Genomic DNA, 57671 nt, shown 5'->3' with positions numbered 1-57671 from the left:
TGGGACTGCTGTGCCTGGCCCTGCTCTCCGGGCCCCTGCTGGGTGACGCCCTGCATGCAGTTCTCAGTGGCCACGCTCTGGATGGTGCCCGTATCGAAGGTGACGCCGGGGGCCGCCGAATACGGGTTGGCCAGGGATATGCCTTCCTTGCTCCCGGAGGGCCAGAGCATCGCCATGCCGGCCAGCGTCAGCAGGGTCAGCGGGATGAGCACTGCGGCCAGGATCCGGTTTGCCCGGCGGCGGGCGGCAATCGCCTGCGGTGTCGGCTCCGAATGATCTGTAGAAGCGTGAGTGTGGCCGGACCCCATCAGCAGTAGAACCTCATACGTTGAACTCTACGTCCGGCCCCTTAGGGTTGATAAATGGATCGGCAGGACGGGGAGGAACCGGGCATGGCCAACCGCAGTATGGAAGATGGCAACTTGGACGCGGGCGGAGCCGCCGCGGGAACGGTCCACCAGCCCGTGCTCAGCGTGCTGCCGGCGCAGGGTCCCACTTTGGGCGTTGCCCTGGTGTTGCACGGCGGGAAGTCGCACAGCCGCGAGCCGGTGGAAGCCCGGCACCTGAGTCCGGCACGGATGGTGCCTTTTGCCCGCCAGATCCACCGTGCAGGCAGGCGGCACGGACTCGCGGTGTGGTCCCTCCGCAACAGTGTGCGGGGCTGGAACGGGGAGGACATGACGCCGCTGCAGGACGCGCGCTGGGCCCTCGAACAGATCAGCAGCCGGCACCCCGGCGTCCCGATATTCCTGGTGGGCCATTCCATGGGCGGCCTGACCGCCGTGTGCGCCGCGGACCACCCGCAGGTGGAAGCGGTCGTGGCCCTGGCCCCCTGGCTCAGCCCGGGGACGCCGGTATCCGGCGTCAACAACAGGAAGGTGCTGATTGTCCACGGCACCTTCGACCGGTGGACCAGCCCGTCGGCGTCACTCGCGTTTTCGCGGCGTGCCGCCGCCGCAGCCGCCTCCATGCAGTACGTGGCACTCAAGGGCGCCGGGCACTTTATGCTCCGCAAAATCCGGTTGTGGCACACGCTCTCCACGGGCTTTGTACTCAAGGCCTTCAACGAAGTGGCCGGGGCGGATGTGTCCCTGCCGCGGGGGTTTGACCAGCTGCTCCCGGAATCTTCCGTACAGGTGACCCTGTAAGCACCCGGTCCACCCTGCCCGCCTTGCCCGCCCCGCGGCGTCACGAACGAAAGGAACAGCATGGCCTGGCGCCCCCGGCCGAGTGACCGGTTCTACCGGCTCATTGTCCGCCTTGGCCTGTTCCTCCGGTGGGCTTTCCGGATCAGGATTCTTGCCACCGGTATGGAGCACCTGCCGGCGCCCGGACCGCACCAGGGGACCGCCCGTGCGGTCATGCCGGGCAAAGGCGCGGTCTTTGCCATCACGCACTTCGGCTATGTGGACTTCGCCCCGGTGGAACTCATCCTGTGGGAACACGCACGCGCCCAACTGCGCTTTATGATCCATCAGGGCGCTGCCGACCACTGGCTCGCCGGCCCGGCCATCAGTGCCACCAACAGCGTGGTGGTGGGCTACACCGAACGTGCGGGTGCGCTCGATGAGGCGGTCGCCAAGCTGCGGAGCGGCGAATACCTGGCCGTGTTCCCGGAAGCCGGCGTCAGCAGGAGCTTCAAAGTCCGGGAATGCAAAACCGGCGCCGTCAGGATGGCCGCGGAAGCCGGCGTGCCTGTTATTCCGGTCTCGGTGTGGGGCGCTCACCGGCTGCTGACGCGGGGTCACGGCTTATCACCGCGGGTGGCGTGGCGTGCGCCGGTCCGGGTCCATGTGGGTGAGCCGCTGCGGGTTCCGCCGGACATTGACGCCGAAGCGGCCACGACTGATCTCCGCAGGCGGCTGCAGGCGGGCATCGACGCGTGCATGGAGGACTTTCCCGTGCCTGCCGCACCGGGCGCCTGGTGGATGCCCGCCGACCTGGGCGGCGGCGCCCCGTCCGAAGCCGAGCGGCAACTGCTGGACGCCGAAGACGTGCTGACGCGCCGCCGTCGTACTTCCCGCAGAAAGCAGCCCCAGTGAGTAGCGCCAAGTGTCGTTTTGAGGGGTCAAAACGACACTTGGCGCTACTCAGTTGGGGGGCCGGGCTGCTTAGTCCGAGACCACCAGGGTCTCCGGGCCGGCCAGGCGGGCCTTCCCGCTTTCCAGCAGGGGCTCGACGGCGGCGCGCAGGGCCGTCATGGAATCGTCCAGTTCCAGCATCACCGGGTGCTGGTACGCGATGAGGGCGAGCATGTCCCGGACCGCTTCGGCGGCGTCGTCGGGGGCGAGCGCCGGCTCGTGGCCGACGAACACGTCCGTGGGCGCTCCCTGCCCCGTGCTCTCCGCACCCGGGGCCGCGTCCGGGTCCGCGGGTGCGGCGTAGCTGACGGCAAAGGCGCGGATCCGGCCCTTCTTACTGGGCGCAACGCCGGCCCCGAAGGCGGACTCGGGCTGGGCGCGGAGGACGATGGCGCCGTGGGCTCCCGTGAGGTCGTCCAGGAACAGCTTCTGCACCTGTCCCACGGACAGCACGCCGGGCGAATCCCAGCCGTGGATAGCCGTGTAGTACCGGCCCACCACGTCCGTCAGTTCCACGGAACCGGTGGCCAGGTCCATCACCACGTCCGAGCCGGCGTTTTCATCGTTTGAAGGCCCGCTGGTTCCGTCCTTGGCCGGGAACACGGGAAGCCGCAGGGCGCCCGGTTCCACCACCACCAGCCGCGAACGCTGGATCGGAGTCAGGTCGAAATGTTCGGCGAAAGCGGCGCCGGGGCTGCCCGGCTCCACTTTGGCGCGGAGCTTCGAAACGCCCGACGGCGACTGCTCGGCTTCGCGGCGAAGCATGGTCAGGAGCGTGGCACCGATGCCGTTGCGGCGGTGGTCCCGCGCCACTTCGATGTAGGTCCAGAGCCGTTCCGGGTGCAGCGAGGCTTCGTACACCACGCCCGCTGCGACGGGTATGCCGACGCCGTCGATGACGTCCTCGGCCACGATGCAGCGCCGCCACGGCGAGCTGCTCCCGTCGGAGGAAAGTGCCAGGGCACCGCGGAACTGCCGGGCCTGGGAGGTTTCCGGGCCGCCCCAGATTTCCAGGAGGGCGAGGTCGTCCCCCTCGCGCCATTCGCGGTATTCGATGGCCATGCTCAGGCGCCGATCAGGCGTGCGGCCAAGTAGCCTTCCACCTTGTCCAGGGAGACGCGCTCCTGGCTCATGGTGTCCCGCTCGCGGATGGTCACGGCCTGGTCCTCGAGCGTGTCGAAGTCCACGGTGATGCAGAACGGGGTGCCGATTTCGTCCTGGCGGCGGTAGCGGCGGCCGATGGCGCCGGCGTCGTCGAAGTCGATGTTCCAGTTCTTCCGCAGCTGCGCTCCGAGGTCCTTGGCCTTCGGGGACAGGTCCTCGTTGCGGCTCAGGGGAAGCACGGCGGCCTTGACCGGGGCCAGGCGCGGGTCAAGCTTCAGCACCGTGCGGACGTCCACGCCGCCCTTGGCGTTGGGAGCCTCGTCCTCGGTGTAGGCGTCCACCAGGAACGCCATAAAGGAACGGGTCAGGCCGGCGGCAGGCTCGATGACGTACGGGGTGTAGCGCTCGTTGGTGGCCTGGTTGAAGTAGCTCAAATCCGTGCCGGAGGCCTTGGCGTGGGTGGAGAGGTCAAAGTCGGTGCGGTTGGCGATGCCCTCCAGCTCGCCCCACTCGGAGCCCTGGAAACCGAAGCGGTATTCGATGTCCGTGGTGCCCTTGGAGTAGTGGCTCAGCTTCTCTTTGGGGTGCTCGAAGAAGCGCAGGTTTTCCTCGCGGATGCCCAGGCCGGTGTACCAGGACATGCGCTCCTTCATCCAGTACTGGTGCCATTCCTCATCGGTGCCGGGCTCAACGAAGAACTCCATTTCCATCTGCTCGAACTCGCGGGTGCGGAAGATGAAGTTGCCGGGGGTGATCTCGTTGCGGAAGGACTTGCCGATCTGGCCGATGCCGAACGGCGGCTTCTTGCGGGAGGTGGTGAGCACGTTGTTGAAGTTCACGAAGATGCCCTGGGCCGTTTCCGGGCGCAGGTAGTGCATGCCTTCCTCGCTGGCCACCGGGCCCAGGAAGGTCTTCAGCAGGCCGGAGAATTCCTGCGGTTCGGTCCACTGGCCGCGGGTGCCGCAGTTGGCGCAGACGATGTCCTTCAGGCCGTTCTCGGGGGCGCGGCCCTTCTTTTCCTCGTACTCTTCCTCGAGGTGGTCCGCCCGGTAGCGTTTGTGGCAGGACAGGCACTCCACCAGGGGGTCGGAGAAGACCTCGACGTGGCCGGAGGCTTCCCATACCTGGCGGGGCAGGATGACTGAGGAGTCCAGGCCCACCACGTCCTCGCGGCCGCGGACCATGGACTGCCACCACTGGCGCTTGATGTTTTCCTTCAGTTCCGCACCGAGGGGCCCGTAGTCCCAGGCAGAACGCGAACCTCCGTAGATCTCACCGGCCTGGAACACAAAACCCCTCCGCTTGGAGAGGGAAATGACCTGGTCGAGAACGGATTTTGCTGCCATGGGGGTAACTCCAATTTCTACAGGGCCGCTGGGTGCGGTCCGCGGTTTTCAGGCCCCGGTTGCGCCACAGGTGTGCACCGTTGGCTGCCGGGAGGGGCGGATGAAGGAAAGATGCGTAAAAGCTGCGTGTCCTAGCCTACCGGTGCCTACCTCCGGAACGCTCCCCGCGGCCAGGGCAGGGTTGCCAGGACAATGGCGGCAAGGGTGAGGATGGTGCCGAGCACGGTGGCCGGCGCCACCACTGTCCCGGGCGCGGGCAGGATCAGGTCCAGGGCCAGCGAGCCCAGCAGCTGGCCGGCGATCATGCCGAGGCCCGTGACCAGTACGCCCAGGCTACGGACCAGCAGGGCGCCCAAACCAATGAAGACACAGCCCATGGGACCGCCCACGTAGTACCACCACTCCCCCGGCAGCAGGTTGCCCGGCCCGGCCACTGCCAGCTTGATGCCGTAGGCCGTCCACAGCACCAGGGAACCGGCAACGAAGTTGACCAGCGTGGCGGCGATGGGCGTGCCGTAGTGGACGGTGGCTGTTCCGTTCATGGCCTGCTGGAAGCTCATCAGGAACCCTGCCAGCACGGGCAGCAGGAGGGGAAGCAGCAGGGCTGACGGGCCGGCGTCCGGTGCGCCGCCTCCCGTGCCGCCCGCCGCTGCGCTGAACCGTGGAGATACCGCCCAGGCGACGGCGGCGATGGTCAGCACACAGCCGATGATCCGGATACCGGTGACTGATTTCTTCCCGGCCGGCCCAATGCCCAGCCGGTCAACCAGCAGTCCGCTGAGGGTCTGCCCGGTGACGGTGGCAACAGTGAAGAGGGCTACGCCGAGGATCCCCACGGTGAAGGACTGCGCGAAAACGAACAGCGCGCCGATGCCGCCGGCAAGGACGTAGATCCGGGGAAAGGCCCTGCTCCGGACGGCGGGGAGGATGCTGGCCAGCCCGGCGCGGCCGCGCGGCAGGACCAGCGAGATGAGGATCATCAGCAGCAGGCCTGTGCTGAAGCTCACCACTGACGCAGCGATGCCATCGCCCAAGCGGGCTCCCAGCGCACCGTTGATACGGCCCTGGACGGGAATGGCGAGGCCCGAGCCCACCGCCAGCGGCAGGCCTGCGAGCAGTGGCAGGCGGTGGGTGGAGGTCATTGAATCCACATTACGTCAGGCATCATTGCTTCATGAGCAACGTTGAAGAGGTCCCCATCCGCGACAGCATGATCCGCCTTGGCCAGCTCCTGAAGCTCGCCAACCTCGTGGAGGACGGCGTGGAGGCGGCGGACCTGATCAAGAACGGGCTCGTCAAGGTCAACGGGGAGATCGATGACCGCCGCGGCCGCCAACTGCACCACGGGGATACTGTCACGGTGAACAACCAGACGGTGAAGGTCGTGGCGCCGGAAGCCTGACCGGCACCGTATCCCGGCACGCACGGCCCGCCCAACAGCGCGCGCCGCCGCCCGCCGTCGTACTCCTACTTCTTGAGCACCTCGTGCGTGAGGAACTCGGACACGTGCCCAATCTCCTGCTGGTTGATGCCGTGCCACATGCCCGTGTACAGGACCTTGGTGAGCTTGACGTGCTTGCGGACCCAGCCCATGGTGAATTCGATCTTGTCCGGGGTGATCACCGGGTCCTGCTGGTCCCGGCCCCAGAAGAAGGGGACGGTGCCGTCGAGCTCATTGTCCTTGAACGAGGGATCGTCCCCGGCGTCCACCACGAAGCCTGAGAGTCCGACGACGGCTGCGAAGTCAGTGGGCCGCTGCCGCAGGAGCGTGGTGGCCATGGCCATGCCCATCGAGAAGCCGAGCAGGGTCACCGACGGGTGCCCCACCCGGATTTCGTCAATCCACTCAAGCACATAGGACGAAGCGGCCTTGACCCGGTCCAGCGAGTAGTCAATGGAGGCCGTCAGCGGGAACCAGGTGAAGCCGGGGCCCATGGCGATCGGGGCCCGGACGGACGCCACGGCGAAGTCCCCGGGCAGCAGGTCGGCCAGACTGAGCAGGTCCTGTTCGTTGGCGCCGTAGCCGTGCAGGAGCACCAGCAGCGGCTTGCCGTCGCGCTGGTCCTCGGGATGGGACCACAGAACTACAGGGGCAGGAAATACTTCGGCTTCAGTCATGGTTTCCATTCTTACAGTTACCCAAAGGTAACAACCTACGTTCGCGCAGCCCGCGAAGCGGAAGGCAGGATAGGACCGTGACTGACACAACCAGCATCCCAACGTCCACTGCCCCTGCCGGATCCCACCCCTGGACCCGGTATGTGGCTATGGGCGATTCCTTTACCGAAGGCATCGGAGATCCCGAGCCCTCAAGCCCCGGCGGCTACCGCGGCTGGGCTGACAGGGTGGCGGAGGAACTGAGCCGCACCAAGCCCGACTTCGCCTATGCGAACCTGGCTGTGCGCGGCCGGCTGCTGCAGCAGATCGTGGACCAGCAACTCGCCCCGTGCCTGGCACTGAAGCCGGACCTGGTGACCCTCTCCGCCGGCGGAAACGACCTGATCCGCCCGGGCGGCGACCCCGATGCGCTGGCGGAGAAACTTGATTCCGTAGTCCAGCTCCTGGCGATGGGCGGCGCCACCGTGGTTCTCTTCAACGGCCCGGACACAGGGTCCTCGGTGCTCGGCAGGATCCGCAGCAAGGTGGCCATCTACAACGAGAACCTGCGGACGGTGGCGGCACGGCACGACGCAGTCATCGCCGACATGTGGTCCCTGCGCCAGCTCAGCGACCCGCAAATGTGGGATGCTGACCGGCTGCATTTCTCGCCGCTGGGCCACCACACCATCGCAGCAATGGTGCTGGACGCGCTCAACGTTGACCACACCCTGGAACCGCTCCAGCCCAAGCCGCTGCCGCCGAGGACCTGGCGCGAAGCCCGGTCCGGAGACCTCGTCTGGGCCCGCGAGTACTTTGTGCCCTGGGTGCTGCGCCGGCTGCGGCACCAGTCTTCGGGTGACGGCATCCTGCCCAAGCGGCCGACGCCGGGACCTGTGTTCGGGCCGGGGGTTCCGTTGGGTTCGGGCGAGGGTCCGCTCGGGACCACCGAGGCTGCCCGGCGCTAGCGGAGTGAACACCGGGACGCCCGATGCGCCGGCGGGGCAGCCTCCGGCGGGCTTGGAACCCGGCGAGGTAGTGCGGCTGCGGCTGCAGTCCCAGATGCTGCGTGAACCCGGCGCCGCATCCCCTGAAGCTGCGCTGCGGTCCCTGCTGGCAGTGCAGGCGCAGGAGTTTCCCTACGCCAGGTGGAGCCTGGCCCAGCGGGTGGCCGCCAGCGCCGGCCCGGTTACCGCGGCGGACATCGAGCAGGCCGTGGCGGACGGCCGGATCCTGCGGACCCACATCCTCCGGCCCACCTGGCATTTTGTCCACCGGGACGATCTCCGCTGGCTTCGTGCGCTCTCCGCACCGCGGCTCGAACAGGCCAACGCGGCCACCTACCGCCGTACCGGCATCGACGCCGCCGTTGCCGCCCGGAGCGCCGAAGTCCTGGCCGGTGCGGTGGCGGGCGGAAACCACCTTCCCCGTGAGGGCCTGGCGGAAAAACTTCACGACGCCGGGCTCCCGGCTAAGGGCCTGGAACTTGCCTACCTGGTGATGCACGCGGAAATCAGCGGGGTCCTGGTGAGCGGCACCCCTGTGCGCAGTCCGGGCGGGGCGCTGAAGCAAACGTACGCGCTCTTCGACGAGCGGGTTCCTGCAGGACCGGAGCCTGCACTGAAAAGGGCGGAAGCGCTGGCAGAGCTGGCCCGCCGCTATTTCAGCAGCCGCGGCCCGGCGACGGTCAAGGACTGCGCGGACTGGTCCGGCCTGACCATGACGGACGTCCGGAAGGGCATGCAGCTCGCTGTTGAGGCGCATCCTGATGCCCTGGCCGAAACGGTGATTGACGGCGTCGTGCACTATTACGGTGCCGCGCCGAATTACGGAGCCGGAACCCATGACGCCGCCGAAGCGGGCGCGGGTGGTGCCGGGGAAGCCGGCCCGCGAATCGATCTCATCCAGTGCTACGACGAGTACGTGATGGGCTATTCCGCCACGCGGCACTACCTCGGAGGCAACGCCCCGACTTTCCCGTTCCAGGGCGAGCCCATGCATGTGGTGCTGCTGGACGGGCGGATGGCCGGTTCCTGGCGGCACAAGCTGTTTCCCGGCCGCTGCGAAGTCGATGTCCGGCTCTCTGGGGCTGAAACTCCGGGTTCTCCCGTGGCCGCGGCGGTTCAGGCAGCTGTGGAACGGTACGGCGCTTTTATGGGACTCCCCACCGTCCGCGTGCAGCCCGGGCTTAAGCTGGAAGGACACCAATGAGAGGCACGGCACCGTGAGCAACTTGTTTTTCTGGATCATTATCTTGTCGTTCCTGATCCCGATGGCCATGCGGATGTACCGGAAGTCGGTGGCCCGCAGGAACCATGAGCAGAGCTTTACGGGGCGCTACCCGGACCAGTTTCCGGGCGGCGGGATGTTCCCCGGCTCCAACGGCCCGCAAAGCAAGCAGCCCCGGGACGGTTTCACCCAGCAGGACTACTTCGGCGGCGGATTCCGCCAGCTTGACCAGCCCCAGCCCCTCCCCGGCGAGCCCCTGCCGCCCGTTCAACCGCTCCCGCCCGTCCCACCGGCGGGCCAGCAGTTCCCGCCCTACGGGCAGCCGGCTTTCCGCGAGCCGACGTTTGGACAGCCCGGCTACGGACAGTCCGGGCAGCCGCAGCAGGGACAGCGCGAAGAAGCCCCGCAGCAGCCCGCAGTCCCTGCAACTCCCCCGCCGCCGTCGGCCCCGCAAGGCTACCGCGCGCGCAAACTGGCGGAACTGGATACGCAGTACAGCAACGGTGAGCTTTCCATGGAGGAATACATGACCCGCCGCACCGAGATCATGAACGGCTAGGAGCCGTCAGACCAGGAAGCTGGTCCGGAGCTGGTGCCCCAGCTGGCCGATTTCGGTGAGGAATCCGTCGTGCCCGATGGGCGCCTCGATGAAGTTGACGTCCACGTCTCCCGGGAGCGCGCGGGCCAGTTCCAGGGACTGGGACGGGAAGTAGAGCCGGTCCGAATCCACGGCGGCCACAAAGAAGCGGGCGCCGGCACGGGACAGCGTTTGTTCCAGGGACCCGCGGCCGCGGCAGACGTCGTGGCTCATCAGTGCTTCGGTGATGGCGATGTAGCTGTTGGCGTCGAACCGCTGGACCAGCTTGGTGCCCTGATGGTCCAGGTAGCTCTCCACCTGGTAGCGTCCTCGTGCCGCGAGCTGCTCGCCCTGGAACGGTGATTCGGGGGCCTGGGGTGCCCGGCCGAAGCGTCCGTCGAGTTCAAGGGGCGAACGGTAGGTGATGTGGGCAATGCGCCGGGCCAGGGCCAGGCCCTCCTCCGGCAGCGGCCCGCCGTAGTAGTCACCGCCATTGAAGTTGGCGTCCTGGCGGATGGCCAGCGTCTGCGCCTGGGCGAAGGCGATCTGCTCGGCGGTGCTCGCGGCCCCCACGGAAATCACGGCGCAGCGCTGCACGCGTTCCGGATACGTCACCGCCCACTCCAGCGCACGGGCGCCTCCCATGGACCCGCCCAGCACCGCGAACCAGCTGCTGATGCCCAGCTGGTCGGCCAGCCGGGCCTCTGCCGCGGTGCTGTCCCGGAGGGTCACCAGCGGAAAACGGGAGCCCCAGGGCTTGCCGTCAGGGGCGGGCGAGGACGGCCCGGTGGAGCCGTAACAGCCGCCCACAATGTTGATTGATACGACGAAGAACCTGTCCGTGTCCACGGGAGCGCCCGGTCCTGCGAGCTGTTCCCACCAGCCTTCTTCGTCGGTGTCGCCGCGGGTCACGTGCGTGCTGCCGGTGAGGGCGTGCTCGATCAGGACCGCGTTGCTGCCGTCCTCGTTGAGCGTGCCCCAGGTTTCATAGGCGAGGGTGACGTCCGGCAGGTAGCCGCCTGCCTCGAGCTGCAGCCCCCCGATGGAGGCATAGCGGACAATCCCGTGTTCGGGAACGGTGGTACGGGTGACGGTAACCGTCATGGCAAGACCTCTTCTACGCGCTTGCCTGCCGCCGTCTGACCGGCAGGCCAGGTCTTCACCCGGGGCACCCCACCGCGGAAGGAGGGTTGCCGGCCAGCAAGCCGGGGCTGTCACTGGCACTCATGACCTTCATTGAGTGTACGAAACAGCCCCCGCCCGCCGCCAAGAGTGTGACTGGTTGTGACTTCCCGGTTGCCGCCGCTGCTCCTGCCGGTGCTCCTGCCGGCAGTCAGGGCGCCGCTCAGGCGCCGCTGGCTCCCTTGGCCGCCCTGAAGCCGGCTTCGAGGTCCGCGAGGATGTCATCGATGTGTTCGATGCCCACGGAAAGCCGCACCAGTCCGGGCGTCACGCCGGCCACTTCCTGCTGTTCCGGTGAAAGCTGGCTGTGGGTGGTCGACGCCGGATGGATCACCAGGGAGCGGACGTCGCCGATGTTGGCCACGTGCGAGTGCAGTTCAAGGGCGTCCACGAAGCGCTTGCCCGCCTCTGCCCCTCCGGCCAGGTTGAACGAGACGATGGCGCCTGTTCCCTTCGGTCCGTACTTGCGGCCCCGCTCGTACCAGGGGCTGGAGGGCAGGCCAGCATAGGCGACGGATTCGACGTCGTCCCTTCCTTCCAGCCAGCGCGCCACTTCGGTGGCGTTTGCCACGTGCCGCTCCACCCGCAGGCTCAGCGTCTCCAGCCCCTGGGCGATCAGGAAGGCGTTGAAGGGCGACACCGCCGAGCCGAGGTCGCGCAGGAGCTGGACCCGGGCCTTGAGGATGTAGGACAGGTTGGCGCCCAGCGCGCCCTCTGCGCCGAGGTCGCGGGCGTAGACCAGCCCGTTGTAGGTGGGGTCCGGGGTGTTGAACCCAGGGAACTTTTCCGCGTCCTTACCGAAATCGAACTTCCCGGAGTCCACGATGACGCCCGCGATGGCAGAACCGTGGCCGCCCAGGTACTTGGTGGCCGAGTGCACCACGATGTCAGCGCCCCACTCGAGCGGGCGGATGAGGTACGGGGTGGACAGGGTGTTGTCCACGATCAGCGGCACCCCGGCCTCATGCGCCACCTGGGACACGCCTTCAATGTCCAGCACGTCCTGCCGCGGGTTGGAAACCACCTCACCGAAGAAGAGTTTGGTGTTGGGCTGCACGGCGTCCCGCCACTGGTCCAGGTTGTCCGGGTCCGCCACGAAGGTGACCGAGATACCGAACTTCTTCAGGGTGTGCGCGAAGAGGTTGTAGGTGCCCCCGTAGAGGCTTGGGCTGGCCACGATGTGGTCTCCCGCCTCGGCGATGTTAAGGATGGCGAATGTCTCCGCGGCCTGCCCGGAGCTGAGCAGCAGGGCCCCCAGGCCGCCTTCCAGGCTGGCGATCCGCTGTTCCACGGCCTCCTGGGTGGGGTTGCCGATCCTGGTGTAGATGGGAGCCAGCTCCGCCAGCGCGAAGCGGTTTGCCGCACTTTCCGCGCTCGGGAAAACAAAGGACGTGGTCTGGTAGATGGGGAGGGCGCGGGCGCCGGTGGCGCTGTCCGGTTCCTGCCCAACATGGATCTGGCGGGTTTCGAAGGACCATCCGTTGGACAATTCAAGGCTCCTTTGACATGGGCCCGGCATGCTCGAAGCACTGCGGGCCGCGCTTGCCGTCCGGCCTTTTGCCGGACAGCCAGGTCCTCACCCGGGGCACCCCACCGCGGTTGGAGGGTTGCCGGCCAGCGAGCCGGGGCTTGATGCTGGCACTCATGACCTGAGCCCAGTGTAGGAACACGCAGAGTGCGCCGGACAGCATTGTGACGAACATGGTCCTGGACATCTTTACGCGCCCTGCCGTCGGTTTGTGGGGGCTGAGCAGCGAAAATCCCAGTAAGGCTACCCTTAGCTGAGAGCCCGATCACAAAGTGCCAAGATGATGGCATGCGCATGGATCACGTCTCTTACGCCTGTGAACACGATGGCCTGGCGGCCACCACCGAACGTATTTCCTCTGCCCTCGGCGTTGAGGCAGTGAAGGGCGGGGTACACCCGCGGTTCGGTACCCGAAACATGATTATCCCGCTCGCGGGCCACAAGTACCTCGAGGTCGTGGAGGTCCTGGACCACCCCGCTTCGGACAAGGCCCCCTTCGGACAGGCCGTGCGTGCACGGTCCGCTGCCGGCGGCGGCTGGATGGGCTGGTGCGTCGAAGTGGACGACCTCGCCCCGTTTGAAGAGCGGCTCGGACGCTCTGCCGTGAACGGCAACCGCAAGTTTCCGGACGGCCGTGAACTCGTCTGGAAGCAGATCGGCATCCTCGGCCTGATCGCCGACCCCCAGGTTCCCTACATGCTCAAGTGGGAGGGTGACCCGTCCCTGCACCCGTCCAATGCTTACGAGAGCAACGTGAAGATGAGCTGCCTCACCATTGCAGGGTCGGCAGCCCGCGTCACGGAGTGGCTGGGCGAGCCGGTGGAGAAGCCGCTCGAAGACGTGGCCGTTGAGTGGGTGGCACCGCACGGAACACCGGGCATCCTGTCCGTCACTTTCGAAACCACCACCGGAGCAGTCACCATCTGACGTTCCTTCCGATGCCCGGGACACCTCGCTCGGGCATAGGGGTTGTGAGCCGGCTCCGGCCTGGCCATGCCCTCCCAAACTTCGGCCGCCATCAGCCGGTGACAACGGCGTCACCAGTTGATGGCGGCCGAATCCATTTTCCGGACCCGTCCGGGATTGAGTCTGGGCCGGCAGCCATATTCCCCGATCGTCTGAAGGATCCCCATTCCCGGGTTGAAGAGAAACCCACCATCACCTCCCGCAGCTTTCCCCGCAACGCGCCACCACCTCCCGCAGCTTTCCCCGCAACGTGCCATCACCTGTTGTCCTGGGCTTCCATGGAACGCGTCAAAAAAAGTTGAAAAAGATTTCCTGGGACAGCTTCTGAAGGCCCTGTTTTGTCAGACCCCCTCACGATGATTGATGTATGGGGAAAGCGGCGGTAGTGAAGGCATTTGAGGACATCAATGCTGCCCTTGCCGTGCTCAATGCCGAGGCGGAGGGGTGTGGTGCGGAGCCGTTCTCGGATGCGGATCCGCTGGACGGGCTGGGAGATGGGTGCCTGGACATCCTTGCGGGGGCGCGGGTGGCGGAAGCCGGGTTCGCGGCTGTGAAGGCCCGGGCTGCGGTGACGTATGCGGACACTGCCCAGGCCATCGCGGGGCCGGACGCCCCGGTGCAAGCGCTTGAAACGGCTGTCGCCGCGGAAATCGGCACCCTCCTGGCCCTCGGGCCCCGGGCAGCCGGTGCGTTCCTGGCCGCCTCCCACGCCGTGACCAAAGAGCTGCCGCTGGCCTTCTCGGCGTTGCAGGCAGGAACGATCACCTGGCCCCACGCCCTGGTCATGGCGGAGGAAACCGCCGGCCTTGACCCCGCCGGCGCCGCCGCCCTCGAGGCACACTTCCTGGACCCCGACGTGGCCCGGCCGCCCACGGCCGCCCCGGCCGGGGAGCTGCCCGCCTACCGGTTCCGTGCCAAGGCCAGGAACTGGCGGGAACGCCACCACCCGGAATCCATCGAAAAACGCCACGCCAAGGGTGTGGCGGACCGGCGGATGGAATATACCCCGGACCGCGACGGCATGGCCCGGGTTTCCCTCTACGTTCCCGCGGACCAGGGCTCAGCCATCTGGAACCGCACCACCGCCCTCGCCCGCGGCCTCCAAGGCCCCAACGAACCCCGCACCATCACCCAACTCCGCCCCGACATCGCCGCCAGCCTCCTGCTCGGCGCCGGAACCGCACTTCACCCCGACCCCGAAATCAGCACGGGAGAGGCCATCGCGGGACAGGCCGGCGTGGAACAGAGCAGCACAGGACAAAGCAGCGCGGCTGCAGGCAAGCCGGGTGAAACCCACGCAGGTGCCGTCTTAGGCAACGTCCCGGTACCCAAAGTGGATGTCCTGGTCACCGTCCCGGTGTTGGCGCTGCTCGGCGTCACGGACGAACCGGCGAATCTGGACGGCTACGGCCCGATCCCTGCGTCGATGGCCCGCAAACTCGTCGAGGGCGGCGCCACTTCGTTCTACCGCGTGCTCGTTGATCCGCGGGACGGGGCGCCGCTGGAAATCGGCCGCACCAGCTACCGGCTCACCAAAGCGATGAAGAAGGCACTGCAGCTCAGGGACGGCAGGTGCACCTTCCCCGGCTGCAACAACCCCTCCCTGGACAACGAGGCAGACCACCTTCAAGCCTGGCAACACGGCGGCAACACCGGGATCAGTAACCTGGCCCAGCTCTGCCCCAAGCACCACCGCCTCAAACACGCCACCGGATGGACGCCCACCCCGGCCGCCGATCACGACCCACCTGGCTGGATTTCACCCACCGGCCGCCACTACAAAGCCGAACACCACGACTGGGAACCACCACACTGGCCCACGCAAGGGCAGCCAGGACAACTGGGGCACGCTCGCTTCAATCCGTCCTGCCTGCCCCCGGACTTTGTCTACGGCCCCTCCCCAGGAGAAGAAGAACTCGAGCGGTTCCTCCACGGCCACTCCTAGCGAACCCGAAATCTAAGTGCGCCGTCCGATGACCTGCAGATCACGCATTCCGGGCCTACGGGGCTGGGCGGGTAAATCACTCCGACATGGCTCAACTGTGGTCGACCGAACCCTGCTTTGTCAGCTGGGCCGCTTCAGGCCTAACCGTGTGAGCTGGGCCGAATCAACTCGGCCACATCAACCTGGCCTCATTAGCCTGCCTGCCTCAGCCTAGCCCGACCGCCCTGCCGAAGAGGCTGAATCCCACGAACGCCACGATGTCCAGCAGTGCGTGGGCAATCACCAGGGGCATCACCCGCCGGGTCCGGGTATACAGCCACGCAAAGACGACGCCCATCACCACGTTCCCAATGAAGGGCCCGAATCCCTGGTACAGGTGGTAGCTGCCGCGCAACAGGGAACTCACCATGATGGAGACCGGCACACTCCAACCGAGCTTTCCGAACCGGTCCATCAGATAGCCCACCACGATGACTTCCTCCACCACCCCATGGCGGATCGCGGACAGGATCAGCACGGGCACAGTCCACCAGTAGGCGTCCAGCGCGCTCGGGATGATGGCGGTGGTGATTCCCAGTGCCCTGCCCGCGGCGTACAGGCCGAGGGACGGGATGCCGATCAGCGCAGCCAGGCCCAGCCCCTGAAGCAGGTCCCGGCCCGGACGGGCGAAATTGAACCCGAGCTTCCGGAAGGCCGAGCCCGAGTGGCCGCCGTCGGAGCCTACGACCTGCCGCTGATCGGTGAGGAAGTAGATCACCAGCAGCACCGGCACCAGCGCAAAGACGATGTCCAGTAGCTGGTAGGTCAGGTCGAAGTACTCACGGGTGCTCTGCGAACGGTTGAGGGTGGAGGTGCCTTCCGCCAGCGGCGCACGCGTCATTTTGTCCAGGAGCTGCACCACCGAGTACACGGCGGACTGCCCCAGGGACAGGCCTAAAACAATCCAGACTTCAATGCGCAGTCGACGACGGGAGGGAACCAGCATGTACCCATCTTGCCTTCAGTTTCTGGATCCCGGCTGATTGGCCCGCACGTCACCGGGGCGGCGCGGGATCAGCCCGCAGATCTGTTCCAGCTCAAAGCTTCAGCTGCCGGCGACAATGACTTCGGTGCCGTTGGCCTCGAACGCGGCCTTGTCCTGCGCGGAGATCCCCGAATCCGTGATCAGCCGGGTGAAGTTGTACCCGTCCATGGTGGCGAAGGCGCGCACCCCCACCTTGGACGAGTCTGCCAGCACGTACGAGACGCGCGCCCTGCTGGCGAGCAGGGCGTTGACCGAGGCTTCGCCCTCCCCCGTGTTGGTCGGCCCCACCTCGGGATCGATGCCGTTGACCCCGATGAAGGCGATGTCCAGCACCACTTTCTGCATGATGATGTCCGTGTAGGGGCCTACCAGCTCGTAGGACCGCGGGTTCAGGATCCCGCCGGTGACCATAACCTTGATGTTGGGCCGTACGGCCAACTGCCCGGCGATGTTGATGGCGTTGGTGACCACCGTAAGGGTGGGCTGGTTGGATGGCGCATTCAGGTCCTCGCGGGTGGCGAGGATCTGCGCCAGCACAGTGCTGGTGGTGCCGCCGCAAAGGCCAATAACCGCGCCGGGAGCAATAAGGTCGGAAGCGGCCTGGGCGATCTGCTGTTTGGCCTCGGCATGGTCGTCCCTGTTGTACCGGCCGGGCAGGTCGTAGGCAAGGGCACCCGTTGTGGCCCCGCCCCGGGTCCTGGTGAGCAGCCGGCGCTTGGCCAGGCTGTCCAGGTCGCGCCGGGCCGTGGCAGGCGAAACGTGGAGGGTGCTGACGATCTCTTCGACCTCCACCTGGCCGGTTTTGGCGAGGAGGTCAAGGATTGCCGTCAGACGGTCGGTGCGGGTCATGCAGGGGCCTCCAGATACTCGCGCCACCAGCTTTTCGATGACGCTTTCTGATCATAACAGAAGCCAAATGATCATCTAACGTCACTTCTGGCCAACAGGTCTAGCGCGCCCGGGCTCCGGCCCGCCATACAGCGTACGTCAGCGGCATGCCTGGGCGGTAAGCAAGGTGCGTGGCCGACGGCGCATTGAGCAGGTGGAGGTCCGCCCGGTGTCCGACGGCGATGGAACCCACCGCCCGTTCGCCGTCGACGTCGTTCCCCTTGTCCTTATGCAGTGCCAGGGCGCCGCCATACGTCGCTGCCCGGACCGCCTCGTGGACACTCAGGTGCATCTGCAGCACCGCCGTCGTCACGCAAAAGGCCATGGAGCTGGTGTAGGACGTGCCCGGATTGCAGTTGGACGCAAGCGCCACCTGGACTCCGGCGTCGAGGAGCTCCCGGACCGGGGCAAGCGGCTGGCGGGTCGAAAGGTCGCAGGCAGGCAGGCAGGTGGCCACCGTGCCGCGGGCACCGGTTCCGGTGGCGGCATCCCAGCGCGCCCAGGTCCCCGCCAGGGCATCCACATCCTTGTCCGCCAGATAGTTCACATGGTCCACGCTGGCAGCTTCGAACTCCACGGCGAGCTGGACACCGGGGCCCTCGCCCAGCTGGTTGCCGTGGACACGCAGTCCCAGCCCGGCGTCGCGGCAGGCGAGCAGGACCCGACGGGACTGCTCGGCGTCGAAGGCCCCTTCCTCGCAGAAGACGTCGGCCCATTGTGCGTAGGGACGGACGGCGGCAAGCATGGGGCCGCACACGAGGTCCGTGTAATCGTCCGGATCCTGCCCGGCGGGGACCAGGTGCGCGCCGAGGTAGGTCACCTGGTCTGCAACGGTTGAGGCGATGCGGGCGCTTCGGGCCTCATGCTCAACGTCGAGCCCGTAGCCGGTTTTCGTCTCGATGTAGGTGGTCCCCTGCGACACCGCTTCAGCCACCCGGCCCAGCGCCAGCCGGGTCAGATCGAAATCGGACGTTGCGCGGGTGGCGTTCATGGTTACCGCTATGCCGCCGGCGGAGTAGGACTCCCCTGCCATCCGCGCCTCGAATTCGGCCGTCCGGTCGCCCGCAAACAGCAGGTGGGTGTGGGAGTCCACCCAGCCGGGAAGCATGGCGCGGCCGCCGGCGTCGACCGCCTCATCCGCAGCGGGAGCGTCAGCTGCGGCACCGATCCAGGAAATCCGCTCACCCTCGACCACCACCGCGGCATCTTTGAGGACCCGGTGTTCCAGGTCCTGGGTCATCAGCTCGGCGATATTGGTAATCAGGGTACTCATACGGACCATTCTTCAGCGCCGGACGGACCAGCGGGTGGCCGCGAGCGCCTGCGCTGTCCGGGATACCGGACCCGGACCCGCTGACTCATGCGAGGCCTGCTGGCCCGCCAGGATCTGGGCTGCCGCCAGTTCCGCCAACGCCGCTGAGGTCTGGAAGCCATAGCCGCCCTGGCCGGCAAGCCAGTAGAAGCCCGGCGCTTCGGCGTCGAAACCAGCTACTGGAACACCGTCGGCGGCTTCTGTCCGCAGCCCCGTCCACGCCCTGCGGACCCCCGCGATGCCCAGGGTTGTCAGCTGGTTCAGCGTGGCCACGAGCCGCTCCACGTCCCCGGGCCGCGGCTTGGCGTCTTCGGGCCCGCTCGGCACCGACTCGGACGGGGAAATCAGCACGTCGCCGCCTTCGCGGCGGAAGTAGAACGAGTTGTCCGCTGCAGCCACCATCGGGCTGTGTTCCGGCAAGGGGCGTTCGACGGCGGCAATCGCCGCAGTGCGCCGGTACGGCTGCAGCCCGAGCTTCTCCACCCCGCTGATAACAGCCAGTTCATCCGCCCAGGCGCCGGCGGCATTCACCAGCACACCGGATTCGAAAGCTTCCATGCCGGCCCCCACCTGCCAGCCGGAGCCCACCCGCTGCGCGGAGTGGACCCTGGCGCCGGTGATGATGTCCACGCCGGCGGCAAGCGCGCGCCGGCGGTGATCCTCCAGCAGCAGGGGCGCGTTGCAGCCGAAGGAGCCGGTATCCAGGCCGGCAGCGGTGAACGTTTCAGGAAGGAGTGCCGGGCAGAGCTCGAGCGCTTCGGCTGGCGAGATGGACCGCATGTGCCCGCTGGCTTCAGCTGCCACCGCTTCCTCCGAACCGATCAGCATAAAGCTGCGCGGCGTGAGCACAGGCTCGGGCAGTTCGGCGTCGCGGGCGGCAATCAGCTCCAATGTCCGGACGGTCAGTTCCTGGACCACGGGCGGGCCGTAGCTGGGGATGAGCTGCCGGGCGGAGCGGGAGGACGTGTGGTACGCCAGCTCCTGCTCCGCCTCCACCAGTGCCACAGTGCAGGTGCCCGCCAACGCGGAGGCCAGGGACAAGCCGGCGATGCCGCCGCCGACTATCAGGACGTCGTAATGAGCTGCCATGCCTTCATCCTTGCAGAGTTATGCCGGGCTGTGACCGCCCGCAGGCTTAGCCCTCAGCCTGCCACCTCCGCACGGCTGGCGACGAAGGCACTAACGCACGCCTCGACGTCGTCCGCTGAATGAGCGGCCGAAAGCTGCACCCGGATCCTTGCCGCCCCGCGCGGAACCACCGGGAAGCTGAAGGCGGTGACGAAGACGCCGTGTTGCAGCATCCGGTCCGCCACCTTGGCGGCCACGACGGCGTCGCCGAACATCACCGGGACGATGGCGTGTTCGCCGGGCAGCAGGTCGAAGCCTTCCTCCGTCATTCGGCGGCGGAACAATGCGGCGTTCTCGAAGAGCTGGCGCCGGAGATCCGCCGAGTTCTCCACCAGGTCAAGGGCTTTGATGGTGGCTGCCACGATGGCCGGAGCCAACGAGTTTGAGAACAGGTAGGGACGGGCCTTTTGCCGGAGCATGGCCACCACTTCGCTGCGGCCGGAAACGTATCCGCCCGAGGCGCCGCCCAGCGCCTTGCCGAACGTACCGGTGTAGATGTCCACCCGGTGGGACACACCCGCGTGTTCCGGCGTGCCGGCTCCGGTTGCCCCCATAAAGCCCACGGCGTGGGAGTCATCAACCATCACCAGGGCGTCGTGTTTCTCGGCGAGGTCGCAGATGGCCTCCAGTGGCGCCAGGTACCCGTCCATGGAGAAAACGCCGTCGGTAACGATGATCTTGCGGCGGGCATCCTTTGCTTCCACCAGCTTTGACTCCAGGTCCGCCATGTCCTGGTTGGCGTACCTGTACCGCTGTGCCTTGCAGAGGCGGATGCCGTCGATGATGGAGGCATGATTCAGGGCGTCGGAGATGATGGCGTCCTCCGGGCCGAAGAGGGACTCGAAGACGCCGCCGTTCGCGTCAAAGCAGCTGGAGAACAGGATGGTGTCCTCGGTTCCCAGGAAACGGGAGACGCGGGCTTCGAGTTCCAGGTGCAGGTCCTGGGTGCCGCAGATGAAGCGCACACTGGCCATCCCGAAGCCGCGTTCGTCCATGGCCTCCTTGGCTGCCTTGATGATGTCCGGGTGGTCAGCCAGGCCCAGGTAGTTGTTCGCGCAGAAGTTCAGCACATCCGCGCCCGGTTGGCCGAGCACGCCGGCATTGATGTGGCTTGACTGGGGCGAGTTGATGCTGCGTTCGGTCTTGAAGAGTCCGGCGGTACGGATCTCCTCCAGCTCGGTGCCCAGCTGGTCCTTGATCGAGGTGTACATGGTGTTCCTTAGAATCGGGTCCAGTCGAGGACAACTTTTCCGCCGGCGCCGCTGCGGGCAAGCTCGAAGCCCTTTTCCCAGTCGGTGGCAGGGAGCGTATCAGTGACGACGGCGGAGATGCCGGCGTGGAGTACGGGGTTGGAGGACAGCATCGCGCTCATGGCGTACCAGGTTTCGTACATTTCGCGGCCGTAGATGCCCTTGAGCGTCAGCATGTGGGTCACCACCTTGCCCCAGTCAATGGTGATGTCCTGGCTGGGCAGCCCCAGCATCGCGATCCGGCCGCCGTGGTTCATGTTGTCGATCATCTCCGGCAGGGCGGTGGGGTGGCCGGACATCTCCATGCCGATGTCGAATCCCTCCCGCATCCCAAGCTCACGCTGGGCATCGCGGACCCGGGTGGTGGCGACGTTGATGGCGAGGTCTGCGCCCAGCCGGCGGGCCAGGTCCAGCCGGTGCGGGGACACGTCGGTGATGGCGATCTTGCGGGCCCCGGCGTGGCGGGCGACGGCGATAGCCATCAGCCCGATGGGCCCGGCGCCGGTGATCAGCACGTCCTCGCCCACCAGCGGAAAACTCAGGGCGGTGTGCACCGCATTGCCGAAGGGGTCGAAAATGGCGCCCAGTTCCGGAGTCACCGAGGGATCGTGATGCACCCAGACGTTGGTTTCCGGGATCACCACATATTCCGCGAACGCACCGTCGCGCTGGACGCCCACGCTCACGGTGTGGATGCACATCTGCCGCCGGCCCGCCCGGCAGTTCCGGCAGATGCCGCAGACCACATGGCCTTCGCCGGACACCCGGTCTCCGACCTTCACGTCGCGGACATCCTCGCCGACTTCCACCACTTCACCGTAGAACTCGTGGCCCGGGATGAGGGGGGCTTCAATGATCCCCTGCGCCCAGGCATCCCAGGACTGGATGTGGAGGTCGGTGCCGCAGATGCCGGTGGTCATCACCCGGATCTTTACGTCGGCGGGGCCGGCCTCCGGTTCGGGGCGGTCCACGAACTCGAAGCCGGCCTGTGGGCCTGCCTTGTACAAAGCCTTCATCGGCTTCCTTACTCTTTGTCTGCGTCACGTTCTGCATCGTCGGCGGGGTGCTGACCTCCTCATTACAGCGAGGAAGAAGCTTTAGCACAACCGCTAATTTCTCAATCAACGATGTAGCAAAAGCTAACGCATAGACTGAGGGCCATGGAGATACACCAGCTCGAAATCCTTCGTGAACTCGGCGCCCTGGGCAGCGTCAAGGCGGTAGCGGACACGCTGATGGTCACGCCTTCCGCGGTGTCCCAGCAGCTGGCCCTCCTGCAGCGCACCGTGGACGTGCCCCTGACCCGCAAGGAGGGCAGAAACCTGGTCCTCACCGAGGCAGGCCAGGTGCTGGCGGACGCGGGTGCCGCCGTCGTCAACGCCATGGCGGACGCCCGCGGCGCTATCGGGAGTTATCACGGCGACGCGGCCGGCAGGGTCACGCTGTCCGGTTTCCACAGCGTGGGGCAGGCGGTGTTTGCGCCCCTGGCCCGAATCCTCGACGCCCCGGGCCAGCCGCGGATCGAGCTGTCGGATGAGGACGTGGCGCAGCAGGACTTCCCCGCCCTGACGGCGCGCTACGACCTGGTCCTCGCCCACCGGATGGACCACAGCCCCCGCTGGCCTGCCGAACGGGTCACGGTGATACCGCTCGCCCACGAACCGCTGGATGTCGCCTTGCCCGCCGGCCACCCTTTGGCGGGAAAGCCTGCCGTCACGGCGGACGACGTCGGCGGCGAGGCCTGGGTGACCAGCCACACCGGCTACTCCCCCGCCGACGTACTGTCCGCGGTCGCGGCCGTTTCCAGCAGGGAGCTGAACATCGTCCATCGGATCAACGACTACTCCACGGTGGCCGCATTGGTGGCTGCCGGCGGGGTGGTGGGACTGCTGCCGAGGTACACCGCGGGTCCCGTGCTCAATCCCGATATTGTGCTGCGGCCCCTTGAGGGCATCAGCACCCGGCGCCGGATCGACCTGCTGGCCCGGCCGGAAAACCTGAAGCGGCGTTCGGTGATGATTGTCTCCGAAGCGCTGCAGGCCATCATGGCCGGGCTGGTGGAGCAGGGCTGAACCAACGGAGTCGCCCCTGATCACTTGGCCTTGTTGTGTCCTTTGCCGTGACCGTGCCCGTTGCCGCGGCCCAATCCCAGCCCGGGGACATCGCCGGCGCCCTCGACGATCCGCTCCGCCGTTACCTGGTCCCCGTTCTTCACCCCCGAAATCCGCACGGTGTCACCGGTGGCGATGTCCGCGATGGAGGGCTTGACCTTTGTGTCGGCGCTGACAGCATAAGTCTGCGAGTAGCCGTCCTCGCTCTTGACCGTGATCGAAGTGCCGCTGACGGCCTCCGCCGTGCCGCGCTGCTCGAGGATGGTCTGGAAGGTGCCGTCCGCCTTCTTCACCACGCTTTCGCTGTGAAGTTGCTGCGGGCGCTGGGCTTTGTCCGGCTTGTTGTGCCCCGGTGCCTGACCTGATTTGCCCGGCGCGGACTGTGACTCGGAGGGCGACGGCGGGGCGGAGTCACCTGCCGCCCACGCAAACGCTGCCCCCGTCCCGGTCAGGGCCAGGGCCACCGCCCCGGCGAGCACGGCTTTGCGGATCTTCAACGGGTTCCGGACCGACATATAACCTACCTCCCACAGCAACAGCAGGGCCGGTTTTTCCTGGATCCGGCGCCCTGGAGCTTCAGTGTAGGACCGGGGTGCACGGCTGCACACGAGTAGCCGGCGCCATGTGGAAGTGAGTACTACTTAAACGAAAACTGGGCCGCAGGTGACGAACGCCAAAACGACGTTACCTGCGACCCAGTCAGGCGGGAGGGCTAGACGGTGACGCCCAGCTTTTCCAGGATCAGCTCACGGACCCGGGCGGCGTCGGCCTGGCCGCGGGTGGCCTTCATAACGCCACCCACAATGGCACCGATGGCCTGGACTTTGCCGCCGCGGATCTTGTCCGCGACGTCGGGCTGGGCGGCGAGGGCGGCATCAATGGCTTCGAGCAGGGGCCCGTCGTCGGAGACGACGGCCAGGCCGCGCTTCTCCACGATTTCGGCCGGCGTGCCTTCGCCTGCCAGGACGCCGTCCAGCACTTCGGAGGCCATCTTATTGTTGATCTTGCCGTCCTCCACCATGCGTGCGAGCTCAACGATGGTGGCGGGCTGGACACCCAACTGGCCGGGATCCACGTCGGCGTTCTTGGCCCGGCCCACGATCTCGCCCATCCACCACTTGCGGGCAACGGAAGCCGAAGCACCGGCGGCGATGGTTTCCTCGATCTCGTCCATCACTCCGGCGTTCACTACATCGCGGAATTCCAGGTCGGAATAGCCCCAGTCGGCCTGGAGGCGCTTGCGGCGCGCGGCCGGCGGTTCGGGCAGCGTAGCCCGCAGCTCCTCCACCCATTCGCGCGAGGGAACCACGGGAACAAGGTCCGGCTCCGGGAAGTAGCGGTAGTCGTCGGCGTCGGACTTCGCACGGCCGGACGTGGTGGTGCGGGTGTCCTCGTGCCAGTGTCGGGTCTCCTGGGTGACCGTTCCCCCACCGTCCAGGACGGCGGCGTGGCGCTGGATTTCGTAGCGTACGGCGTGTTCGACGGCGCGCAGCGAGTTCACGTTCTTGGTCTCGGACCGGATGCCGAACCGTTCGCGGCCGTGGGGACGGAGCGAGACGTTGGCGTCGCAGCGGACGTTGCCGCGCTCCATCTTCGCGTCGGACACACCAAGGTTCTTGACGATTTCGCGGACGGCAGCCACGTAGGCCTTGGCCAGTTCAGGCGCGCGGGAGCCGGCGCCCTCGATGGGCTTGGTGACGATCTCCACCAGCGGCACGCCGGCGCGGTTGTAGTCCACCAAGGAGAAGTCGGCGCCCTGGATGCGTCCGGTGGCGCCGCCCATGTGGGTCAGCTTTCCGGCGTCCTCCTCCATGTGCGCGCGCTCGATCTCCACCCGGAAAACGGTGCCGTCGGACAGTTCGATGTCCAGGTAGCCGTCGTAGGCAATGGGTTCGTCGTACTGGGAGGTCTGGAAGTTCTTCGGGGTGTCCGGGTAGAAGTAGTTCTTCCGCGCGAACCGGCAGGACTCGGCGATCTTGCAGTTCAGGGCCAGGCCGATCTTGATCGAGGACTCGATCGCGGCCTTGTTCACCACGGGCAGGACGCCGGGCATGCCCAGATCCACTTCGTTGACGTTCGTGTTGGGCTCGTCACCGAAGACGTTCGGGGCGGAGGAGAACATCTTGGTCTTGGTGTTGAGTTCCACGTGGACCTCAAACCCCAGGACGGGATCGTACTTCTCCATGGCCTCTTCGAAGCTCAGGATTGCGTCGGTGTTCATTATTTTGCCTCCTGGCTTCCAACAAGGGTTTCGACAGGCTCAACCACCGGCGAGGCGGCGCCGGCCACGGCAGCGGCCAGGTCCGGGGCCTGGGCCAGCAGCGGGCCGCCCCACTTGGCCTCGAGCAGCGACTCCAGCACGGCGCCCACCCGGTACAGGCGGGCATCCTCACGGGCCGGGGCCAGCAGCTGGATGCCCACGGGGAGGCCGTCCTCGTCCGCAAGGCCGCCCGGCAGGGACAGGCCCGGAACGCCGGCCAGGTTGGCGGGGATGGTGGCGACGTCGTTCAGGTACATTGCCAGCGGATCGTCCAGCTTCTCCCCGAGGCGGAAAGCGGTGGTGGGGGCCGTGGGCGAAATCAGGACGTCGGCCACAGTAAAGGCAGCATCGAAGTCGCGCTGCACCAGGGTGCGGACCTTCTGCGCCGAGCCGTAGTAGGCGTCGTAGTAGCCGGCGGACAGGGCGTACGTGCCCAGGATGATGCGCCGCTTGACCTCGTCGCCGAAGCCGGCGGCGCGGGTGGCACCCATGACGCGTTCGATGGTCATGGGGCCCTCTTCGGGGAGGACGCGCAGGCCGTAACGGACGCCGTCGAACTTTGCGAGGTTGGAGGACGCCTCGGAGGGCATGATCAGGTAGTAGGCGCCCAGCGCGTACTGGAAGTTGGGGCAGGAGACCTCAACGATCTCGGCGCCGGCTTCCTTGAGGAGTTCCAGGGCATCGTTGAAGCGGTTTTCGACGCCGGCCTGGTAGCCCTCGCCGTGGAGCTCCTTGATGATGCCGATCCGAAGGCCCTCGACATTGCCGGTTTTCGCTGCGGCGACGAGGTCCGCCAGCGGGTCCGGCAGCGAGGTGGAGTCGCGGGCATCGTGCCCGCCGATGACCTGGTGCAGGAGCGCCGAGTCCAGGACGGTCCGCGAAACGGGGCCGATCTGGTCCAGCGAGGACGCCATGGCGATGGCGCCGTAGCGGGAGACGCTGCCGTAGGTGGGCTTGACGCCCACGGTGCCGGTGACGGCGCCGGGCTGGCGGATGGATCCGCCGGTGTCGGTGCCGAGGGCGAGCGGAGCCTCAAAAGCGGCGACGGCGGCCGCGGACCCGCCGCCGGAGCCGCCCGGAATCCGGTCCAGGTCCCAGGGGTTGCGCGTGGGTCCGTAGGCGGAGTGCTCGGTGGAGGAGCCCATGGCGAACTCGTCCAGGTTGGTCTTGCCCAGGATGGGCATCTTCGCGGCGCGAAGACGCTCGACGACGGTGGCGTCGTACGGGCTGTGCCAGCCTTCGAGGATTTTGGACCCGGCCGTGGTGGGCTGGCCCACCGTCACGATGAGGTCCTTCACGGCGATGGGCACACCGGCCAGGACATGGAGGGCCTCGGCGTCAGCTCCGCCGGCGGCGCGGATGGCGTCCACTTCGGCGGCGACGGCGAGCGCTTCCGCGGCGTTGACGTGCAGGAACGCGTTGACGCCGCGTTCGCCGCCGTCCACGGCGGCGATCCTGTCCAGATACGCCTGGGTGACCTCGACCGAGGTGACCTCGCCGGCCGCCAGCTTTTCGGCCAGCGCCGCGGCAGAGAGGCGGATGAGTTGGTTGTTGTCAGTCATGGTTATGCCTCATCCAGGATTGCCGGAACCTTGAAACGGTTGTCGTCGGAGTCCGGTGCACCGGAAAGTGCCTGTTCCGCCGTGAACGTGTGGCCCACCACGTCTTCCCGGAACACGTTGGTCAGCGGAATGGGGTGGGACGTGGCCGGCACGTCGTCACCGGCGGCTTCGCTGACGGATTTGACCGAATCAACGATGACGGCGAGTTCTCCGGCCATCCTGTCCAGCTCTTGAGCACTCATCTCGATGTGAGCGAGCCGCGCGAGATGCGCAACATCGTCACGGTTGATCGCAGCCATGGATCTCCCCTGCAAAGTTTGAATTGATTTCCGATCCATTCTAGTGGGGAAACGATGATGCCCGTCTGACGACCCCCAGCGGGCGTCAGACGGGCACCTTCTTACCGAAGGCCGCCCACCAGGGGCAACACCGCGGCAGCTACAGACTAACCGATACCGATAGCTCCGGTCAGCACTCCAATTCCCAGCATGACCAGCGAAACCACTGCCGCGCGCCACAGGACCTTCTTGTGGTGGTCGCCCAGGTCCACCTTGGCCAGCGAGACCAGCAGCAGGATGGCGGGAACCAGCGGGCTCTGCATGTGGAACGGCTGGCCGGTGATGGAGGCTCGTGCCATCTCGGCGCCGCTGATGCCGTAGTGTGCAGCCGTTTCACTCAGGACCGGAAGTACGCCGAAGTAGAAGGCGTCGTTGCTCATGAAGAACGTCATGGGGATGCTCAGGAGACCGGTGATGACGGCCATCAGCGGGCCCATGCTGGACGGGATGATCTGCACCAGCCACGCCGACATCGCTTCCACCATGCCGGTGCCGGTGAGGACGCCGGTGAGCACTGCTGCCGCCATGACCATGCTGACAACGGCAACGATCGACGGCGCGTGGGCCACGATCTGCGCGGCCTGGTCCTTGACGTGCGGGAAGTTCACCAGCAGGGCGATGGCCGAACCGACCATAAAGACGTACGGCAGGGGCACCAGGTCGGCGATGAGCATGCCCATCACGGCCACCGTGAGGGCCAGGTTGAACCACTGCAGCTTTGGGCGCAAGGTGGTGCGGTTGGGGTCCAGTGCGGTGCCGGCCATGGCGGCGTGGTCTTCGTCCACGAGGGTTTCAGTGCGTTCCAGGACAGCTACGGAGGAGCCGTCGACGGCGGGGGCTGCTCCGCCGGGGTTGTCCGCCTTGCGTCCGCGGCCGGTTCCCGGACCGCCGGCAGTACTGCCGCCGTCGAACCCCTCGGCGGTGTCAGGCACGCCCCAGATTTCCGGCTGCGTGGCGCGGAGGCGGTTGCGCTCCTGGAGGCCGAGGACCCAGGCGAAGACCAGGACAACGGCAAGGCCGGCTGCCAGGGACGGGATCATAGGGACGAAAACCTCGTTGACGTCGATCTTCAGGGCGCTGGCGGCGCGGGCGGTGGGGCCGCCCCAGGGGACGATGTTCATGGTGCCGTTGGCCAGGCCGGCCACGCAGGTGAGGACCACGGGGCTCATCTTCAGCCGGAGGTAGATCGGCAGCATGGCAGCAGTGGTGAGGATAAAGGTCGTGGAGCCGTCGCCGTCCAGGGACACGGCGGCTGCCAGCAGGGCGGTGCCCAGGACCACCTTGGCGGGGTCGTTGCCGAGCTTGCGCAGGATGAACCGGACCAGCGGATCAAACAGCCCGACGTCGATCATCAGGCCGAAGTAGATGATGGCGAACATCAGCAGGGCCGCTGTGGAGGTCATGGACTTCATCGAATCCATCACCATGTCGCCAATGCCCAGGCCGGCGCCGGCGAAAAGGCCAAAAACTGTAGGGACGATGATCAGCGCCAGCACTGGCGTCAACTTCTTCGTCATGATCAGCACCATGAATACCGCGATCATGGCGAATCCAAGTAATACCAGCACGGCTGGGCTCCTTCTTTGTGAACAGCGGCACAGCGGTGTGACGCGTGCTACAGACTTTAGGGTGGCCGCCGTCACGGCAGTGCCTTTGGCTCAATTGATTGGCATACTGCTTATTGCGAGCATTTTGCTCATTGTGCTCACGGGCTGAGGAGGCCCGAATTTCCCGCCCGGATCGAGGAGGATCATGCTGCGTTCCAGTCCCCGCGCGCCGCTGCGGTTCTCCACCCAGACTCTGCTGCTGCAGCTGGCGGTGGTCCTTTTGGTGGTTCTGCTCAGCGCGGCCGTCCACGCCTGGCTGACCTATGACCGGGTGGGCCGCGAGGCGGAGAACCAGGCGCTGACGCTGGCCCGGACTGTAGCCTCGGATCCGTCCGTGCGGGCCGACGTACTGGCCATCAGTGAACAGCCCGGCACTCCCCCTGCTTCCGAACTCGCGGCCGGGCCGCTGATGGCATCGGCTGAAGCAGTACGCGCCCGGACCGGTGCCCTGTTTGTGGTGATCACCGACGAAACCGGGATCCGCCTGGCCCACCCGGACCCCCAGCGGCTCGGTGAAAGGGTGAGTACCGATCCGTCCGAGGCGCTGTCCGGCGAGGAAGTGACCACCCGGAACACCGGAACACTCGGACCTTCCGCCGGCGCCAAGGTCCCCGTCTACGCTCCCGGCAGCAGCACGGTGGTGGGCGAGGTCAGCGTGGGGTATTCGATGGAGACCGTGGGCCAGAGCGTGGAACGGGACATCGGCCCGGTCGCCTTGACCGCCACGGGCGCACTGCTCGCCGGCATCCTGGGATCCTTCCTGCTGCGCCGCCGCCTGCACCGGCTCACCCTGGGCCTGGAGCCGGAGGAGATCAGCACCCTGGTCCATGACCAGGTGGCGGTCCTCCAGGGTGTGGACGACGGCGTGATCGGTGTTTCCGCCGACGGCCGGATCACCGTCTTCAACGCCGCCGCCCAGCGCCTGCTGGGGCTGGACGACCTCGCCGGAACACCCTGGGAGGACGCCCCCGTGCCGGACCTGCTGAAGTCCCTGACCCGGGCCGGCTCCGGCGACGCTTCCGCCGTCGAACTGGTGGCGGGCGGCCGGGTGCTGGTGGCCAACGCGCGCAAAGCCCTGCACCGGCGGGAGGACCTGGGCTGGGTGGTGATGCTCCGCGACCGCACAGAGCTGCAGCAGCTCACCCGGCAGCTGGACGCCGTGGGAACCATGTCCACGGCGTTGCGGGCACAGCGGCACGAGTTTGCAAACCAGTTGCACACCATCGCAGGGTTCATGAGCATCGGGCAGCACCAGCAGGCGCGCGAGTACCTGGCCCGGTTGGCCGCGACGGGCCCGCTGAAGTTTCCCGTGGACCAGGCCGAGCTGCTGCAGGACCCGTACCTGCAGGCCTTTGTCGGGGCCAAGGGCGTGGAGGCCGACGAGCGCGGGGTGGCCCTGCGCATCGGGCCCGAGACCCTCGTCCGGGGGCAGGTCACCGACGCCCAGGATGTCACCACCGTGCTGGGCAACCTGATCGATAATGCCGTTAATGCCGCCGTGGCCGGCTCTGCGGAGGACCGCTGGGTGGAGCTGGAGGTGCTGGATGAGCCGGCGGACGACGGCGGCACCCTCCATGTGGTGGTCGCTGACTCCGGCGACGGGCTGGCGGAGGGAACGGACGCCGAGGCGGTCTTCGCGGAAGGCTTCACCACTGCGTCCGGCGCGCTGTCCAGAAACAACCGTGCCGGCGGGGGCCAGGGCTTCGGGCTTGCCCTTGCCCGCCAGCTTGCCCGGCGCCGCGGCGGGGACGTTAAGTTGCTGGAGCGTGGGCGGCGGGGCGGCCCCGGAGCAGTCTTTATGGCAACCCTCCCCGGCACCACTGCTGGGACTACGGCGGGAACCAAGGATTCCAGGATCGATGATGCGGCGTCCGAGGACGCTGCGGGAAAGGACACCCATGGCTGATGATTTCCGGGTGCTAATCGTGGATGACGACTTCCACGTGGCCAAGCTGCACGCCGCCTATGTGGATTCGGTGGCGGGGTTCCTGGCCCTGGCGCCGGTGGGAACGGCCTCGCTCGCGCTGCAGGCGATCCACAGCCTGCGGCCGGACCTGGTGCTGCTGGACGTTTACCTGCCCGATGCCTCGGGGCTGGACCTTTTGCAGCAGTTGGACGTGGACACCGTGATCCTCAGCGCCGCTTCGGACGCCGCCTCCATCCGGGTGGCGTTCCGCCGGGGTGCGCTGGGCTACCTGCTGAAGCCGTTTACTTCCGAGTCCCTGTCCCAGCAGCTGCGGTCCTATGCGCGGTACCGGCGCCTGCTGTCCCAGCCCGGGGCACTGGACCAGGACGGGGTGGAGCGGGCCAAGCGCTCGCTCATCCCCGGTGACGTCACGCCGTCGTCCAAGCCGAGGTCCGCGACGGAGGCCGCTGTGCTCGAGTCTTTGGTTCCCGGCGAGCAGTACTCAGCCGCGGAGGTGGCAGGCCGGGTGGGTGTTTCCCGGGCGACGGCACAGCGGTACCTGTCCTCGCTGGCCGACGACGGCGCCGTGGACATCCAGCTGCGCTACGGGACCACCGGCAGGCCGGAGCACCGCTACGGCCTGCCGGCTGGATAAATTAGTTCGCGCTCTTCTGGGCCACGAGCTCGATTTCGACCAGCATTTCGGGGTCCAGGAAGGGCAGGACGTGGACCAGGGACAGGGTTGGCCGGATGTCGCCGAACACTTCACCGTGCGCGCGGCCGGCTTCTTCCCACTTGCTGATGTCCGTCAGGTAAAGCTTGGACTGGACCACATCCTCGAAGCTGAAGCCGGCGTCCGCGAGGACCTTGCCGAGCTTCTGCAGGATGAACTGGGTCTGGGTGTAGAAGTCGTTCCCCACGATGCCGTCCTCGCCGCTGGCGGCCGTGGCGGAAATGTAGAGGGTGTTGTCCACCTGGACGGCGCGGGAGTAGCCGAGGGTCTGTTCCCAGACGGAGCCGGTGCCGAAGGTTTTGCGCATGGTGGGCCTTTCAAAGCTGGAATGAGTCGGCACCACTTTAGGGCGGCTACAGGTCCAGCCGGTAAACCAGCAGTTTTATGTCAGTTCCGGGGACGAACCAGTCCCTCTCCGGCACCCTGGCGAAGCCGGTCCTGTTGTACAGGCCGTGTGCGCTCTCCCAGGTCTCGCCGGTGGTGAGGGCTACCGCCCTGATACCCGGCAGGGACCGGGCATGAGCGATGATGGCCTCCACCATCGCTCTGCCTGCTCCGCTGCGCTGGACTGCAGGGTCAACCACCAGCATGCGGAATTCCAGCTCATCGGGCAGGGCGATGTCCGCGTACGGCTCCCCAGCCAAAGCCAGGGTCACCGAACCCACCACGTCTCCGGCCCGCTCCGCCACCCAGACGGTGGCCTGGCCTGCGCGCTGTGCGACGTCCTGGACCTTGCGCATATACGGGTGCTCGGCGTCCTCAAAGTACCCGGCGGCCAGATAGGAATCCCTGGTGATGCGGGCAACGGCGTCGAAATCGGATTCGACGGCGGGACGGACGGTTATCGGCGAAGGCACCCATCAATGGTAGGGGTACCAGCCGGTAACACCGCGTGAAAGTGCGCTTTTCGTGACTGAACTATCAGTCCGGGCGGAATGGCAGGCAATGCGGAACCGGCAGTCAGAGCGGAAATTTGCCGGACAGCTCCAGGCTCGCCGCGCAGGTCCAGGCGTCCAGCCGCTCCTGGTCGGTGGGGCCGCCATCCAGCGGGCTGGTCAGCCGGGGGCGGCGGACCCAGCAGCCGGCTTCCTCCGCGATCAGGGCACCGGCGGAGAAGTCGTGCTCATTGAGCCCGCGTTCGCCGAAGGCGTCGTGTGTTCCGTCCGCCACCATGCACAGGTCCAGCGCGGCGGACCCCAGCCGGCGGACATCCGCGAATCCCTCCAGCAGTTCGGCCAAATGGGCGGCCTGCTCCGACCGGACGCCCGGATCGTAGCTGAACCCGGTGGCAAGGAGCTGCCCCTTGCGGCCCGGCACAGGCCCTTCCAGCCGGGTCAGGGTGCCGGCTTCTTCCAGCCACGCACCCTGGCCGCGGGCAGCGTAGTAGATGCGGCCCAGGGCAGGGGCGTTGACGACGCCGGCCAGCCAGGTGCCGTCGGCATCCGCCACGGCCACGGACGTGCCGTAGTAGACAATGTTGCGGATGAAGTTGGTGGTGCCGTCCAGCGGGTCGATGGACCAGCGGTAGCCGGAGGGGTCCGCCGGCCTGGTGGTGCCGTGTTCCTCGCCGGTGATGCTGTCCCCCGGCCGCGCGGCCGCGATGACGTCACGGACGGCGTTCTCAGCGGCGACGTCGAACGCGGTGACCCAATCTCCGGCATCGCCCTTGTTGCTGGCATGGAGCGCGTCGGCGTTCCGGCCGGCGAGGACACGCGCCCCGGCGGCCGCGGCCTGCTTGGCCACCTCCAACAGTTCAGTCACGCCGGTCATCGGGCTGCCTCCGCTTCTGCCGGTTCTGCCTCAGTCCCAGCGCCGCCTTCCAGTGCTGCGGGCCCGCCGGCGAGAAGCTGCCGGAAGCCGTCCTCATCCAGTACGGGAATGCCGAGTTGTTCGGCCTTGTCCAGTTTTGTGCCGGCGCTTTCGCCGGCCACCAGGTAACTGGTGTTCTTGGAGACGGAGCCCGCCGCCTTGCCTCCCCGGAGAAGGATGGCTTCCTTCGCCTCGTCCCGGCTGAAGCCGGGGAGTGAGCCGGTGACCACAACGGTGAGGCCTTCGAGGGTCCGCGGCATGGACTCATCCCGCTCGTCCTCCATGCGGACACCGGCCGCAGCCCAGCGGTCCACGATTTCGACGTGCCAGTCCTCGGCAAACCACTCCTTCAGCGCGGCTGCAATGGTGGGGCCGACGCCGTCAACGTGTGCCAGTTCCTCCTCCGAAGCCGCCCGGATGGCGTCCATGGTGCCGAAGGCCTGCGCAAGCGCCCGCGACGCCCGGGGGCCGACGTGCCGGATGGACAGGGCCACCAGGACCCGCCACAGCGGCTGGGTTTTAGCCTTTTCCAGCTCCTTGAACAGCTTCTCGGTGGTGGCGGTGGGCTTGGACGGCGACTTCGCGGTGCCCTTGCTGTAGAAGTAGGGCACCAGCTCGAACTCCTCGGTGGGCACGCCCTTGCTGCGCTTCTCGCGCCTGATGCGGACGTCCGCCAGGGTCTCGGGGGTGAGGTCGAACAGGGCAGCTTCGGTGGTCAGCGGCGGAACCTCGGGTTCTGCCGGCTGGGTGAGGGCGATGGCAGCTTCCCAGCCGAGGGCTTCGATGTCGAAGGCACCACGGCCGGCCAGGTGGAACACCCGCTCCCGCAGTTGGGACGGGCAGGATTTTGAGTTGGGGCAGCGGATGTCCACGTCGCCTTCCTTGGCCGGGGCCAGGGGCGTGCCGCAGGAGGGGCACTCGGCGGGCATCACGAAGTCGCGGACCGGAGGATCCTGCTGGTCGCGCAGGGCAAGGACCGGTCCCACGATTTCCGGAATGACGTCGCCCGCCTTGCGCAGGATGACGATGTCTCCGATCTTGACGCCCTTGGCCTTGACCACGTCCTGGTTGTGCAGGGTAGCCATTTCCACTGTGGAGCCGGCAACCTTGACCGGCTCCATCATGCCGAAGGGCGTGACGCGGCCGGTGCGGCCCACGTTGACCTGGATGTCCAGGAGCTTGGTGTGGACTTCCTCCGGCGGGTACTTGTAGGCGACAGCCCACCGGGGCACCCGGGTGGTGTAGCCGAGGGCCCGCTGGGTGGCGAAGTCATCCACCTTGACCACAATGCCGTCAATTTCGTGCAGCAGTTTGTGGCGCTTGTCCCCATACCGCTTGATGAAGTCAAGGACCTCGTCCAGGCTCCCCAGCACTTCGGAGTAGGGGCTGACCGGCAGGCCCCAGTTCTTCAGCAGGTCGTACGTTTCGGACTGGCTGCGCGCCTGGAGCCCTTCGCGCGCCCCGATGCCGTGGACAAACATCTTCAGGGGCCGTTTGGCTGTTTCCGCCGGGTCCTTTTGCCGCAACGAGCCGGCTGCCGCATTGCGCGGGTTGGCCAGCGGCGCCTTCCCTGCCTCAATGAGCGCTTCGTTGAACTCCGCGAATGCCTGCGAGGGGATGAACACTTCGCCCCGGATTTCCACTTCCGCCGGAAACCCTTCCCCACTCAACTCCTGCGGGATTTCCTTGATGGTGAGGACGTTGTGGGTAATGTCCTCCCCCGTGGTGCCGTCGCCGCGCGTGGCGGCGCGTACCAGTTTGCCGTCCCGGTACAGCAGGTTGACCGCGAGTCCGTCGATCTTCAGTTCGGTCAGCCAGGCCGGCTGTTGCGATCCGTCACCGATTTTCCCGATACTGGCCGACGCTTTGGTGAGCCAGGCTTCGAGTTCCTCGAGGGAAAAAACATCCTCAAGGCTGTACATCCGCTGCAGGTGCTCCACGGCAGCGAACGCGGCGGAGACTTCCCCTCCCACTTCCTGGGTTGGCGAGTCATTGGACACCAGTTCCGGATGCAGTGCCTCGATTTCCTCCAGCCGCCGGAACAGTTCGTCGAATTCGGCGTCGGAGACCAGGGGTTCGTCTTCCTGGTAGTACGCGAACCGGTACTTCCGGACCAGGTCCACGAGATTCTCGTACTCCTCGCGGACTGCGTCGGTGGGGGTTGCTTCCGGCTCGACGGGTTCGGTGGTGCGGGTGGCGGTCTGTTCTGCGGGGCCTGGTCCTGTACTCACAGACCTATCTTGCCATCAAGGCACGTCAGCGCCGTGGCGGCGCCACTGACCTCAGTGGGTCCGGGTACGCGGCCGGTTCCTGCCCCACCAGATGAAGGAAGCGGCGGCGGCGCCCAGCAACAGGACGCCGGCGAGGACCGGCAGGAGAGCCGGCCCGCCGGGGCCGGAATCACCCGCAACGGTGACAGCCGCGGCCCGGGTTGCACGGGCGGACTTGGTGACGGGCGTGTTCCAGTCCTGTCCGCTGGACGGGCCCGTGGGCGGCGGAGACCCGGTGTATCCCGTGGCGGAAACTGACGGGCCGGCGGCTGATTCTTCCGGTCTTGAGGCCGGGGCAGCCGGTGCCGGCTCCACCGCGGGAGGCGCCACCGACGGTGCGGGCTGTTCCGGCGGCGCCGGCACAGGGTCCGCGGGCGGAGCCGGCGGACTTTCGGGTTCCTTGGGTTTGCGGGTACGAGTGGGGTCGGCGGGTCCCTGGTCACCTGCCGGCTCCGTCCCGCAAAACACCAGAAAGCACTGGTCGGGTGATGTGGTGGATACAGGGGTGGGCTCCGTGGAATCCGCAGCCGCGGGGCCGCCCGGAAAGAGGGAAACGGTAAGGGCGAGGACCGCTGCTGATGCCGTCGTCGACGCAACGCGGAAGACCGGTGAAGACGGGGTCATTGCTACCTTTCGATGCGCGCAGTCCCCCCACCGCGGCTTTCTGGTGTCCCCGGTAGTCTTCTACACCGCGCAACAGGGCCGCAAATCCAGCGGATCCGCGGCCCTGTTGTCATCAACGTGTCAATCCCTGTTTTCGGGCGGCAGCGCAACCTGGATCTTGCGTGCCTTTCCGCGCCCCACCACGTACCCGCGGCCGGGAATGAAGTCCGTGCCGGTCCGGCCCAGCGACGTGTTCAGCAGGCTGTCGCCTTCGATGTCGCCGGGATTCAGCAGCAGGCCCCGCCTGCCGGACTTGAAAGGCTGGGCCAGGGACCAGGCCGAGGACCAGGTGGAGGTTTCGGATTCACCGATGACCCATTGGTCCGCCTTGATGGATGCCGTCACCAGCCGCCCCACGCCTGACTCCGCCAGGGTGTCGGTGAATTCCGTCAGCCCCTCGATGAAGATGGCCAAGGCTCCCGGGTTTCCCGAAGAGTGCTCCACCAGGTCTTCCACTACCTCGGCTACGTCGTCCGGGCCCACCACGGAGCGGTTCCAGATGGGCAGGGAGGCGACGGCGGACCGGCGGGCCCCGATGTAGATGAGCTCGGTGGCGGGGTTGGACCGGCGGAGGGCGTAGGCCAGGGTCACGAGCGCCACCGTCCGGCCGGAGCCCGGCGGTCCGGACAGGAGCAGCGGTCCCCGTGCCATGACCTCAGCCGGCCGAAGCGTTTCGTTGTCGACGCCGATCACGGGCAGGTCCGGGCCGCCTGCGGGCAGGACGTCCAGGTCCACCTGCTCCGGCAACCTTTCGATGCCGGGGGCGGACTCCAGGCCCTGGCGCATCATGGCTTCGCTGAGCTTATGCACCTCACGGGCCTGCAGGGCAAGGTTGGAGTTCCCGCCCAGCACGGCGAGCTGCACTTCAAGTCCGTCCAGCAGGCCCCGGCCGGGCGGGGAGCCGGCGCCGAGCACATCCCGTGGAACATCCATGGAAATGTAGTCATCCTCGGAGGAGAGGCGCAGCACCAGGCGCCGCTGGATGGACGCAAGCAACGAGGCGGGGACCGCATTGGGGCGGTCCCCGGTGACCACCAGGTGGATGCCGAGTGTACGGCCGTCGGTGGCCAGCTGCAGGAAGATGTCCCAGAGCCCGGACAACCTGCTGTGTTCGTACGCTTCGCGGAAGGCCGACATGCCGTCCACCAGGACAAAGATCCGTTTTTCGTGGGGCCGGTTGGCCAGCTTCCGGTACTCAACAATGGTGGAGGCCCGCACCTCGGCGAACGCGGCCGAACGCTGCTCCGCGATGTCGCGCAGCAGGCGCAGCAGGCGCCCCACCCGTTCCACGTCGTCGCCGTTGATGATCTCACCCACGTGCGGAAGCTCCTCCAGCATCCGCAACCCGGAGGAGCCGCAGTCGATCCCGTAGACGTGGACGGGCCCGCCGCGGGGCGTCACGGCGGCGGCGATCGCAATACCGCGCAAAGCCGCCGACTTTCCTGATCCGCCCGTACCGTAGATGGCCATGTTGCCGTCTTTGTCCGGCTGGTAAAAGACGGTGGGCTGGGCCTGGCGGACGGGGTCATCGGCAACGCCGAGGAGGAGCTGCTCGTCTGTGCGGGGGTTGGGCAGCTTGGAGAAGTCGTAGGTCTTGGCCAGTTCGTCCAGCCACGGTTTGCGCGGAGGCCGGATGTCCAGCGTTCCGGCGGCGCGGACAATGGTGGCCGTCATCCTGGCGATGTCGTTGGGGCCCGCCGGCGCCTCCAGGACGGGCTTTTCCGGAGCCGGAGGCTCCCAGCTCGGGCCGGAGCCGAAGGCCATTTCCACGATGTCGATCTGCGGCCGCTGGGGTTTGTCCGTGGTCCAGCCGCCGGCGTAGCCGGTCTGGAAGCCCTGGATCCGGCCGGGACCTGTCTTGGCCGCGCCCCGTCCCGGGATGGCGGGGTCGAAGTAGGCGGCATCCGGGACACCCAGGATGTCCGTCGCGTCGTCCTCGTCGGCCATCCGCAGGGCCACCCTCAGGTTTGTGTTGGCCCGCAGGCTGTCCTTGATGACGCCGGCCGGGCGCTGCGTAGCCAGGATGAGGTGCAGGCCCAGGGACCGCCCGCGCGCGGCAACGTCCACCACGCCGTCAACGAACTCGGGGACCTCGCTGGCGAGCGCCGCGAATTCGTCCACGATGATGATCAAGTAGGGCGGCGCCTCCGGATCGGCCTCCCGCTGGAGCGACAGCAGGTCCTTGGCCTTCTTCCGGTTCAGCAGCTGCTCCCGGTAATGAAGTTCGGCGCGCAGGGAGGTCAGCGCGCGCCGGACCAGGTGCGGCGAAAGGTCCGTGACAAGTCCCACCGTGTGCGGCAGGTTGATGCAGTCGGCGAAGGCCGCGCCGCCCTTGTAATCGACGAACAGGAAGCTGACCCGGTCCGGGCTGTACGCCGCGGCCATGCCCATCACCCAGGACTGCAGGAATTCGGATTTGCCGGCGCCGGTGGTTCCGCCCACCAGGGCGTGCGGGCCCTCGTTCTTCAGGTCCAGGTACAGCGGTTCGATACCTTTCGAGCCCACCAGGGCGCGCAGGGTGCCGTTATCCTTGCGGTTGGCCACGGCGCTGCTGTGCACGGAGTTGTTCTCGGTCCAGCGTTCGGCGACGGCCTGGGGGTTGTCCAGGAAGTCCTTGCCGATCAGGGTGGCATAGGAAACAGCGCGTGGAAGGTCGGAATCGTCGGCGACGGGTTTGCCTACATCCACCACAGGGGTGAGCATCCGGGCCAGCTGGGCAGCCAGTTCGGCATCCACGCTTTCGCAGCTGACGGGGTAGGTGTGCCGGCCCAGCCGGACCTGTCCGGTGGTGGTGCCGTGGTGGCCGTCCACCACCATGAAGTCGCGGCAGGCAGCGGGCAGGGCTTGCACGTCCGTGGCCACCCAAAGCACATGGACGCCTGCGTCCGGCCCCCGTTCGGCGAGCCGGGTAAGGCGTCCCCGGTCCACGGGGGCGTCGTCCTCAACGATTACCAGCACGGCCGGCAGCACCGGTGCATCCACCTCGTCCTTGGCGGGATCCAGGGCGGGGCGAAGGACGGGACCTGACCGTTGGGCGGCGGCTTCCCTGGCTTCCACCAGGTCTTCGAGGCGGGCCACCAGGGATGCGCCGCCGGCCGAACCGGCGGCCAGGTGGTCACCGGAAAGGGGACTGTGGCCGGAGCCCACGTGCGGCAGCCATTGGAGCCAGTTCCACCGTTCCCTGGACTGGGCGGAGGTGATGGCCGTGAGCACCACTTCGGCAGGTGAGTGCAGTCCCGCGAGCTGGAGCACCATGCCGCGGGCAACATCGTCCACCAGCCCTCGGGCGCCGGCGATGCCCAGCGAGCCGGCTGTCCGGAACTGGGACACCACCGGCACGCCTTCGATGTCCCGGAACTGCTTGATGCAGTCCTGGATTTCGCGGGCGTACTCCACCTCGGTGTCGTTGTTCGACGGTTCCTCCAGGAGGACCCGGGACGGCACGGTGCCCAGTCCGAACCGCAGGCCCAGGAAGCCGCCGTGCTCAGGGCGGTGGGTCCACAGCAGCGGACCCAGTTTGTAGATGGCACTGACGGTGTCGCTGACGGAGGGCGCCTCCTGCAGCCGGACGGCACGCTCCACGTGCTGCAGTTCGGTGATGTCCTCACGGAAGGCGGCCATGGACGCGCGGAAATGCTTGAGCTGGTCCTTCTGCTGGCGCTTGGTCCGCATCTTCTGGTCCACGTAATGTCCCACTACGAACAGCGGCATCATGAGCATAAACACCGCCGAGAGCGGGTTGTTGCTGATCGAAAAGATCACCGCACCCATCAGTAGCGGCGTAAGAAGCATGATGAAGGGGAAAGGATGGTCGTCGGGGCGTTTGGGCCCGGCGGGCAGGACGCGCTTCGGTTCCTCAAACCGGGGAACCACCCGGGGAGAGCGGTTGAAGTCCACCAAAGGCGAGGTGGGCGCGGCGGCCTGGTTGTGTCCCAGCGGCACCACGGTGATGGTGGTGTCGCCCAGGGTGATGGTGTCCGAGGAGTTCAAGGTGGCCCGGGTGACCGGCAGGCCGTCCATCAGGAGCCCGTTGGCGGAGTTGGTGTCCACGATTTCCACGCCTTCGCCCACGGTGATGCGGGCATGGCGTTTGGACGTCAGCGGATCGGAGAGCCGGATGTCAACGTCCCGGTCCCGGCCGATGTAGCTGGTGCCCGATGGCAGCGAAAATTCGCGGCCGACGTCGGGCCCTGACAGCACCCGCAGGGTGGCAGCCGCGGGGCCCCGGCCGGCACCGGGGTCACCGAACTGCGTACTGACCTGGGTCAGCGAGACCACGGAACCGGGACGGAGGCCGGATTCGAGGAGGTTGTCCTCCCGGGCCAGGACGTTGCCGCGCATGCCGCCGCCCACAAACGCCTCGTCAATCTTTAAGGAGAGGTTGTCCGGTGCGGGGGTGCCCTTGCGGGCGGGGTCCGCGGCCCACAGTGTGGTTGCCACGTCGGCGACGGTGGCGAGGCCGTCCACGGTGACGGCCAGGTCCTTGGCTTCGGCGGGGTCCCGGCGGAGGGTGAGCCGGATCCTCATCCTTCGTCCACGCCCCTCATCTTTTCCAGCAGGTACAGATCATCGGCTGTGACAAGGTGCGAGGTGACTGCGTGCTCAACGAGCCGTGCGCGGCGGTTGGTGGCGAGTTTGCCGCCGCCGCCGCGAAGGCCAACAACGCCCACACGGTCCAGTTTGTCGCACACGTTGTCCAGCTTCCGGTTGAACCGGGTGAGCGCCCAGCCCAGCGTCTTTGCTGCCGCCGCGGAGGACGGGATGGCGCTGAAGCCTGTCCCTTCGCGCCGGAGCATGGGCTCGGCGAGCGCCACGATCAGAGCCTTTTGTGAGTCGGTGAACACCACGGGGCCGATGGTGGTGTCCCCGTTGCTGTCTTCCTCCCTCGACTCCTGCCGGAAGGAGGGCGTCTTCAGGTGCACCGCGAATTCGTAGGTGGTGGGTCCGGCCGTGAAGATGATGTTGGTGTGGCTGAACACCAGCGGGATCCGGGCGCCGGGCGAGAGCCAGGCTTGCATGCCGCCGGAGGCGTCTGCCACGGTGGCGGACAGCATGCTGCCTACATTGCTGAGCCACCAGATCCCGTCGTAGCGGGCAACCTGCAGGAACTGCCGGTGCAGGTACGGGTTGTCGTCCACTTCCAGGTCGCCTTCGCGGCCGATGTTGAAGACGTCCTCGTCGGAGGGTTCGTACCATTCACCACAGAAATCTATTGCTAGATCCCCCATTTTCTGTGCCTCCTCATTGGGCAAAGCGTTGTAAATCGTGCAGGTGCAAGTGTTTGGAACGGAGGGCCGCTCATGGGCCGGTGCAGGCGATGGAGGCTTCTTCCATTGGTGAGAAGGCGCCGTCCGAGCGGACGATCATCACCTGGACGCAGGTCTGCCCGGACGGGTTCGGCGTTACCTGGACGGGGGGCTGGGCGATGGACTGGTATTCGCCGCCGCCGCCGATGGTGTAGACCCGCCATTTGTAGGTGTCTCCGGGCTTGGGCTGCGGATTGTTCCAGGTGAATGAGGCGCCGCCGGGAGTCAGGGATCCGGTGAGCCCTTCGACGTCGGGGACCGTGCCGTTGTCCAGCGCATCGGCCGGCGGTTTACTGGCTTCCTGGCTTTGCATTGCTTGGGGGGTCTCCGGTGCGGCGTTCGCGATCACGATCCCTACCACCGCGGCGAGGGCCAGCAGGGTGCCCCCGGAGATGGCAAGCCAGAGGTTGCGTTTCCCGTGGTCCGTGCCGGCCGCGGGCGCTTCGGCAGGGTCCTCCACCTTTGCGGGCCGGTGGAGCGTTGTGTCGGCAGCGTCACCGCCGTTGGGAAGCCTGCTGTCCTGGAGCCCGCCGTCCCGGGAAAGCCCGGGGGTAACCGGCGCACTGCCGGCGCTGCCGCGGAGCACAGTGGCCGGAGTCCAGTCCTGGGGCCGGGGTGCGGGCGCTGCCGGCGTCAGGGCTGCCGGCGGGGTAAAGCGCGACGGCGGCGTCTCCGCCGGGGGAACCTGCGGCCGGGTGCGGGCAGGGAAAGTGGGCGCACTGCCGGTCCGCTCCGGATCGATGGCCGCGATGCTCCGCACCCGCGTCTCCTCGGCACCGTCGTCCGGATGGCTGTCTTCCTGGTGCGGTTCTTCGAGGACTTCGAAGGGCGTGACCGAGAGGTTCAGTTCAGCCTGGATGCGCTGCAGGGCGAGGGCGAAGGCATGGGCCGAGGAATACCGGGACTGCGGTGACTTGGCCATGGCCGTGGACAATGCCAGCTCCAGGGATTCCGGGACATCGGCGCGGCCCAGCCTGGGCACGGGCATGTTGCTGATCCTGTTGATCAGCTCGCGCTGGGAGTTGTCAGCGCCCGGCATCACGAAGGGCGAGCGGCCGGCCAGGAGCGTGTAGAGGGTTGCGCCGAGCGCCCACACGTCCACCATCACGCCGTCCACGTTGCCGTCGCGGAACTGCTCCGGCGGAGACCACGGGATGGACATGCCGGAGTCCTCGTCGGCGTCGCCGGCCAGGGTTCCGGAAATGCCGAAGTCCGTCAGGGCAGGGCGGTTGTAGTCGGTCACCAGGATGTTGGCGGGTTTGATGTCGCGGTGCGCGATGCCGGCGCGGTGGGCGGTTTCGACGGCGGAGGCCACCTGGATGCCGACAGCCAGCACCTCGTCAACGCTGAACCGCTGCCGGCGGTACCGTACGTCCAGGCTGGGCCGGGAGCAGTACTCCATGGCCAGGTAGGAATGCCCGTCGTCGGTGACCTCCGCCTCGAAGATGGTCACGATGTACGGGTGGGAGGACAGTTGGGCCATGAGGTTGGCCTCGGACTCGAACCGGCGGCGGGCGCCCTCGGTTTTCAGGTCCGAAAGCAGCACCTTGACGGCCACTTTCCGCCGCGGCCGGTCCTGTTCGTAGAGGTAGACGTCGGAAAACCCGCCGGAACCCAGCAGGCTGATGTAGGTGAACCCCGGGATGTGGGGCGGCGGCGCAGGCGGCCGTTTGGAACTCAAAGAATCTCCTCAAAACGCAGAGAGATGTTGTCGCCCAGTTCAGCGATGTCCCCGTCCAGCAGGATGGCCATCTCGTTCTGGGCCAGGCGGCGTGGGGGCTGGCCTTCACGCACCAGGACGGTCCCGTTGGTGGCTTTGAGATCGCACAGCATCACGTGCCAGCCTTCCAGCCGGACTTCGACGTGCGAACGCGAGATATCCCCGCCCGGGCTGGCCACCTGAACCAGCCGGGGCATCACACCGCCCTGGACCCGGGACACCGAGGGTTGCCTGCCGATCACCAGCGACTGGTCGAGGTCCACGAGTTCCCCGGTGGAGATGCGCATCCGTCCCAGCCGCGGACGGGCCACCTGGACTGCGTCGGGCAGCAGGCCTGCGCCACAGGCGGCACAGGTGGCGCTGGTGGGCGGGTTGGCGTGGTCCTGGGGGCAGAGCCGCGCAAGCACCAGCGGCCCGGCTGCCGTTGAGGCGTCTGCCACCGTGCGGACGGGCTGGGCAGCCATCCCTTTCAGGCTGCCCTTCATGACTGTCTGGCCGTCATGGTCGGCGTCGTATTCTGCATGGTTTGCTTCCGCCTCCGGGGCAACCGTTGCGGCGGAAGCTGCCGAGGGAATGGCGGAGAGCATGGGTGTAGCCATTGCAGGCGGCGGGGCCGGCTCGCTGCCTCCGGCCGGCGTCCGCCAGGGTACCGAGTCGATGAGGCCGCTGGCTGCGGGCCGGCCGGGCACCGGGGCGGCTGAACCTGTCGAAGGTGTCTCCGGAACGACGGCGGGCGGCGCGTCTGCCGTCGCCGGAGATCCTTGGCCGCTGCCGGACTCAGCCGGTGAAGCTGCATTGCTTTGGTCTGCGTCTACCTGGCCTGATGCCGCCAGGTCTGTTGCCTCCTGGTGCGCGGCTTCCTGGAGCCCGGTTGCCTGGCCTGTTTTTTCCTCGTCCGCGGCCGCCTGACGGCCGGGCTCAGAGCCGTCTGGCTCCGGCTCTTCGCGGACGGCGGCGTCTTCGATCCTGCGGACGACGGTCCGCTCCCACAGGTGGTCATACGAGCTGGTCATCTCGCTGGCGGCCGCATGTCCGGAGGCAGTGGACGTGGCGTCGTCCCGTGCTGCACTGAGGCCAGCTACAGTGGCGGGGGCAGCGCCAGTTCCAGGGGCAGCGCCAGTTCCAGGGGCAGCGTCAATACTGGCGCCACCGTCATCCTCCCGGGCAGCTTCCGGGTCCGGGTCAGCGCCTGGCTCCGGCGCAGCATCGGTTTCGGCCAACCCGCCGTCATCGGAGTCCTCATCGATGACGGCATAAACAGTCTCTGCCGACGCCTCGTGCTCCGGCGCAACAGTGATTTCCGGAAGGTCGGCCTCTTCGGACGCTACGATCACCGGGGCCGGAACCGCGTAGGCGGGCGCTTCGGCTGCAGACGTTTCAATAACCGCCGCGGTTGCGTCGGCCGCCGGGGGCGCCGTCACGGGAGTTCCGGCAGCAACGGCGGGCTCAACTGCTGCGGGAGCGGGCCTGGCGGCGCTGGTCGCGGCCTCAGCGGTGAGGACCAGGGACTGCAGCAGCACCACGCCTTCCCCCAGTGGCAGGTCCGGAAGTTCCGACAGGTCGGCGTGCGCGGGCACAGGCACAGACTGGGGGTGCAGGCTGGCGCCCGCTGCCGGAATAACCAGCCGGCACGTCCCGGACTGATTGAGCCGCCGCTCGGTCCACGTGGTCACGTCGCGGCCGTTCAGCTCCACCGGGCCGTCGGCCGACTGGACCGTGACATCCAGGTCCCCGCGCAGGAAGACGCGCAGTGGTCCCTGGAAGTCGAGGATGCCAAAGGACGGGATGTTGGCCAGCGATCCCCCGGAACTGCTGGTCACCGCGTGAAGAACCTCGTGCACTTCCGGCCGGCTATCGAGCAGGTCCCAGAGTGCGGCAATAAGGGACGGTTGGGTGTCCGGGTCGAGGAGGACAGCCGTCTGCGAGCGGACAATACCCAGCCAGGTCCCGGGGACGTAACTAACGGCGGTCATCGCCGGGTTCCCCGCTCTCGTCCCCAGTGCCTGGTTCCGCGCTGCCTGGTTCCGCAGCTTCTGGTCCCACACCGCCTGGTTCCGCCGTTCCCGGTTCCACGCTCCGTGGTTCCACGGCGGCTGATTCCACGGTGGCCGTGCGGGGCAGCGTTGTTTCGTCTTCGGCCGATTCCGGGCGCGGGGCGGTGGTTGCTGCACCGGCGTCGTTCAGGACGTTCCGCACGTCCACCACAATGACCGTGACGTTATCCCTGCCGCCGCTGCGGAGTGCGGCCTGGATCAGGGCGTCCGCTGCGTCCTGGGGGTGGCCCACGGTGCTGAGGATCCGGTAGATGTGATCGTCCGTCAGCTCGCCGGTGAGGCCGTCAGAGCAAACGAGGATCCGGTCCCCCTCCTCCACGGGCAGCAGCCAGTAGTCGGCCTCCGTTTCGTCTCCCGTGCCCAGCGCACGCGTCACCACGTGCCGGCGCGGATGGATGGTGGCCTGCTCTGCCGTGATCTCCCCGGCGTCAACGAGTTCCTGGACTTCGGAGTGGTCCACGCTGATCTGTTCGAACCTGCCCTGGCTCAGGCGGTAGGTCCGGGAGTCCCCAATGTTCATCACCAGCCAGTACGGCACCCCCATCTGTTCCACGATGACGGCGCCAGTGAGGGTGGTGCCGGCCCGAGCGCCGGTCGCTTCACGGATGGAGTCGTCCGCTTTGACCAGGTACTGCTGGAGTACGGCAGCCGTAACGCTCCGCTCCCCCGTGGTGAGCTGAGGTATCCCTGCCAGGGCGCGGACGCACATGCCGCTGGCGATCTCACCGGCTTCGTGGCCGCCCATCCCGTCCGCCACGGCGAAGACGGGATCGGAGGCAATGTACGAATCCTCATTCAACTCCCTGCGGAGTCCCCGGTCCGTTCCGTGGCCGACGCTCAGGCTGAGCCCTGCCCCCGGTTTAGTGCTGGAGGGAACGCTTGCGGGCTGTTGGTTCATGCCTGTCCTAGGTAAAAGGTGCGGTCTCCAAAATGGACACTGGATCCCGGGGTAACAAATGCGGGCACTCCCGGTTGAAGGGGCGTGCGGCGCCCGTCGGGGGTGGTCACGGCGCTGCCGTTGGTGGAGTTGCGGTCCGTCACCCAGATGCCGGCTCCGTCAGTCAGCAGGTGCAGGTGGGTTTTGGAAATGGACCGGCCGGGGTCGTCGACGGCGAGCAACTGGGCCTGTTGTTCGCCCGCCTGGCCCACAGGGTTCCTGCCAACCAGCACGCTGCGGTCCAGCTGGAAGTCGCGGCCGTCGTCCAGCCTGATCCGCAAGACGGCGACCGGGGCGGGGGCTGCGGAGCCGGGGCGCACCTGGGTGCGCTCCACGTCGTCATCCGGATGCCCTTGCTGGAGGACCGGTGCGGAGCCCTGGAAGGGAGGTGCCTGGAATGAAGGGGCCTGGAAGGCAGGTGCCGCCGATGCCCGGGCTTCGGCGGCAGGGGTCTGCGGAACTGGCGCCTGGTACGGGGCAACCGGCGGTTCCGGCAGGGTGCGCTGGGTGGCTGCCGGCGCCGGCGGGACGGGCGCGGCGCCGGCCACCGGGGACAACACCTGCTGCACCGGGGGCAGGTCCAACGGGGCGAAACTGTACGGCCCCTGGATGCCGCCGGTGGAGATGGGGTTGCGGCCCGCTTTGACGTCGAAGGCGAGGGTCTTTGCGGCAGTATCGTGCCAGCCGCGGAGCCGGCCGTTTTTGTCCCAGTTGTTCGAGACCACCACCAGCACAGCCCACGCCATTCCCGCCAGCACCAGCGGCCCGAGGACAAAAAAGGCAATGGCGAACCACTTGAAGACCACCACAAGGATGGCCGCGAGCAGCGCCAGCAGGATGCCCGCCCCGGTCATCAGGCCGCGCAGGAAGACGGGACCGGCGCCAGGCGCGTAGCCGTCGTTGTCCGCACTGCGGATTCCCATCAACAGGTTGCCGAGGGTCTTGCCTGTCCGGGCTTCCCAGCCCATCACCACCAACAGGTACACGAGGGTCAGGCCGAGGCCGATCCCCCCGAACAGCACCAAAGAGGCAGTGTCGTAGATGATGAAGCCGCCGCTGCGGGTCCGCGTGATGCCGGCGAAACCGAGGGCAAAAGTCACCACGAGGACAGCCAGGGGCGGGAGCCAGTCAATCACGGCAGCACCAAGGCGCTTGCCCGCCGTGGCTGGAACAAGCTGAAGATTCACTGCCATTCCCGTTCCTCCCCCTGGACCGGCGCCCACCTGCAAAGTGGACCCGCCGGCGCTCCCCCGGCCTGTGCCCGCGTTAATGCCCGTCGCTGGAAATGCCTGCGGCCTTTCTACTATCGGGATAGTACCGGGAATCCGGGGCGGGTGCGCGGCGGGGGTACCGGCGTGCGGCTCAGCCGCCAGGTGGGGCTGGCGGCTGCTGCGCGCCGACCGGTTGGGCAAGGGCGCTCCGCAGGCCGTGCAGAAAGCAGCCCCGGCGCGGATCAGTTGCCGGCAGTGCGGGCAACGCCCGGCGTCGTCTGTCACTGGCTTCCGGGTCCTTGCGTGGGTGTGTCGGGGGTTGTTGCGTCGTCAGCCGCTGCGTCCGGTCCGGCGGGCCGGGCAGCCGCTTCGGGACCGGGAGGACGACGGCGGCCGCTCCCCTTGAGGGTCGGAAGCACGGGCAGTGCCAGCCCGGCACCGCGGCGGCTGAGGAGGGTACGAGCGTCCGCGAGCAGAGAACGTGGCGAGAACCTTGCCTGCTGCCGGCGCCAGAACCCCACGGCGGAGGTCATTTCCTTCAGCGAGCCGTCAACGATGGTCCAGTACTCCCGGACCTCGTCCTCACTGGGCTGGCCGGCACCGAAGATCGAGGCGTCTGCCCGCCTCGCCAGCATCGTGGTGGTGCCGCCGCTGCTGGGGAACGCCTCGGCCAGCACTGCGGCGCTTTCGCGGCGCGTGGAACGGGTGTCCACGGCGGCGCCCATGTCGGTGGCCAGGCTCACCACCTCGCTCCATCCTCCGCCGACCCGCTGCGCAGGGTCACCGTCCCGGAAACGGGACTTCCGTCGTCGTGATTTCAGCAACGCAACCAGCAGCAGCGGCAACGCGAGGATGGACAGCGGGATCAACGCCACGCCCAAGGCGCCCAGCAGCGCGCCCCAGAACAGCCAGGGGTTGTTCTTCTTCTGGTCCGCGTCCAGGGCGTCCGGTGAGGAGTCCGGCGGCAGGTCCGCGGGTTCCTGCGGCGGGGGCGGCGGCTGCAGGACCTGGGGCTTGGGCTTGGACTTGTTCTCGGGATCCGGCGGAATGGGCACGTTGTCCTTGGGCGGGGTGGGGTCGAAGCTGACCCAGCCCACCCGCTCGAACGCCACCTCCACCCAGGCGTGCACATCCTTGCCGGTGATCTTCACTTCGCCTGCCCCGTTTTCGGGGCTGGTCGGCTCGGGGTAGAAGCCCATGACCACACGGGAGGGGATGCCGAGGTGGCGCAGCATCAGTGACATCGCCACCGCGTACTGCTCGTCGTCACCCAGCATCTGCTTTGCCGTCAGCAGGTTCCTGATGCGGGCGGACCCGTGGCCGGAGACACTGGGCAGCTGCCCTTCGCTGACCAGGCCGTTGCTGAAGGCGCCCGTCTTCTGGAAGTGCGCTTCAATCTGGCGTACCCGGTCAATGGCCGTGGGCGCGTCCGCAGAGAGGTCGTTCGCCTGCGATCCCACTACCGGCGGCACCTCGACCGGGGCCGGCAGGGACACCTGGGCGAAGTCGTACTGCGTGAGCTGCCCGTGTTCCAGCTTGACCGGATCGGACACCTGGACGCTGTAAGAATCGCCTTTGGACAGCCCGTTGGTGGTCACCGCGGTATCAGTGCCCGAGTTGAAGTAGAGGCCCGAAGCCGCGGCGGAAGCGCCTTGGTCGAAGCTGATGCCGGTGGTTTTGCGGCCGCCGGGAACAAAGAAGCCCTGGTAGTCCTCGATGGTGATGCCGATGGAATAATCATTGGTGGGGACCACGCCCGAGGTGTCGGCCAACGTGTTGATGGACTCGGTGTCGCCCACCTTGCTGAAGTTGCCCGAGCCGTTGGGATCCATGTTGTAGTTGGTGCCGTTGAAGGCGTCCAGGGCTCCCAGCCGGACGCGGCCGTCCCGCGGGAGGCCCTTGACCACAAACAGGGTGTCGTCCTTTTTGTCCTTGACGAACGTGCGGAAACTCGCGAGCGGTGTGATGTAGTCCTTGGGATCGAACGGCGGGACCACAACGTTCCGGAGGACCTTCCGGTCTCCCCCGGCGGTGACCAGCGGGGCGGACAGCGCGGTGACGGCCACGCTGGCGGCGATCACGCCGGCTGCCATGCCCAGCCTGCGCAGCTTGGCCCGCTGTGCGGTGGCGGAGTCGGTCTGCGGGTTGTTGACGGCCACTTTCCGGCTGCTGCTGCGCCGCAGGGCGTCGCGGCGGAACGTTGCCCAGGCGATGCCGAGCACCGTCAGGCCGATCCCGCGTTCGAGGGTGAGGAAGGCTGCGTTGGTGCTGAACGCGATGCCCGTAATGAAGAGGACCAGCACCGGAATGAGCGGCAGGTACGGGGTCCTGGCCCGCCAGGTAAGGACCCCTGCCACCAGCGCTGTGATCATGGAGCTCAGGAACGGGACAATGAGCACGCCGCCGGCAGTTCCCACCGGGACCCCGACGGTGAGCATGTCCTTCCAGGCGAACACAATGCCCAGGAGGAGGATCCGGAGCGAGTCCAGGGTGGGGACGAAGCCGGCGATGGCCGAGTCGGGCACTGCCAGCAGGGTCCCGAAGACGAGGTAGGCCCCCAGCGCCAGGGCCGAGGTGATGAGCAGCCCCAGGCGCAGGTGGGCGTTGACCACGCCGATGGCCAGCCCCAGGATGATCCCGCCGAAGCCGGACACCAGGTAGTAGGGATCGCCGCCGAAACTGAGGCCGAAGCCGAGCAGGCCCAGCCCCAGGAGTATGGTCAGGGCGCCGGCGTCGACCAGGAAATGCCAGAGCGGCTGGCCGTCGGCGAAGCCGGACTGCAGGCTGCTGCGGGCCTGCTGCCGGGCGGATGTGGTGCGCGGACGCAGCTCTGGTGCGGAGGTCATGCTGCCGCCTTCCTAAGGACGATGCCGAGGTCGGCGAGGTCGCCAAGGGTGAGTACTGTCAGGTCTGCGATGTTCGCCCTGCTTGATGCGGCACCGGCTTCCACGCGGACGGCGAGGCTGCGCACCCCGGGCGGCACGGAGGCGGCGGCGGACCTGAGCTGGGTGGCGGTGACGTTGCTGCCCACCACAAAGAACACCACGGAGGCGTTAGGGACGGTGTCGGCCAGCGTCCTGGCGAGGTCGACGGCGGTGCGGCGCATGGGTGCGCCCACGATCCGGGTCATGTCATCGAGCATGTTGCGGCCGGTTTCGCACCTCAGCGGCCCTTTTTGGGTGAGGACGTCCAGCTCACGCTGCTCGCGGATGGCCTGCCGGCCGATGGACGCGGCGGCGGAAATCGCCATCTCGAATTCCTCTTCCGAGGCGTATTCGTCCGTGTTGATCGACAAGGAAACGGCGAGGTGGGCGCGCCGGGTCTCCTCGAACTGGCGGACCATGAGCTTGTTGGTCCGCGCCGTTGTTTTCCAGTGGATGTGCCGCCGGTCATCGCCCGGGACGTAGTCCCGCAGGGCGTGGAAGGAAACGTCGGCGCTGGACAGGTCGGTGGTGGGCATGCCTTCGAGGTCGCGGATGAAGCCGGCAGCCGATCCGGCCAGGGCCACGGTGCGGGGATGGACGAAAAGGTCCTCAGGCTCGGTCCACAGGACCTGGCGGCGCAACAGGTGCAGCGGGTCGGCGCGGACCGAGCGCACCGGGCCGACGACGATCACGGCACGCCGGGCCGTGGGGATGGTGAAGAGGTCCTCGTGGACCTGTTGCGGTTTCATCCGGGGCAGGTGGAATACGGCGGTGACACCGCCCACGGGCAGTTCGACGGCGGCGGGCAGCAGGGGCCGGTTGGAGGTGTTGGTGACGGCGATGCTGCCCACGGCGCTGTCCCCCACGGCAACGCGGGTCCGGGCCAGGTCCAGGACCACGCCGTAGGTGGAGCGCCCGAGGATGAAGCCAACGGCGATCACGAACATCACAAAGGCTGCCACGGCGGCGGCCTTTGCTTCCTGCCAGCCGTAGGCCTGCCCCGCGGTCCAAAGGAGGATGGCGGCGGCCAGCACGGACCAGCCCAGCACGCTGATCACCGAGAGGACAGGCCACACGTGCTTGAGCCATGCTTCTTTGAGGGTTCGCCAGGCGGGGGCCAGGGCAAGTCCGGCAGTGCTGCTGGCCTCGGCCCAGACGGCGGACGGGTGCAGGCGCGTTGGCTGGCCGTTCCGGTGGAAGGGTTGCCTGAGGCGCTCGGCGATCCGGGTCAACGGGGTGCCGGTGGACATATGTGAACCTTCGTTGTGCTGCTGGGGATGGACTGTTGGGCCGGGCGCGGCGGTCAGGCGTTGGTGCGCTGCTGCGGCGCGGCCACGTCTGCCAGGATGCGGGTCAGGACGGCTTCGGCGGTGGCGCCGGAGAACTCGGCTTCCGGGTCCATAACAAAGCGGTGTGTCCATACCACGGGGGCGAGTTCCTTGATGTCGTCCGGGAGGACGAAGTTCCGTCCCTGGCCCGCTGCCCAGACCTTCGCGGCACGCACCATGGCCAGGGCGCCGCGTACGGAGACTCCCAGCCGGGTTTCCGGTGCGCTGCGGGTTTCCTCGCAGAGCCGGGAGATGTATTCCAGGACCGCGGTGTCCACGTGGGTGGTGGCGGCGAGGTCGGCCATGTCCGCCACAGCCTGGGTGGTGATGACGGCGGTGAGTTCCTGGGAGCGGTCCTTCAGGTTCGAGCCGCCCAGGAGCCGGACCGTGGAGGCGTGGTCCGGGTAGCCGATGGACGTCTTGATCAGGAAGCGGTCAAGCTGTGCCTCGGGCAGCCGGTAGGTGCCGGCCTGTTCGATGGGGTTCTGCGTGGCCATCACCATAAAGGGGCGCCCGGCAGCGTAGGTGACGCCGTCCACTGTGACGCGGGATTCCTCCATGACTTCCAGCAGTGCCGACTGGGTCTTGGGCGAGGCGCGGTTGATTTCGTCGGCAAGGACGATGTTGTTGAAGATCGGGCCCTTGTGGAACTCGAACTTCTGCGTCTTCTGGTCATAGATGGTGACGCCGGTGACGTCCGAAGGCAGCAGGTCCGGGGTGAACTGGATGCGGTTGTTGGATCCCTGCACCGTGGCAGCCAGTGCACGGGCCAGGGAGGTCTTGCCGGTACCGGGTGCGTCTTCAAACAGGACGTGCCCCTCCGCCAGCATGGCGGTGAAGGTGAGCCGGATGACGTGCTCCTTGCCCAGGACGGCCTTCCCCACGTTGGCGACGAGCTTTTCGAAGGTTTCAGCAAACCAGGCGGCCTGCTCGGTGGTCATGGTCATCGGTGTGTTCCTTTGTTTAAGGGTGTGTGACGCAATGTCAGTTTTGTAGTTGGACGGCATCTAGTAGCTACTGGGGCACGAACCCATTCCGCCAAAGGAACCGTTGACCGTGTCTGCACGGATAAACCGATTACGGTCTGTCCAGCGCTGTCCATCCTTGCTGTAGATGTAGTACCAGCGGTGCGTTCCCCAGCCATCCCTAAAGCATTCGAGCTGAAGATTGGACCCTTGGGGCATCCAGGTTGAAGCATCACAGTCGCCGTCCCACTTACCGGCTCCCCGGGCTTCCTCCAGGCAGCTGTTGACGTTGACGACGGCTGGCCAGGTGCGCGGACCTGGGGGCGGCGGTTCGGTCCCGCTCCGGGAGGTGTCGCTGCCGATCCTGCCGGCCTGGCCGCCGCTGATGGCCCGGACACGAAGGGTTACCGTTTCGCTGTAGCCAACGGTTTTCGAGAACGAGCGCTGATTTGTGTCCTGCCAGGCACCGCCGTCGACGCTGTACTGGTAACCAGAGACAGGGCGGCCATTGCCATCCGGCTCGGTCCAGACCCAGGAGACCGTCCTGTCACCAACACCGCTGCTCTTGCTGCCTGTCACGGAGGGCGCAAAGGCGAGACCATAGGGATTAACCTGGTTGGACGCTGGGCTCGCGTCGCCCGCGGTGGAGCTGCGGGACGAGACGGCCCAGACCACCACAGACGTGGGAGTGCCATTGGCTGCCGGAATAACTTCGCCACCGGCCGCGATGGTGCCGCTGCCGCCGCCTGACGTCAGGCTGTACCTATACGTGATCTCCTGTGCGGTCGACCCATTGCGCTGGGCGTCCGTCAGTACTGGGAACCGAACGTCAATCTTCCCGCCACTGCCGCCGGTGTCGTAGAGCGTTGCAGTCGGTGTGCCGACCATGCCTGGCTTGCCCACGGCCCGGATGGCTGCCGACTGGGGGCTGGTCCCGCTGGTTCCTGCCTTGTTGGTGGCGGAAACCGTGAACGTGTAGTTGGTTTCGGAGTTGTCCACCGTCACGTTCTGGGTGGTGCCGGCAACCTGCTGGCTGGACACTACTGCCCCGCCCCGGAGGGTGGTCAGGGTGTAGGCCGAGACGGCGTCACCGTTGTTGTTCGGCGCAGCCCAGCTGACCTTCAACTGGCTCTGCGAACCCAGTGACCCCGCCTGCGCAGCGGTGGGCGCGGTAGGAGTTGCCGGGACACCGGCAGGAACCTCGGCAGCTGAATACGGGCTCCACTCCGACGGTTCCTTGGCATCATTGCGTGCCAGGACCCGGACCTTGTAGGACACCCCGTTCTGCAGGCCTTTCCAGACGTAGCTGACAGCGGTCAGGTTCTGGATCTGCGCGTTCTGCCCGGGCGGCGGCGGCGAGATTTCCAGGTCGTAGGACTTTACCGGCGACCCTTTGCTGGCCGGGGCGGTCCAGTTGATGGACAGCTCCTTGTCGCCGAACTTCATAGACGGCGCCAGCGGCGTATCGGGCTTGACGTCCGGACGCACCTCCGCGGAGGCCGGTGACCGGTCAGACTCGCCGAACTCGTTGGTGGCCGTCACCTGGAAGTGATACTTGGTGTTGTTGACCAGCCCGTTGAGGGTGCAGGTGTTGGCCGGGCAGTCCTGCTGGAACCCGGCCTCGCCGTACACCGTGTACTTGGTGATGTGAGAGCCGCGGTCCGCCGGCGCCGTCCAGTTCAGCAGCGCGGTCCGGTCCCCCACGCTCTGGGCCTGCGGCGTGGTGGGCGCCTGCGGTTTGTCCTTGACGGTGAGCCGGATGCGGGCGGTGGCCTGGCGGGAGGAATCCCCCGTCTTGTCGGCCACCGTGTAGGACACCACCATGGTTCCGGTGAACCCGGGTGCGGGAGTCACGGTCACCGAATCTCCGCTGACCTCCACGTTGCCGCTGCCGGTTTCCGTTGCGGCCGCGATGATCCTCAAGGCCGTCTCCGGGAAGGGGTTGGCGTCGTTGGCCAGGACATTGACCGTCACAGGCTTTCCGGCGGCGGCGTTGGGTTCCACGTCGTCGTTCGCCACCGGCTTGGGCCGGTCCGAGGCGGTGACGGCCAGCTGGTAGGTGGCGGTGGCTTCGAGTCCGCGGGGATCGCGGGCCTTGACCTGGACGGCGGCGGTGGTTCCGGTGCCGCTGGAATCCGCTGCGGAGACTTTCAGGGCCTTGCCGTCGATGCTGGCGTTGAAGCCGGCCGGTGATCCGCCCACCAGCTCGTACTTCATCTTTTCGACGTCGTCCCGGTCCGGGTCCGAGGTCAGCTTGCCCAGGTCGGTGCTGGCGGAGTCCCCCTTCGGGACCTCCACGCTGGCGCCGAGGAGCTCGGGCGGGTTGTTTTTGTTGGGATCAGGCAGCACTTTGGTGCGGATGCTGAGCGTGGACTTCAGGCCGGCCGGATCGTCCGGGCCGGTACCGTCGGTCACTTCGAAGGTCAGCGAGCCCGGGCCCACGTAATCGGCGCCTGCCGTGTACTTGAGGCCGGTGCCGTCCCCGGTGACGGGATCGCCGCCATCGGCGCCGATCAGTCTGATCCGGTCCGCCTGGGTCAGCCGCGGGGAACGGCCCTCGCGGACTTTCACCCACTCGTCCAGGTCAACGTCCACGGACTGGCCGGCGATGACCTCGATGACTTCATCCTTGGCCAGGGTGGGCACCTGCTGTCCCAGGCCCGGGACCCAGATGACCGCCGTCGACTGCTGGCCGTCCACGTCCTCCACGGTGTAGGGGATCAGCTGCGGCTGCTCGGTAAGGTCCACCACCATATTGCCCTCGGCGCCGGGCCGGGCCGTGGTGGCCTCGGTGCTGATCTTGAGGTTTTCGCCCACGCCGTCAGGGTCCTCGTCGTTTTTCAGGACGGGGACATCAACAGCGGTTTTTCCCAGGGTCTGGGCGGACGTCACCCTGTCGTCCCGGGCGATGGGCGCCTTGAGGGGCACCTCGTTGTCCACCACCACACGGATGGCGGCCTGCGCCGCGGCGTCCCGGTCATCGGCGATGGTGTAGCGCACGTTGACGGTGCCCGCTTCGCCCGGCGCCAGCAGGATGATCCGGCCGCTGGCCTTGCTCACCGTGGACTGAAGCGCCGGATCAGCTTCAATACCGTCAGTCAGGATGCGGATGAGGTCGCCGTCGGGGTCGGTGTCGTTTCCGATGGCATCGACGGCGATCTGCCGGCCGGGCCGGACCCGCACCTCGTCGTCCACGGGAGTTGGTTTCTGGTTGACCTCGCCGCGCGGGGCCATCCCGACAGTCACCGTGCCGGTGTTGACCGCGCCCTGCCGGTCCACCACCTTGTAGCGGAACGTGTCGGTACCGGCGCCGTTTCCGGCCGCCGTGAAGTCGATGAAGTTGCTGCCCACCGTGGCCGTGCCCATGGCCGGGGTGCTGTCAATGCCGGTCAACTGGACCGAGTCGCCGTCGGGATCGATGCCGTCCAGCGGGACAGGAATCCGTACGGTGCCGCCAGCCACCACCCTTGCGGTCAGGTTACGCGGCTGCGGACGCGAATTCTCTGCGCCCTCCAGCGGCAGGATATGGATGGTCACGGCAGCGGCGCTTTTTTGGCCCTGCGGGTCCACGGCGTTGTAGATGGCCCGGACCGTCTTGGGCTGGCTGCCGGCAATAAAACGGAGGGTGTTCTCCGAGACGAAGCTTTTCCCGTCCGCCGGGTCCACACCCTGCGGCAGGACCGGGTCCACAGTCAGTTCCTGGCCCTGCGGATGGGTGTCGTTGTCCAGCACAGGGATGGTGACGACGTCGTTCACCCGGACATTCACTTCGTCCGGCTTGGGCTGGGGTGCTTCCACGACGGCGGGCGCCGGGACCGGGACCACCGAAACGCTGCCGGTGGCCGGCTTCTTCCCGTTGGACATGGTGTATTCGAAGAGGATGGGGTCCTTGGTCCCCAGGATGTCCGTGATGCGCAGGACGCTGTGGTTGATCACGCTGACCGACGCAGTGGAATTCTCCGGGAGCTTCACGGACTGCAGCACCAGGACGCCGCCGGACGGATCGGAGTCGTTGGCCAGCGGGTCCAGCAGCACGCTTCCGCCTGTGGGCATCAGCGCGACGTCGTGGACGGCCACGGGGTTGCCGGTGTCGTCCCCGGATTCCACGTCCACCCGGATGAGGCCCTGGCTGCTTTGCGGCCCGTTGCTGGCGATGTAGGTGAGGTAGACGGGCCCGGGGGTGGTGCTGTGGAAGGTAAAGGTGCCGCCGTCGGTGACGGGTCCCAGCTCGGCCGGGCCGTTGGCTTCCACCTGGGCCAGGCGGAGGGCACCACCGTTGGGATCGACGTCGTTCTTCAGCGGCGAGATGACCAGGTCCTGGCCTACCACGGCCGTGACGTGGTCGGCGTTGACCACCGGTGCCAGGGCTCCCGGGGGCTGGACGTTGACCACCACTTTTCCGGTGACCGTGGCGCGGCCGTCCCAGATGGTGACCTCCACGTTCTTTTTCCCGGCGGTGGCGCCAGAGTCCTGGAACGTGAGCAGGCCGTCGCGCCGGACCTTGACCTGGTCCTGCTCGTTGTCTGCCTTGGCGTCAAGGAGTACCAGGTCGTCGCCGTCTGGGTCGATCCAGTCGGTGAGGATGTTCTGGCTGACGGTTTTGCCCTGTTCCACCAGCATGGTGGTGCTGTCGCCGCGCTTGAACTGCGGCGGTTTGTTCTCCTCGGGCGCCATCACCGTCAGGGTAACCTGGCCGGCGGCGGAGAGGCCGCGGCCGTCCGAGGCGTTGTAGCTGAACGTCTCCGTCCCGGGTTTCGCGTCGGCCGGGACGGAGACCTGGAACGCGGTGCCGCCGTAGATGTTTTCCAAGGTGCCGGCCTTGGGGCCGGAGTCAGTCACGGCTGCGGTGAGGACGTCGCCGTCGGGATCCGAGTCATTGTCCAGGACGCTGAGGATGGTGGTCCGGCCCGGGCGGACGCCGACGGCGTCGGGCTTGGTTTCGGGCGGACGGTTGGGTTTGGTGCGGTCCGGCAGGACGTTGATGGTGTTGTTGTCCGCCGACTCCTGGTCCTGTTCGTCGGATTCGTTTTTGGGCGGCACAACGTCGTCCCAGTTGTTGACCAGCTGCATGTTCTGGTTGACCAGCCACACGTTCCCGGAATTCACATCGTTCAGGACCACCAGGTCCCGGTTCACCCGGAAAACATACGACGGCGACGCACTGGCCTTCGGCACCTCAACGTTCTTATCATCAGCATCATTCGTACAGTCACGGACATACTTGTTCGCACCCGACCACGCCGCATGCACACACCCGCCCAACTGCACCGGCGCCGCCGGAACACCCTCACCACCAAACGCCACCGCCTT

43 protein-coding genes, 1 pseudogene and 2 riboswitches (1 of these 46 running past the window's edge) are annotated in these 57671 nt (G+C 67.2%); of the genes and pseudogenes, 11 read left to right on the top strand and 33 right to left on the bottom strand.

Translation table 11 applies throughout. The annotated features are described in order from the left end of the window. Nucleotides 1–308: the 5' portion of a YibE/F family protein gene (locus tag AC3A4Z_RS17970; protein WP_498712984.1), read on the bottom strand. Its footprint begins 1165 nt before the window's first position; 308 of the gene's 1473 nt are visible here — the first part of the coding sequence; the start codon lies at nucleotides 306–308; its stop codon lies beyond the left edge, outside the window. 84 nt (nucleotides 309–392) lie between these two features. Between AC3A4Z_RS17970 and AC3A4Z_RS17965 the strand changes: the two genes are divergently transcribed. Next, nucleotides 393–1148, top strand: coding sequence for an alpha/beta hydrolase (locus AC3A4Z_RS17965; RefSeq protein ID WP_498712983.1), 756 nt, complete (start codon nucleotides 393–395; stop codon nucleotides 1146–1148). Nucleotides 1149–1208: 60 nt separating this feature from the next. Next, entirely contained in the window at nucleotides 1209–2042 is an 834-nt protein-coding gene (locus tag AC3A4Z_RS17960; protein ID WP_498712982.1) for a lysophospholipid acyltransferase family protein, read from the top strand. Between the two features lie 69 nt (nucleotides 2043–2111). Here the strand turns inward: AC3A4Z_RS17960 and AC3A4Z_RS17955 are convergent, their stop codons facing one another. The 3 genes from AC3A4Z_RS17955 to AC3A4Z_RS17945 all read right to left on the bottom strand — a co-directional run bounded on the left by AC3A4Z_RS17955 (nucleotide 2112) and on the right by AC3A4Z_RS17945 (nucleotide 5673). After that, nucleotides 2112–3143 (bottom strand): GNAT family N-acetyltransferase, encoded by a 1032-nt coding sequence (locus tag AC3A4Z_RS17955; RefSeq protein WP_498712981.1) that lies wholly within the window; start codon nucleotides 3141–3143, stop codon nucleotides 2112–2114. 2 nt (nucleotides 3144–3145) lie between these two features. Next, complete coding sequence (locus AC3A4Z_RS17950) at nucleotides 3146–4531, bottom strand: glycine--tRNA ligase (protein ID WP_498712980.1); 1386 nt, start codon at nucleotides 4529–4531, stop codon at nucleotides 3146–3148. A gap of 146 nt (nucleotides 4532–4677) precedes the next feature. Next, entirely contained in the window at nucleotides 4678–5673 is a 996-nt protein-coding gene (locus AC3A4Z_RS17945) for a DMT family transporter (RefSeq protein ID WP_498712979.1), read from the bottom strand. 32 nt (nucleotides 5674–5705) lie between these two features. Between AC3A4Z_RS17945 and AC3A4Z_RS17940 the strand changes: the two genes are divergently transcribed. Next, a complete protein-coding gene (locus AC3A4Z_RS17940; RefSeq protein ID WP_091418257.1) occupies nucleotides 5706–5933 on the top strand; it encodes an RNA-binding S4 domain-containing protein in 228 nt (75 codons plus the stop codon). 65 nt (nucleotides 5934–5998) lie between these two features. On the opposite strand, the gene AC3A4Z_RS17935 is transcribed toward AC3A4Z_RS17940, so the two are convergent. Continuing rightward, a complete protein-coding gene (locus tag AC3A4Z_RS17935; protein ID WP_498712978.1) occupies nucleotides 5999–6649 on the bottom strand; it encodes an alpha/beta hydrolase in 651 nt (216 codons plus the stop codon). A gap of 149 nt (nucleotides 6650–6798) precedes the next feature. Here AC3A4Z_RS17935 and AC3A4Z_RS17930 point away from each other — a divergent pair, with 149 nt between their 5' ends. Genes AC3A4Z_RS17930 through AC3A4Z_RS17920 form a run of 3 tightly spaced genes read left to right on the top strand, consistent with a single transcriptional unit; the run spans nucleotide 6799 to nucleotide 9416 of the window. Beyond that, the gene (locus AC3A4Z_RS17930; RefSeq protein ID WP_498713100.1) at nucleotides 6799–7596 is read left to right on the top strand and encodes an SGNH/GDSL hydrolase family protein; all 798 of its coding nucleotides are present in this window, start codon (nucleotides 6799–6801) and stop codon (nucleotides 7594–7596) included. 4 nt (nucleotides 7597–7600) lie between these two features. Beyond that, nucleotides 7601–8839, top strand: a complete 1239-nt coding sequence (locus AC3A4Z_RS17925) for a winged helix DNA-binding domain-containing protein (RefSeq protein ID WP_498712977.1) — start codon at nucleotides 7601–7603, stop codon at nucleotides 8837–8839. 13 nt (nucleotides 8840–8852) lie between these two features. Further along, nucleotides 8853–9416 carry a hypothetical protein gene (locus AC3A4Z_RS17920; protein WP_498712976.1) on the top strand — a complete coding sequence of 188 codons (564 nt, stop codon included), beginning with the start codon at nucleotides 8853–8855 and terminating at the stop codon, nucleotides 9414–9416. Nucleotides 9417–9422: 6 nt separating this feature from the next. On the opposite strand, the gene metX is transcribed toward AC3A4Z_RS17920, so the two are convergent. Together metX and AC3A4Z_RS17910 are read right to left on the bottom strand one after the other, a co-directional pair. Beyond that, the gene (gene metX / locus AC3A4Z_RS17915; RefSeq protein WP_498712975.1) at nucleotides 9423–10538 is read right to left on the bottom strand and encodes a homoserine O-acetyltransferase MetX; all 1116 of its coding nucleotides are present in this window, start codon (nucleotides 10536–10538) and stop codon (nucleotides 9423–9425) included. A gap of 12 nt (nucleotides 10539–10550) precedes the next feature. After that, nucleotides 10551–10666: riboswitch (SAM riboswitch) on the bottom strand. Nucleotides 10667–10779: 113 nt separating this feature from the next. Beyond that, nucleotides 10780–12105, bottom strand: a complete 1326-nt coding sequence (locus AC3A4Z_RS17910) for a bifunctional o-acetylhomoserine/o-acetylserine sulfhydrylase (RefSeq protein ID WP_498712974.1) — start codon at nucleotides 12103–12105, stop codon at nucleotides 10780–10782. A 44-nt stretch (nucleotides 12106–12149) separates the two neighbouring features. After that, a riboswitch (SAM riboswitch) is annotated at nucleotides 12150–12266 on the bottom strand. Nucleotides 12267–12432: 166 nt separating this feature from the next. Here AC3A4Z_RS17910 and AC3A4Z_RS17905 point away from each other — a divergent pair. Beyond that, nucleotides 12433–13071 (top strand): VOC family protein, encoded by a 639-nt coding sequence (locus AC3A4Z_RS17905; RefSeq protein ID WP_498712973.1) that lies wholly within the window; start codon nucleotides 12433–12435, stop codon nucleotides 13069–13071. 406 nt (nucleotides 13072–13477) lie between these two features. After that, nucleotides 13478–15055: an HNH endonuclease signature motif containing protein gene (locus tag AC3A4Z_RS17900; RefSeq protein WP_498712972.1), complete on the top strand. Its 1578-nt coding sequence runs from the start codon at nucleotides 13478–13480 to the stop codon at nucleotides 15053–15055. Between the two features lie 205 nt (nucleotides 15056–15260). On the opposite strand, the gene AC3A4Z_RS17895 is transcribed toward AC3A4Z_RS17900, so the two are convergent. The 6 genes from AC3A4Z_RS17895 to tdh all read right to left on the bottom strand — a co-directional run bounded on the left by AC3A4Z_RS17895 (nucleotide 15261) and on the right by tdh (nucleotide 21673). Further along, nucleotides 15261–16040, bottom strand: coding sequence for a CPBP family intramembrane glutamic endopeptidase (locus AC3A4Z_RS17895; protein WP_498712971.1), 780 nt, complete (start codon nucleotides 16038–16040; stop codon nucleotides 15261–15263). Between the two features lie 99 nt (nucleotides 16041–16139). Beyond that, the gene (locus tag AC3A4Z_RS17890) at nucleotides 16140–16928 is read right to left on the bottom strand and encodes a DeoR/GlpR family DNA-binding transcription regulator (RefSeq protein WP_498712970.1); all 789 of its coding nucleotides are present in this window, start codon (nucleotides 16926–16928) and stop codon (nucleotides 16140–16142) included. Between the two features lie 100 nt (nucleotides 16929–17028). Continuing rightward, nucleotides 17029–18240: an imidazolonepropionase gene (gene hutI / locus AC3A4Z_RS17885; RefSeq protein ID WP_498712969.1), complete on the bottom strand. Its 1212-nt coding sequence runs from the start codon at nucleotides 18238–18240 to the stop codon at nucleotides 17029–17031. A gap of 12 nt (nucleotides 18241–18252) precedes the next feature. Next, nucleotides 18253–19368, bottom strand: a complete 1116-nt coding sequence (locus AC3A4Z_RS17880; protein ID WP_498712968.1) for an NAD(P)/FAD-dependent oxidoreductase — start codon at nucleotides 19366–19368, stop codon at nucleotides 18253–18255. A gap of 53 nt (nucleotides 19369–19421) precedes the next feature. Then, complete coding sequence (locus AC3A4Z_RS17875) at nucleotides 19422–20618, bottom strand: glycine C-acetyltransferase (RefSeq protein WP_498712967.1); 1197 nt, start codon at nucleotides 20616–20618, stop codon at nucleotides 19422–19424. Nucleotides 20619–20626: 8 nt separating this feature from the next. Further along, on the bottom strand, nucleotides 20627–21673 hold the full coding sequence (tdh, locus tag AC3A4Z_RS17870) for an L-threonine 3-dehydrogenase (protein ID WP_498712966.1): 1047 nt from the start codon (nucleotides 21671–21673) through the stop codon (nucleotides 20627–20629). Nucleotides 21674–21817: 144 nt separating this feature from the next. Between tdh and AC3A4Z_RS17865 the strand changes: the two genes are divergently transcribed. After that, a complete protein-coding gene (locus AC3A4Z_RS17865) occupies nucleotides 21818–22729 on the top strand; it encodes a LysR family transcriptional regulator (protein ID WP_498712965.1) in 912 nt (303 codons plus the stop codon). 20 nt (nucleotides 22730–22749) lie between these two features. Here AC3A4Z_RS17865 and AC3A4Z_RS17860 read toward each other — a convergent pair whose 3' ends face one another. From AC3A4Z_RS17860 to AC3A4Z_RS17840, 5 genes are all read right to left on the bottom strand, one after another. After that, on the bottom strand, nucleotides 22750–23283 hold the full coding sequence (locus AC3A4Z_RS17860; RefSeq protein WP_498712964.1) for a DUF5666 domain-containing protein: 534 nt from the start codon (nucleotides 23281–23283) through the stop codon (nucleotides 22750–22752). Nucleotides 23284–23480: 197 nt separating this feature from the next. Next, complete coding sequence (gene gatB / locus AC3A4Z_RS17855; protein WP_498712963.1) at nucleotides 23481–24989, bottom strand: Asp-tRNA(Asn)/Glu-tRNA(Gln) amidotransferase subunit GatB; 1509 nt, start codon at nucleotides 24987–24989, stop codon at nucleotides 23481–23483. Then, a complete protein-coding gene (gene gatA / locus AC3A4Z_RS17850; protein WP_498712962.1) occupies nucleotides 24989–26590 on the bottom strand; it encodes an Asp-tRNA(Asn)/Glu-tRNA(Gln) amidotransferase subunit GatA in 1602 nt (533 codons plus the stop codon). The genes gatB and gatA overlap by 1 nt, the downstream gene beginning before the upstream one ends. Before the next feature lie 2 nt (nucleotides 26591–26592). Continuing rightward, a complete protein-coding gene (gatC, locus tag AC3A4Z_RS17845; protein WP_013600429.1) occupies nucleotides 26593–26889 on the bottom strand; it encodes an Asp-tRNA(Asn)/Glu-tRNA(Gln) amidotransferase subunit GatC in 297 nt (98 codons plus the stop codon). Between the two features lie 146 nt (nucleotides 26890–27035). After that, nucleotides 27036–28496, bottom strand: a complete 1461-nt coding sequence (locus AC3A4Z_RS17840) for a CitMHS family transporter (protein ID WP_498712961.1) — start codon at nucleotides 28494–28496, stop codon at nucleotides 27036–27038. A gap of 184 nt (nucleotides 28497–28680) precedes the next feature. Between AC3A4Z_RS17840 and AC3A4Z_RS17835 the strand changes: the two genes are divergently transcribed. Both AC3A4Z_RS17835 and AC3A4Z_RS17830 read left to right on the top strand, forming a co-directional pair. Next, complete coding sequence (locus tag AC3A4Z_RS17835) at nucleotides 28681–30441, top strand: sensor histidine kinase (protein ID WP_498712960.1); 1761 nt, start codon at nucleotides 28681–28683, stop codon at nucleotides 30439–30441. Further along, complete coding sequence (locus AC3A4Z_RS17830; RefSeq protein WP_498712959.1) at nucleotides 30434–31096, top strand: response regulator; 663 nt, start codon at nucleotides 30434–30436, stop codon at nucleotides 31094–31096. The genes AC3A4Z_RS17835 and AC3A4Z_RS17830 overlap by 8 nt, the downstream gene beginning before the upstream one ends. 1 nt (nucleotide 31097) lies before the next feature. Here the strand turns inward: AC3A4Z_RS17830 and AC3A4Z_RS17825 are convergent, their stop codons facing one another. The 15 genes and pseudogenes from AC3A4Z_RS17825 to AC3A4Z_RS17755 all read right to left on the bottom strand — a co-directional run. Next, nucleotides 31098–31481, bottom strand: a complete 384-nt coding sequence (locus tag AC3A4Z_RS17825; protein WP_091418300.1) for a RidA family protein — start codon at nucleotides 31479–31481, stop codon at nucleotides 31098–31100. A gap of 46 nt (nucleotides 31482–31527) precedes the next feature. Further along, entirely contained in the window at nucleotides 31528–32031 is a 504-nt protein-coding gene (locus AC3A4Z_RS17820) for a GNAT family N-acetyltransferase (RefSeq protein WP_498712958.1), read from the bottom strand. Between the two features lie 103 nt (nucleotides 32032–32134). Beyond that, nucleotides 32135–32944, bottom strand: a complete 810-nt coding sequence (locus AC3A4Z_RS17815; RefSeq protein WP_498712957.1) for an inositol monophosphatase family protein — start codon at nucleotides 32942–32944, stop codon at nucleotides 32135–32137. Further along, nucleotides 32941–35214: an NAD-dependent DNA ligase LigA gene (gene ligA, locus AC3A4Z_RS17810; RefSeq protein ID WP_498712956.1), complete on the bottom strand. Its 2274-nt coding sequence runs from the start codon at nucleotides 35212–35214 to the stop codon at nucleotides 32941–32943. The genes AC3A4Z_RS17815 and ligA overlap by 4 nt, the downstream gene beginning before the upstream one ends. A gap of 51 nt (nucleotides 35215–35265) precedes the next feature. After that, on the bottom strand, nucleotides 35266–35877 hold the full coding sequence (locus AC3A4Z_RS17805; RefSeq protein ID WP_498712955.1) for a hypothetical protein: 612 nt from the start codon (nucleotides 35875–35877) through the stop codon (nucleotides 35266–35268). A 120-nt stretch (nucleotides 35878–35997) separates the two neighbouring features. Then, entirely contained in the window at nucleotides 35998–40443 is a 4446-nt protein-coding gene (locus tag AC3A4Z_RS17800) for a type VII secretion EssC family protein (RefSeq protein WP_498712954.1), read from the bottom strand. Beyond that, entirely contained in the window at nucleotides 40440–41144 is a 705-nt protein-coding gene (locus tag AC3A4Z_RS17795) for a hypothetical protein (protein ID WP_050055791.1), read from the bottom strand. Before AC3A4Z_RS17795 ends, AC3A4Z_RS17800 begins: the two co-directional genes overlap by 4 nt. 70 nt (nucleotides 41145–41214) lie before the next feature. Next, a complete protein-coding gene (locus AC3A4Z_RS17790; protein ID WP_498712953.1) occupies nucleotides 41215–42903 on the bottom strand; it encodes a serine/threonine-protein kinase in 1689 nt (562 codons plus the stop codon). Next, nucleotides 42900–44915 carry an FHA domain-containing protein gene (locus AC3A4Z_RS17785; protein ID WP_498712952.1) on the bottom strand — a complete coding sequence of 672 codons (2016 nt, stop codon included), beginning with the start codon at nucleotides 44913–44915 and terminating at the stop codon, nucleotides 42900–42902. The genes AC3A4Z_RS17790 and AC3A4Z_RS17785 overlap by 4 nt, the downstream gene beginning before the upstream one ends. Next, nucleotides 44902–45894 carry a PP2C family protein-serine/threonine phosphatase gene (locus AC3A4Z_RS17780; RefSeq protein WP_498712951.1) on the bottom strand — a complete coding sequence of 331 codons (993 nt, stop codon included), beginning with the start codon at nucleotides 45892–45894 and terminating at the stop codon, nucleotides 44902–44904. Before AC3A4Z_RS17780 ends, AC3A4Z_RS17785 begins: the two co-directional genes overlap by 14 nt. Beyond that, nucleotides 45891–47429, bottom strand: a complete 1539-nt coding sequence (locus AC3A4Z_RS17775; protein ID WP_498712950.1) for an RDD family protein — start codon at nucleotides 47427–47429, stop codon at nucleotides 45891–45893. The genes AC3A4Z_RS17780 and AC3A4Z_RS17775 overlap by 4 nt, the downstream gene beginning before the upstream one ends. Next, nucleotides 47426–49990, bottom strand: a complete 2565-nt coding sequence (locus AC3A4Z_RS17770) for a transglutaminase-like domain-containing protein (RefSeq protein ID WP_498712949.1) — start codon at nucleotides 49988–49990, stop codon at nucleotides 47426–47428. The genes AC3A4Z_RS17775 and AC3A4Z_RS17770 overlap by 4 nt, the downstream gene beginning before the upstream one ends. Further along, nucleotides 49987–51318, bottom strand: a complete 1332-nt coding sequence (locus AC3A4Z_RS17765) for a DUF58 domain-containing protein (RefSeq protein WP_498712948.1) — start codon at nucleotides 51316–51318, stop codon at nucleotides 49987–49989. The genes AC3A4Z_RS17770 and AC3A4Z_RS17765 overlap by 4 nt, the downstream gene beginning before the upstream one ends. A 53-nt stretch (nucleotides 51319–51371) precedes the next feature. Continuing rightward, nucleotides 51372–52343 (bottom strand): AAA family ATPase, encoded by a 972-nt coding sequence (locus tag AC3A4Z_RS17760; protein ID WP_455833843.1) that lies wholly within the window; start codon nucleotides 52341–52343, stop codon nucleotides 51372–51374. A gap of 279 nt (nucleotides 52344–52622) precedes the next feature. Continuing rightward, a pseudogene (locus AC3A4Z_RS17755) lies at nucleotides 52623–57671 on the bottom strand (Ig-like domain-containing protein); the annotation flags it as partial.

This window comes from Arthrobacter sp. Soil_C_49, assembly GCF_057656635.1.
This window is presented reverse-complemented; position numbering and strand designations above follow the sequence as displayed.

Coding starts and splice junctions, on each gene's coding strand:
- metX (WP_498712975.1), bottom strand. CDS start 10,538: ATGACGGTTACCGTCACCCGTACCACCGTTCCCGAACACGGGATTGTC.
- AC3A4Z_RS17890 (WP_498712970.1), bottom strand. CDS start 16,928: ATGACCCGCACCGACCGTCTGACGGCAATCCTTGACCTCCTCGCCAAA.
- AC3A4Z_RS17780 (WP_498712951.1), bottom strand. CDS start 45,894: ATGAACCAACAGCCCGCAAGCGTTCCCTCCAGCACTAAACCGGGGGCA.
- tdh (WP_498712966.1), bottom strand. CDS start 21,673: ATGAAGGCTTTGTACAAGGCAGGCCCACAGGCCGGCTTCGAGTTCGTG.
- AC3A4Z_RS17805 (WP_498712955.1), bottom strand. CDS start 35,877: ATGACCCCGTCTTCACCGGTCTTCCGCGTTGCGTCGACGACGGCATCA.
- AC3A4Z_RS17950 (WP_498712980.1), bottom strand. CDS start 4,531: ATGGCAGCAAAATCCGTTCTCGACCAGGTCATTTCCCTCTCCAAGCGG.
- AC3A4Z_RS17880 (WP_498712968.1), bottom strand. CDS start 19,368: ATGGCAGCTCATTACGACGTCCTGATAGTCGGCGGCGGCATCGCCGGC.
- AC3A4Z_RS17860 (WP_498712964.1), bottom strand. CDS start 23,283: ATGTCGGTCCGGAACCCGTTGAAGATCCGCAAAGCCGTGCTCGCCGGG.
- AC3A4Z_RS17930 (WP_498713100.1), top strand. CDS start 6,799: ATGGGCGATTCCTTTACCGAAGGCATCGGAGATCCCGAGCCCTCAAGC.
- AC3A4Z_RS17965 (WP_498712983.1), top strand. CDS start 393: ATGGCCAACCGCAGTATGGAAGATGGCAACTTGGACGCGGGCGGAGCC.
- AC3A4Z_RS17900 (WP_498712972.1), top strand. CDS start 13,478: ATGGGGAAAGCGGCGGTAGTGAAGGCATTTGAGGACATCAATGCTGCC.
- AC3A4Z_RS17945 (WP_498712979.1), bottom strand. CDS start 5,673: ATGACCTCCACCCACCGCCTGCCACTGCTCGCAGGCCTGCCGCTGGCG.
- hutI (WP_498712969.1), bottom strand. CDS start 18,240: ATGAGTACCCTGATTACCAATATCGCCGAGCTGATGACCCAGGACCTG.
- AC3A4Z_RS17865 (WP_498712965.1), top strand. CDS start 21,818: ATGGAGATACACCAGCTCGAAATCCTTCGTGAACTCGGCGCCCTGGGC.
- AC3A4Z_RS17940 (WP_091418257.1), top strand. CDS start 5,706: ATGAGCAACGTTGAAGAGGTCCCCATCCGCGACAGCATGATCCGCCTT.
- AC3A4Z_RS17825 (WP_091418300.1), bottom strand. CDS start 31,481: ATGCGCAAAACCTTCGGCACCGGCTCCGTCTGGGAACAGACCCTCGGC.
- AC3A4Z_RS17835 (WP_498712960.1), top strand. CDS start 28,681: ATGCTGCGTTCCAGTCCCCGCGCGCCGCTGCGGTTCTCCACCCAGACT.
- AC3A4Z_RS17895 (WP_498712971.1), bottom strand. CDS start 16,040: ATGCTGGTTCCCTCCCGTCGTCGACTGCGCATTGAAGTCTGGATTGTT.
- AC3A4Z_RS17875 (WP_498712967.1), bottom strand. CDS start 20,618: ATGTACACCTCGATCAAGGACCAGCTGGGCACCGAGCTGGAGGAGATC.
- AC3A4Z_RS17770 (WP_498712949.1), bottom strand. CDS start 49,990: ATGACCTCCGCACCAGAGCTGCGTCCGCGCACCACATCCGCCCGGCAG.
- AC3A4Z_RS17815 (WP_498712957.1), bottom strand. CDS start 32,944: ATGACCGGCGTGACTGAACTGTTGGAGGTGGCCAAGCAGGCCGCGGCC.
- gatA (WP_498712962.1), bottom strand. CDS start 26,590: ATGACTGACAACAACCAACTCATCCGCCTCTCTGCCGCGGCGCTGGCC.
- gatC (WP_013600429.1), bottom strand. CDS start 26,889: ATGGCTGCGATCAACCGTGACGATGTTGCGCATCTCGCGCGGCTCGCT.
- gatB (WP_498712963.1), bottom strand. CDS start 24,989: ATGAACACCGACGCAATCCTGAGCTTCGAAGAGGCCATGGAGAAGTAC.
- AC3A4Z_RS17960 (WP_498712982.1), top strand. CDS start 1,209: ATGGCCTGGCGCCCCCGGCCGAGTGACCGGTTCTACCGGCTCATTGTC.
- AC3A4Z_RS17955 (WP_498712981.1), bottom strand. CDS start 3,143: ATGGCCATCGAATACCGCGAATGGCGCGAGGGGGACGACCTCGCCCTC.
- AC3A4Z_RS17830 (WP_498712959.1), top strand. CDS start 30,434: ATGGCTGATGATTTCCGGGTGCTAATCGTGGATGACGACTTCCACGTG.
- AC3A4Z_RS17905 (WP_498712973.1), top strand. CDS start 12,433: ATGCGCATGGATCACGTCTCTTACGCCTGTGAACACGATGGCCTGGCG.
- AC3A4Z_RS17935 (WP_498712978.1), bottom strand. CDS start 6,649: ATGACTGAAGCCGAAGTATTTCCTGCCCCTGTAGTTCTGTGGTCCCAT.
- AC3A4Z_RS17760 (WP_455833843.1), bottom strand. CDS start 52,343: ATGACCATGACCACCGAGCAGGCCGCCTGGTTTGCTGAAACCTTCGAA.
- AC3A4Z_RS17800 (WP_498712954.1), bottom strand. CDS start 40,443: ATGAGGATCCGGCTCACCCTCCGCCGGGACCCCGCCGAAGCCAAGGAC.
- AC3A4Z_RS17785 (WP_498712952.1), bottom strand. CDS start 44,915: ATGACCGCCGTTAGTTACGTCCCCGGGACCTGGCTGGGTATTGTCCGC.
- AC3A4Z_RS17795 (WP_050055791.1), bottom strand. CDS start 41,144: ATGGGGGATCTAGCAATAGATTTCTGTGGTGAATGGTACGAACCCTCC.
- AC3A4Z_RS17765 (WP_498712948.1), bottom strand. CDS start 51,318: ATGTCCACCGGCACCCCGTTGACCCGGATCGCCGAGCGCCTCAGGCAA.